Source organism: Kitasatospora sp. NPDC059747, from assembly GCF_042732955.1.
Lineage (GTDB): Bacteria > Actinomycetota > Actinomycetes > Streptomycetales > Streptomycetaceae > Kitasatospora.
On sequence record NZ_JBHWGV010000033.1, the window covers coordinates 6,130 to 53,008 of the forward strand.

The 46,879-nt window shown below is 73.9% G+C and carries 41 protein-coding genes; 25 read left to right on the forward strand and 16 right to left on the reverse strand.

The window, feature by feature from the left end; all coding sequences use genetic code 11:
- Nucleotides 1–40 precede the first annotated feature (40 nt).
- Together rsgA and ACFV4G_RS16885 are read right to left on the reverse strand one after the other, a co-directional pair.
- The gene (gene rsgA, locus ACFV4G_RS16880; protein WP_380441041.1) at nucleotides 41–1,102 is read right to left on the reverse strand and encodes a ribosome small subunit-dependent GTPase A; all 1,062 of its coding nucleotides are present in this window, start codon (nucleotides 1,100–1,102) and stop codon (nucleotides 41–43) included.
- Nucleotides 1,103–1,515: 413 nt separating this feature from the next.
- Complete coding sequence (locus ACFV4G_RS16885; RefSeq protein ID WP_380440926.1) at nucleotides 1,516–2,511, reverse strand: cytochrome c oxidase assembly protein; 996 nt, start codon at nucleotides 2,509–2,511, stop codon at nucleotides 1,516–1,518.
- Between the two features lie 309 nt (nucleotides 2,512–2,820).
- Between ACFV4G_RS16885 and ACFV4G_RS16890 the strand changes: the two genes are divergently transcribed.
- On the forward strand, nucleotides 2,821–4,587 hold the full coding sequence (locus ACFV4G_RS16890; RefSeq protein ID WP_380440929.1) for an FtsW/RodA/SpoVE family cell cycle protein: 1,767 nt from the start codon (nucleotides 2,821–2,823) through the stop codon (nucleotides 4,585–4,587).
- Between the two features lie 134 nt (nucleotides 4,588–4,721).
- On the opposite strand, the gene ACFV4G_RS16895 is transcribed toward ACFV4G_RS16890, so the two are convergent.
- The gene (locus tag ACFV4G_RS16895) at nucleotides 4,722–6,017 is read right to left on the reverse strand and encodes a YihY/virulence factor BrkB family protein (protein WP_380440932.1); all 1,296 of its coding nucleotides are present in this window, start codon (nucleotides 6,015–6,017) and stop codon (nucleotides 4,722–4,724) included.
- A 189-nt stretch (nucleotides 6,018–6,206) separates the two neighbouring features.
- Here ACFV4G_RS16895 and ACFV4G_RS16900 point away from each other — a divergent pair, with 189 nt between their 5' ends.
- The 11 genes from ACFV4G_RS16900 to ACFV4G_RS16950 all read left to right on the forward strand — a co-directional run bounded on the left by ACFV4G_RS16900 (nucleotide 6,207) and on the right by ACFV4G_RS16950 (nucleotide 16,025).
- Complete coding sequence (locus ACFV4G_RS16900) at nucleotides 6,207–6,290, forward strand: putative leader peptide (RefSeq protein ID WP_310593185.1); 84 nt, start codon at nucleotides 6,207–6,209, stop codon at nucleotides 6,288–6,290.
- Between the two features lie 197 nt (nucleotides 6,291–6,487).
- Entirely contained in the window at nucleotides 6,488–8,212 is a 1,725-nt protein-coding gene (locus ACFV4G_RS16905; protein ID WP_380440935.1) for a nitrite/sulfite reductase, read from the forward strand.
- Nucleotides 8,209–8,406, forward strand: coding sequence for a hypothetical protein (locus tag ACFV4G_RS16910; protein WP_380440937.1), 198 nt, complete (start codon nucleotides 8,209–8,211; stop codon nucleotides 8,404–8,406). Before ACFV4G_RS16905 ends, ACFV4G_RS16910 begins: the two co-directional genes overlap by 4 nt.
- Nucleotides 8,387–9,088 carry a phosphoadenylyl-sulfate reductase gene (locus ACFV4G_RS16915; protein WP_380440940.1) on the forward strand — a complete coding sequence of 234 codons (702 nt, stop codon included), beginning with the start codon at nucleotides 8,387–8,389 and terminating at the stop codon, nucleotides 9,086–9,088. The genes ACFV4G_RS16910 and ACFV4G_RS16915 overlap by 20 nt, the downstream gene beginning before the upstream one ends.
- Before the next feature lie 58 nt (nucleotides 9,089–9,146).
- Nucleotides 9,147–9,728: an adenylyl-sulfate kinase gene (gene cysC, locus ACFV4G_RS16920; RefSeq protein ID WP_380441043.1), complete on the forward strand. Its 582-nt coding sequence runs from the start codon at nucleotides 9,147–9,149 to the stop codon at nucleotides 9,726–9,728.
- Nucleotides 9,725–10,663 (forward strand): sulfate adenylyltransferase subunit CysD, encoded by a 939-nt coding sequence (cysD, locus tag ACFV4G_RS16925; protein ID WP_380440943.1) that lies wholly within the window; start codon nucleotides 9,725–9,727, stop codon nucleotides 10,661–10,663. Before cysC ends, cysD begins: the two co-directional genes overlap by 4 nt.
- A 2-nt stretch (nucleotides 10,664–10,665) precedes the next feature.
- Nucleotides 10,666–12,012: a sulfate adenylyltransferase subunit 1 gene (locus tag ACFV4G_RS16930; protein WP_380440946.1), complete on the forward strand. Its 1,347-nt coding sequence runs from the start codon at nucleotides 10,666–10,668 to the stop codon at nucleotides 12,010–12,012.
- A gap of 244 nt (nucleotides 12,013–12,256) precedes the next feature.
- Nucleotides 12,257–13,420 carry an aliphatic sulfonate ABC transporter substrate-binding protein gene (locus tag ACFV4G_RS16935; protein WP_380440948.1) on the forward strand — a complete coding sequence of 388 codons (1,164 nt, stop codon included), beginning with the start codon at nucleotides 12,257–12,259 and terminating at the stop codon, nucleotides 13,418–13,420.
- A 172-nt stretch (nucleotides 13,421–13,592) separates the two neighbouring features.
- Nucleotides 13,593–14,396, forward strand: a complete 804-nt coding sequence (locus ACFV4G_RS16940) for an ABC transporter ATP-binding protein (protein ID WP_380441044.1) — start codon at nucleotides 13,593–13,595, stop codon at nucleotides 14,394–14,396.
- A complete protein-coding gene (locus ACFV4G_RS16945; RefSeq protein WP_380440950.1) occupies nucleotides 14,383–15,285 on the forward strand; it encodes an ABC transporter permease in 903 nt (300 codons plus the stop codon). Before ACFV4G_RS16940 ends, ACFV4G_RS16945 begins: the two co-directional genes overlap by 14 nt.
- A gap of 11 nt (nucleotides 15,286–15,296) precedes the next feature.
- Nucleotides 15,297–16,025 (forward strand): sirohydrochlorin chelatase, encoded by a 729-nt coding sequence (locus ACFV4G_RS16950; RefSeq protein WP_380440953.1) that lies wholly within the window; start codon nucleotides 15,297–15,299, stop codon nucleotides 16,023–16,025.
- A 21-nt stretch (nucleotides 16,026–16,046) separates the two neighbouring features.
- On the opposite strand, the gene ACFV4G_RS16955 is transcribed toward ACFV4G_RS16950, so the two are convergent.
- The 4 genes from ACFV4G_RS16955 to ACFV4G_RS16970 all read right to left on the reverse strand — a co-directional run bounded on the left by ACFV4G_RS16955 (nucleotide 16,047) and on the right by ACFV4G_RS16970 (nucleotide 21,210).
- Entirely contained in the window at nucleotides 16,047–16,244 is a 198-nt protein-coding gene (locus tag ACFV4G_RS16955) for a hypothetical protein (protein WP_380440955.1), read from the reverse strand.
- Between the two features lie 299 nt (nucleotides 16,245–16,543).
- Nucleotides 16,544–18,235 carry a DEAD/DEAH box helicase gene (locus tag ACFV4G_RS16960; RefSeq protein WP_380440958.1) on the reverse strand — a complete coding sequence of 564 codons (1,692 nt, stop codon included), beginning with the start codon at nucleotides 18,233–18,235 and terminating at the stop codon, nucleotides 16,544–16,546.
- A gap of 180 nt (nucleotides 18,236–18,415) precedes the next feature.
- Nucleotides 18,416–18,619 (reverse strand): cold-shock protein, encoded by a 204-nt coding sequence (locus ACFV4G_RS16965; protein WP_218202470.1) that lies wholly within the window; start codon nucleotides 18,617–18,619, stop codon nucleotides 18,416–18,418.
- Nucleotides 18,620–19,023: 404 nt separating this feature from the next.
- Nucleotides 19,024–21,210, reverse strand: coding sequence for an MMPL family transporter (locus ACFV4G_RS16970; RefSeq protein ID WP_380440961.1), 2,187 nt, complete (start codon nucleotides 21,208–21,210; stop codon nucleotides 19,024–19,026).
- 534 nt (nucleotides 21,211–21,744) lie between these two features.
- Here ACFV4G_RS16970 and ACFV4G_RS16975 point away from each other — a divergent pair.
- From ACFV4G_RS16975 to ACFV4G_RS16990, 4 genes are all read left to right on the forward strand, one after another.
- On the forward strand, nucleotides 21,745–23,961 hold the full coding sequence (locus ACFV4G_RS16975) for an MMPL family transporter (RefSeq protein ID WP_380441046.1): 2,217 nt from the start codon (nucleotides 21,745–21,747) through the stop codon (nucleotides 23,959–23,961).
- A gap of 113 nt (nucleotides 23,962–24,074) precedes the next feature.
- The gene (locus ACFV4G_RS16980) at nucleotides 24,075–24,968 is read left to right on the forward strand and encodes a phosphotransferase (protein WP_380440963.1); all 894 of its coding nucleotides are present in this window, start codon (nucleotides 24,075–24,077) and stop codon (nucleotides 24,966–24,968) included.
- A gap of 206 nt (nucleotides 24,969–25,174) precedes the next feature.
- A complete protein-coding gene (locus ACFV4G_RS16985) occupies nucleotides 25,175–26,173 on the forward strand; it encodes a polysaccharide deacetylase family protein (RefSeq protein ID WP_380440965.1) in 999 nt (332 codons plus the stop codon).
- 65 nt (nucleotides 26,174–26,238) lie between these two features.
- Complete coding sequence (locus ACFV4G_RS16990; RefSeq protein WP_380440967.1) at nucleotides 26,239–27,039, forward strand: hypothetical protein; 801 nt, start codon at nucleotides 26,239–26,241, stop codon at nucleotides 27,037–27,039.
- An 11-nt stretch (nucleotides 27,040–27,050) separates the two neighbouring features.
- Here the strand turns inward: ACFV4G_RS16990 and ACFV4G_RS16995 are convergent, their stop codons facing one another.
- A complete protein-coding gene (locus ACFV4G_RS16995; RefSeq protein WP_380440969.1) occupies nucleotides 27,051–27,518 on the reverse strand; it encodes a GNAT family N-acetyltransferase in 468 nt (155 codons plus the stop codon).
- Nucleotides 27,519–27,546: 28 nt separating this feature from the next.
- Complete coding sequence (locus ACFV4G_RS17000; protein ID WP_380440971.1) at nucleotides 27,547–28,248, reverse strand: exonuclease domain-containing protein; 702 nt, start codon at nucleotides 28,246–28,248, stop codon at nucleotides 27,547–27,549.
- 216 nt (nucleotides 28,249–28,464) lie between these two features.
- Here ACFV4G_RS17000 and ACFV4G_RS17005 point away from each other — a divergent pair, with 216 nt between their 5' ends.
- Complete coding sequence (locus ACFV4G_RS17005) at nucleotides 28,465–28,797, forward strand: hypothetical protein (protein WP_380440973.1); 333 nt, start codon at nucleotides 28,465–28,467, stop codon at nucleotides 28,795–28,797.
- 33 nt (nucleotides 28,798–28,830) lie between these two features.
- Here ACFV4G_RS17005 and ACFV4G_RS17010 read toward each other — a convergent pair whose 3' ends face one another.
- The 4 genes from ACFV4G_RS17010 to ACFV4G_RS17025 all read right to left on the reverse strand — a co-directional run bounded on the left by ACFV4G_RS17010 (nucleotide 28,831) and on the right by ACFV4G_RS17025 (nucleotide 33,362).
- Nucleotides 28,831–30,768: an FtsX-like permease family protein gene (locus ACFV4G_RS17010; protein WP_380440975.1), complete on the reverse strand. Its 1,938-nt coding sequence runs from the start codon at nucleotides 30,766–30,768 to the stop codon at nucleotides 28,831–28,833.
- Nucleotides 30,765–31,508, reverse strand: coding sequence for an ABC transporter ATP-binding protein (locus ACFV4G_RS17015; protein WP_380440977.1), 744 nt, complete (start codon nucleotides 31,506–31,508; stop codon nucleotides 30,765–30,767). The genes ACFV4G_RS17010 and ACFV4G_RS17015 overlap by 4 nt, the downstream gene beginning before the upstream one ends.
- Before the next feature lie 43 nt (nucleotides 31,509–31,551).
- Complete coding sequence (locus tag ACFV4G_RS17020) at nucleotides 31,552–32,028, reverse strand: GNAT family N-acetyltransferase (RefSeq protein ID WP_380440979.1); 477 nt, start codon at nucleotides 32,026–32,028, stop codon at nucleotides 31,552–31,554.
- A gap of 62 nt (nucleotides 32,029–32,090) precedes the next feature.
- Entirely contained in the window at nucleotides 32,091–33,362 is a 1,272-nt protein-coding gene (locus ACFV4G_RS17025) for an SAV2148 family HEPN domain-containing protein (RefSeq protein ID WP_380440981.1), read from the reverse strand.
- Nucleotides 33,363–33,750: 388 nt separating this feature from the next.
- Here ACFV4G_RS17025 and glgX point away from each other — a divergent pair, with 388 nt between their 5' ends.
- The 3 genes from glgX to treZ all read left to right on the forward strand — a co-directional run bounded on the left by glgX (nucleotide 33,751) and on the right by treZ (nucleotide 40,172).
- Nucleotides 33,751–35,919: a glycogen debranching protein GlgX gene (gene glgX / locus ACFV4G_RS17030; protein ID WP_380440983.1), complete on the forward strand. Its 2,169-nt coding sequence runs from the start codon at nucleotides 33,751–33,753 to the stop codon at nucleotides 35,917–35,919.
- A 72-nt stretch (nucleotides 35,920–35,991) separates the two neighbouring features.
- Nucleotides 35,992–38,442, forward strand: a complete 2,451-nt coding sequence (gene treY / locus ACFV4G_RS17035; protein ID WP_380440985.1) for a malto-oligosyltrehalose synthase — start codon at nucleotides 35,992–35,994, stop codon at nucleotides 38,440–38,442.
- Nucleotides 38,439–40,172 carry a malto-oligosyltrehalose trehalohydrolase gene (gene treZ / locus ACFV4G_RS17040; protein WP_380440987.1) on the forward strand — a complete coding sequence of 578 codons (1,734 nt, stop codon included), beginning with the start codon at nucleotides 38,439–38,441 and terminating at the stop codon, nucleotides 40,170–40,172. Before treY ends, treZ begins: the two co-directional genes overlap by 4 nt.
- A gap of 10 nt (nucleotides 40,173–40,182) precedes the next feature.
- On the opposite strand, the gene ACFV4G_RS17045 is transcribed toward treZ, so the two are convergent.
- Nucleotides 40,183–41,076: a transketolase family protein gene (locus ACFV4G_RS17045; protein WP_380440989.1), complete on the reverse strand. Its 894-nt coding sequence runs from the start codon at nucleotides 41,074–41,076 to the stop codon at nucleotides 40,183–40,185.
- Between the two features lie 104 nt (nucleotides 41,077–41,180).
- Entirely contained in the window at nucleotides 41,181–41,900 is a 720-nt protein-coding gene (locus ACFV4G_RS17050) for a transketolase (protein ID WP_380441048.1), read from the reverse strand.
- A gap of 126 nt (nucleotides 41,901–42,026) precedes the next feature.
- Here ACFV4G_RS17050 and ACFV4G_RS17055 point away from each other — a divergent pair, with 126 nt between their 5' ends.
- Entirely contained in the window at nucleotides 42,027–42,179 is a 153-nt protein-coding gene (locus ACFV4G_RS17055) for a hypothetical protein (RefSeq protein WP_380440991.1), read from the forward strand.
- 118 nt (nucleotides 42,180–42,297) lie between these two features.
- Nucleotides 42,298–42,801, forward strand: a complete 504-nt coding sequence (gene soxR / locus ACFV4G_RS17060) for a redox-sensitive transcriptional activator SoxR (protein ID WP_380440992.1) — start codon at nucleotides 42,298–42,300, stop codon at nucleotides 42,799–42,801.
- A gap of 28 nt (nucleotides 42,802–42,829) precedes the next feature.
- On the opposite strand, the gene ACFV4G_RS17065 is transcribed toward soxR, so the two are convergent.
- Nucleotides 42,830–43,351, reverse strand: a complete 522-nt coding sequence (locus tag ACFV4G_RS17065; RefSeq protein WP_380440994.1) for a GNAT family N-acetyltransferase — start codon at nucleotides 43,349–43,351, stop codon at nucleotides 42,830–42,832.
- A gap of 103 nt (nucleotides 43,352–43,454) precedes the next feature.
- Between ACFV4G_RS17065 and ACFV4G_RS17070 the strand changes: the two genes are divergently transcribed.
- From ACFV4G_RS17070 to ACFV4G_RS17080, 3 genes are all read left to right on the forward strand, one after another.
- Nucleotides 43,455–43,886, forward strand: a complete 432-nt coding sequence (locus ACFV4G_RS17070) for an SRPBCC family protein (RefSeq protein ID WP_380440996.1) — start codon at nucleotides 43,455–43,457, stop codon at nucleotides 43,884–43,886.
- 248 nt (nucleotides 43,887–44,134) lie between these two features.
- Nucleotides 44,135–44,860, forward strand: a complete 726-nt coding sequence (locus ACFV4G_RS17075; protein WP_380440998.1) for a class I SAM-dependent methyltransferase — start codon at nucleotides 44,135–44,137, stop codon at nucleotides 44,858–44,860.
- A 106-nt stretch (nucleotides 44,861–44,966) separates the two neighbouring features.
- Nucleotides 44,967–46,226, forward strand: a complete 1,260-nt coding sequence (locus ACFV4G_RS17080) for an alpha/beta hydrolase (protein WP_380441000.1) — start codon at nucleotides 44,967–44,969, stop codon at nucleotides 46,224–46,226.
- Nucleotides 46,227–46,879: the final 653 nt, after the last annotated feature.

Sequence of the window (46,879 nt, forward strand, 5' to 3'; positions counted from 1 at the left end):
GTCACCGGGCCCGGTGCCCAGCCTTGCGGGGTGTGCGGTGTCAGCGCCGGACCGGGCCGTTCTCCTTCCGCATCGACTTGGTGATCGTCTTCCACTTCTTCAGCCGCGCCGAGGCGAGCCGGGCGTCCGACCGGGACGCGATCCACTCGTTCTCGCGCTGGAGCTTGCGGTAGCTCTCCCACCTCCGCTGCGGCAGCGTGCCCTCCTCCAGCGCGGCCTGGACGGCGCAGCCGGGCTCGGTGTGGTGGCCGCAGTCGTGGAAGCGGCACTCCTCGGCCAGCTCGGCGATGTCGGCGAAGGCCAGGTCCACGCCCTCACCGCCGTAGAGGCCGACTTCGCGCAGTCCGGGGGTGTCGATGAGCACGCCGCCCCCGGGCAGCGCTATGAGTTCGCGGGTGGTCGTGGTGTGGCGTCCCTTCTGGTCGACGTCGCGGGCGGCCTGGACGGTCATGACGGCCGCGCCCGCGAGCGCGTTGGTGAGGGTGGACTTGCCGACGCCGGACTGCCCGATGAGGGCGGTGGTGCCGGGAGTGCAGGCGCGCAGGACGTCCATGCCCTCCCCGGTCTCGGCGCTGACGACGAGCACGGTGACGCCGGGGGCGACGCCTTCGACGTCGGCGCGGATGAACTCGGCGTCGTCGACGAGGTCGGCCTTGGTGAGGACGACGACGGGTTCGGCGCCGGACTCCCAGGCGAGGGCGAGGAAGCGTTCGATCCGGCCGAGGTCGGGGTCGGCGGCGAGGGAGGCGGCGATCAGGACGGTGTCGACGTTGGCCGCGAGCACCTGGCCGTCGGAGCGCTTGCCGGCGACCTTGCGGATGATCGCGGTGCTGCGCGGCAGCAGCGCCGTGACCGCGGCCATGGGCTGGGCGTCGAGGTCGACGGCGGCCCAGTCGCCGGTGCACGGGCAGTTGATCATGTCGGCGTCGCCGACCGGCCGGGTGTCGAGCCGGACGGTGCGCGCTTCGCCGGTTTCGGGGTCGGCCAGGACGGCGTCGCACTGGCCGCGGTCGACGCGGACGATGCGGGCCGGGACGAGACCGGCCTCGGCGAGCGGGTTGAACAGCTCGTCGAGCTCGGCCGTCCAGCCGTAGCCGGACAGCGCGGCGGAGAGCTCAGAGCTCTCGGCGTGCTCAGGGCGCTCGAAGTGCTCAGAGCGCTCGGCGTGCTCAGGCAGCTCGATGTGCTCAGCGGCCGGGGAGGACGAGGAGGAAGAAGAGGGGTACGACGGAACGGAGGCAGCGTTGAACAACGCAGTGGGCCCTTCGGGAGGAGATGATCCCGGCGGGCTGCGGCTGGCTCGGAACGTCAGCCGGCGGCCGGGAAAAGGAGGTGATCGCGCGTGCTGCCCAGGGCAGCTATCGGGGCAACGACGGCCATGGGGCTCACCTCCTGCTCTCTACTCCTCGGGCGGCCCGAAGAGGGCGCCCGAACCGGACGGGAGAAACGCTAGCGAAGAACGGTTCCCGCGCCAACAGGGTTTTGACCTGCGGAAATGCGCGGGCGAGGGCGGGGTCAGCCGCCGTAGCGGTGCTTGAGGTTGGGGTCGTCCAGCCACCAGGGCCGCATCCCGGTCTCCTCTTCCTCCTCGCGGCCCTCCGCGCGCGCCTGGGCCGCCGCCTCCTCGAAGCGGGCGTCCAGCTCGGCGTCCACGGCCTTGATCTCCTCGCGCCCCTGCACCACCATGCGCCGCACGAGCGCGGCCAGGAACGGCAGCCCGACGAGGTCCCCCAGCACCCAGAAGGCGTTGCCGCCCCAGGTCTGGTCCTGCGCGAGGCTCGGCCCCCAGGGCCGCCCGAGGGCGACGTAGTGGTGCTCGGCGACGAGGTGGCCGCCGTAGATGAGGACGATCCCGAGCCCGGCGTCGAAGATCACCTCGGCGAAGGTGATGAACAGCCCGACCAGGTGCGGGTACTCGTGCCCGACGGGGTCGATCTGGAGCCGCGGCCAGAAGTAGGCGAGCCCGAGCAGCACGAGCACCAAGTGCAGCACGAGGTTCCCGGCGCCGCTGGAGACCGACCACTCGTACCAGGGCGTGAAGTAGAGGAGCCACGGCGGCGCCATCAGCAGCGCGGTCGAGACGGCCGGGAACATCAGCACCTTGGACGGCTTGCTGCGCAGCGCCCGCAGGATCCGCTCGCGCCGCCGCTCGGACGCGGACCCGACGAGCAGCGAGACCGGCGCGCCGAGCGCGAGCAGCAGCGGGACGACCATGAGCAGCAGGACGACCTGGACGGCCCGGTCGGTGAAGAGGACGCGGTCGTAGACGCCGAGGCCGGAGCAGGTGGCCCAGATCCACAGGAGCAGCCCGCCGAGGAAGGCCGCGGTGCGGGTGGGCTGCCAGCGTTCGCCGCCGGTGCGGTGGACGGCCCGGACGGCGAGGAGGTACCAGGCGCCGAGGAGGACGGAGAGGCCGAGGACGAGGGGTTCGGCGGTCCACGAGGTGGCGAGGTCGGACCACTGCCAGGCCGGCGGCCCGCTGTAGCCGAGCGCCTGCACCGAGCCGTCCATCCGTCCGCCACCTCGTCCACGCCGTGCTGCCGCCGGCCCCGTGCCCGGGCGGGCTCGGGGCGCGCCGGGGTCCGTTCGCGGTGTCCGGCGCCCCGCCATGATGGCCGGTGGGCAGTGGATCACCGCGGCCAGGGGGCCTCTCTATACCCCACCCTGAACAAGGCTTTGCCAAACCTTGCCGAAGCTTTGCCGAGGCAAAGTTTTCGCCCCGTTCCGTCCCCATGCGCAACCGGCGGAGGGGCACGTTCGTCTGGCAGGATGCACCGTCGGCATACCGGCCACGTGGGTGACAACAAGGGGACGACAAGGGTGCAAAGCACTGCACGCGGCGAGGGCCGCCGGCTGGCGGCGCGCCACCGCAACATCGAGCTGGGCCTGCTGGCCCTCGCGGTGGCCGTCTGTGTGGCGGGACACATCGACGCCGATCTGGCGCTGACCGGCAAGATGCCGCCGAACCTGCTGATGCGGCTCCTGCCCCTGGTCGGGCTGGTGGGCGCGGCGCACATGGCGGTGCGCCGGTTCGCCCCGTACGCGGACCCGCTGATCCTGCCGCTGGGCGTGTTCCTGACCGGTTTCGGGCTGATGCTGCTGGACCGGCTGGACATCTCCTACGCGGCGGCGCACGCGAAGAAGGGCGACTTCCAGAAGCTCCCGGCCGCGCCGCAGCAGTTCATGTGGGTGTTCATCGCGGTCGTGGTGTCCCTCGCGCTGGTGGTGTTCATCAAGCACCACCGGTTCTTCCAGCGCTACGTCTACATCCTGATGGCGGGGGCGCTCGTCCTGCTGGCCGCGCCCGCGTTCTTCCCCGGGCGTCCGGAGGACTTCGGCGCCAAGCGCTGGATCCGCCTGTTCGGGCTCTCCTTCGAACCGGACGAGTTCGTCAAGGTCGCGATCACGATCTTCTTCGCCGGCTACCTGATGGCCTCGCGGGACGCGCTCGCGCTGGCCGGCCGCAAGATCTGGGGCATGACCCTGCCGCGCGGGCGGCACGCCGGGCCGGTGCTGGCGATCTGGGTGATGAGCCTGCTGGTGCTGATCTTCGAGCGCGACCTCGGCACCTCGCTGATCTTCTTCGGCATCTTCGTCGTGATGCTGTACGTGGCGACCGAGCGCACCAGCTGGGTGGTGCTCGGCCTGCTGATGGCGGTCGGCGGCGCGGCGGTGGTCGGCACCCTGGAGCCGCACGTGCACGGCCGCGTCGAGGCGTGGCTGCACCCGCTCGACATCTACAAGCCGGTGCACGACAAGGCGATCATCTCCGACCAGCCGGCCGAGGCACTGTTCAGCCTGGGCACCGGGCACCTGACCGGGACGGGCCTGGGCTCGGGCCGGCCGTGGCTGATCGGCTTCGCCGGGCGCAGCGACTTCGTCTTCACGACGATCGGCGAGGAGCTGGGCCTGGCCGGGGTGACGGCCGTGCTGCTGGTGTACCTGCTGCTGGTGCAGCGGGGTCTGCGCACGGCGGTCGGGCTGACCGACCCGTTCGGGAAGCTGCTGGCGACGGGTCTGTCGACGGCGCTGGCGCTGCAGGTGTTCGTGGTGGTCGGCGGGGTGAGCGGCCTGGTGCCGCTGACCGGCAAGGCGTTGCCGTTCCTGGCGGCGGGCGGTTCGTCGCTGCTGGCGAACTGGCTGACGGTGGCACTGCTGATCAAACTGAGCGACTCGGCGGGGCGGACGGCGCTGGAGCCGGCGCTGCCGAGCACGGACTTCCCGGCGCAGGTGGCCTCGAAGCGCCCGGCCCAGGGCGACCAGAGGGCCGGCCAGGCCGGTCAGGGGGACGGCCAGGCCGGTCAGACCCCGGGCCGGACGCCCGCGCACGGCACGCCGTCGGGCCCGGGGTCCGAGCCCGCGCCCGAGGCGAGTGGGCAGCAGGCCGGCCGGCCGGGCGCGGTGGCGGACTTCCCGACGGCGCCCGGCTACGGCACCGCCCCGGATCCGTCCCGGCCGGGCGGCACGCTGGGGGGCGGCTTCCACACGCCGGCGCAGCCGTCCGGACCGCACTCGTCGACTCCGCACTCGTCGACTCCGTACCCGCCCGGCCCGTACCCGCCGAACCAGAACCCGGCGACCGCCTGACGGGCCGCAAGGGCGCCCCGGAAACACCGGGACACCGGGCACACCGGGCACAGCGGGCACAGCGAAGCAGCAAGCGAAGCAGCGAACGACACAGGGCCTCCCCCGCACCCGCGGGGGAGGCCCTGTCGCACGTCCTACCGCTGCTGGTCCCAGGGCGGCCGCGGCGGGTAGCCGGGCGGCGGGTACTCCGGGGGCGGGGCGGTGGGCCGGTCGCTGTCGGGCGGCGGCGGGGTGGGCCGGTGGTGGGGGCCGCCGCGGGCGGTGAGGCGGCCGCGCACGTTGTCGGCGGCGAGGACGTCGGCCCAGCGCTCGGGGTACTCGGAGGGCACGTCGACGTCGTCGCCCTCGTCCTCGCCCCACTCCTCCTCGGCGCCTTCGGCGAGGCCGAGTTCGCGGGCCCGGCGGGCGCGTTCGGCGGCGCGCCGGGCGGCGACCTCGCGGACCGTGGCCGCGGCGGCGGCCTCGTGGGCGCGCTCGTTCTCGGCGCGGGCGTCGGCGGTCTCCAGGGTGGGCCAGCGCCGGTCTATGGCGGCGTTCATGGCGGCGCCGATGAGCACGGCGAGCGCCACGACGAAGATCCACAGCAGGACGGCGACGGGCGCGGCCAGCGAGCCGTAGACGGAGGGGCCCTCGACGGAGCTGACGAGGTACAGGCGCAGCGCGACGCTGCAGAAGACGAGGACGACGAGGGCGACGAGGGCGCCGGGGATGTCCTCGCGCCAGGGCGTGGAGACGGGCACGGCGAGGTGGTAGAGCGTCGTGAGGGAGACGATCAGCAGGGCGATGGCGACGGGCCAGTAGGCGGCGCCGACGAGCCCGGCGATGCCCGGTACGGCGTTCTCGACGAGGCCGGGCCCGGCCATGAGCAGCGGCAGCACGAGGGAGCCGATGAGGAGGGCGCCGAGGTAGAGGCCGAGGGACATGAGGCGGGTCTTGACGATGCCGCGCTTGCCGTCGAGGCCGTACATGACGGTGATGGTGTCGATGAAGATGTAGAGGGCCCTGGAGCCGGACCACAGCGAGAGCAGGAAGCCGATCGAGATGAGGTCGGGCCGGGTGGTGTCGAACACCTGGTTGAGCAGCGGCACGACGACGTCGTTGATGGAGGAGTCGGAGAGGACCGTCCCGGAGGCCGAGACGATGTCGTGCTTGAGGCGCTCGATGGTGCCGGCGCCGAGGACCTGGTCGAGGTAGCCGAGGGTCGCGGCGAGGCCGAGGAGCAGCGGCGGGATCGACAGCAGGGTGAAGAAGGCCGCCTCGGCGGCGAGGCCGGTGACCCGGTACTCGACGCAGGTGTTGGTGGTGTCCCGGACCAGTTCCCACGCCGTGCGGCGCCAGGTGGCCTGCTTGGCCGCGCGCCGGGAGCCCTTGCCCCGGCGTCGGGAGGGCCGCTCGGGGTGCGGTCTGCTCGTATCGCCTGCTGCTTGCACAGGGCTAACGGTATCGGGCCGGGCCCGGCCGGTTGATCTCAGCGGGGCCCCGGGCGTGCGTCCGCCGGTTTCCGGGCGGGCGGCGGGGGGAGCGGCGGGAACGCGGCGGCGTCCCGCATTCCGAAACCACAGCGTCCATGATGCGGACGTTAGTGGACCGCGAGTCGTGCGCCGTGCGAATCTCTTGCCATGCCTAGCGCCGGAACCACCCTGGTAGGTCGACTCCACGTCGATCTCCTTCGCGTGTCCAGCGCCATCTGTCCGGTGACCTGAGCCCCACCCCGCCGCCACCACCGCACCCCGGCGCCACCACCTCGCCATCCCCGCCGACGTGGATGCGCACGGCGCCCGCCCGGCCCGGTCACTGCCCTCACGGTCCTGAGAAACAGCAGGTCACAGGAGCACCGCCCGGTCGAGCACGCCCAGCGACCCACCCGGCGTCAGAGCCACCTGCCCCGAAGGACTTCACCATGGCCACCTCCCCCGAGACCGTCGAGCCCACGGCCGACAGTGCCGCCGAGCGCCGCCCCGCCGGGGTCCGCAAGGTGACCCGCCACCGCGGTGAGGGCCAGTGGGGCATGGGGCACCACACCCCGCTGAACGCCAACGAGCAGTTCAAGAAGGACGACGACGGTCTCAATGTGCGGACACGCATTGAGACGATCTACGCGCACCGCGGCTTCGACTCGATCGACCCGGCCGACCTGCGCGGCCGGATGCGCTGGTGGGGGCTGTACACCCAGCGCAAGGAGGGCATCGACGGCGGCAAGACCGCGATCCTGGATCCGCACGAGCTCGACGCCGAGTACTTCATGCTCCGCGTGCGCGTCGACGGCGGCCGGCTGACCGTCGCCCAGCTGCGGGCGATCGCCGAGGTGTCCGAGCAGTACGGCCGCAACACCGCCGACCTGACCGACCGCCAGAACGTCCAGTACCACTGGATCCGGATCGAGGACGTCCCGGCGATCTGGCAGAAGCTGGAGGCCGTCGGCCTGTCCACCACCGAGGCCTGCGGCGACACCCCGCGCGTCATCCTGGGCTCGCCGGTGGCCGGCGTCGCCGAGGACGAGATCATCGACGGCACCCCCGCCATCGAGGAGATCCAGCGCCGCTTCATCGGCAACCCGGACTTCTCCAACCTGCCGCGCAAGTTCAAGTCCGCGGTCTCCGGCTCCCCGCTGCTCGACGTCGCGCACGAGATCAACGACGTCGCCTTCGTCGGCGTCGTGCACCCCGAGCACGGTCCCGGCTTCGACCTGTGGGTCGGCGGCGGCCTGTCCACCAACCCGAAGCTCGGCGTGCGCCTGGGCGCCTGGGTCCCGCTGGAGGACGTGGCCGACGTCTACGGCGGCGTCATCGGCATCTTCCGCGACTACGGCTACCGCCGCCTGCGCAACCGCGCCCGCCTGAAGTTCCTCGTCGCCGACTGGGGCCCGGAGAAGTTCCGCCGGGTGCTGGAGGACGAGTACCTCAAGCGCGCGCTGACCGACGGCCCCGCGCCCGCCGAGCCGGCCGGCCGCTGGCGCGACCACGTCGGCGTCCACAAGCAGAAGGACGGCCGCTTCTACGTCGGCTTCGCCCCGCGCGTCGGCCGGGTGGACGGCAAGCTGCTCGGCCAGATCGCCGACCTCGCCGAGGCCCACGGCAGCGACCGGGTGCGCACCACCGCCGAGCAGAAGATGCTGGTCCTCGACATCGCCGAGGACCGGGTCGAGTCGCTGGTGGCCGGCCTGGAGGCGCTCGACCTGCGCGTCACGCCGTCGCCGTTCCGCCGCGGCACGATGGCCTGCACCGGCATCGAGTACTGCAAGCTCGCCATCGTCGAGACCAAGGAGCGCGGGCGCACCCTGATCGACGACCTGGAGGAGCGCCTTCCGGAGTTCGCCGAGCCGCTGACCATCAACATCAACGGCTGCCCGAACGCCTGCGCCCGCATCCAGGTCGCCGACATCGGCCTCAAGGGCCAGCTGGTCACCGACGAGCACGGCGACCAGGTCGAGGGCTACCAGGTGCACCTGGGCGGCGCACTGGGCCTGGAGGCCGGGTTCGGCCGCAAGGTCCGCGGCCTGAAGGTCACCAGCGCGGGCCTGCCCGACTACGTCGAGCGGCTCCTGACCCGCTACCAGGCCGACCGCACCGAGGGCGAGCGCTTCGCCCAGTGGACGGCCCGGGCCACCGAGGAGCAGCTCTCATGAGTGAGCGAGCCGCACCGTTCTTCTGCCCGTACTGCGGGGACGAGGACCTGCGCCCCTCCGAGGCCGGGCACGGCTCCTGGGAATGCCACGGCTGCCGCAGGGCCTTCCAGTTGAAGTTCCTCGGCCTGCTGTCGCCCGCTGCCGCGGGGGGACCGAGCGAAGGGGGAAGCGCAGTTGACCGGCACGACGACTGACTACGAGGCGATCGCGACCGCCGCGGGCCGCGACCTGGAGGAGGCGACCCCGCAGGAGATCCTGCGCTGGGCCGCCGACACCTTCGGCAAGCGGTTCTGCGTCACCTCCTCCATGGAGGACGCGGTCGTCGCCCACCTCGCCTCCTCGGTGTTCCCCGGCGTGGACGTGGTGTTCCTGGACACCGGCTACCACTTCGCGGAGACCATCGGCACCCGGGACGCGGTCGCCGCGACGATGCCGGTCAACGTCATCACGCTCACGCCGCTGAGGACCGTGGCCGAGCAGGACGCCGAGCACGGGCCGCACCTGCACGACCGCGACCCGGACCTGTGCTGCTCGCTGCGCAAGGTCGAGCCGCTCAACCGCGGCCTCGGCGCCTACGACGCGTGGGCGACGGGCCTGCGCCGCGACGAGTCGCCGACCCGGGCGAACACCCCGGTGGTGTCGTGGGACCCCAAGCGCCGCAAGGTCAAGCTCGCCCCGATCGCCCGCTGGACGCAGGACGACGTGGACGCCTACGTCGCCGCGAACGGGGTGCTGCTCAACCCGCTGCTGTGGGAGGGCTACACCTCGATCGGCTGCTCGCCGCTGTCCTGCACCCGCAAGCCCGCCGAGGGCGAGGACGCGCGGGCCGGCCGCTGGTCCGGCTCCGGCAAGACCGAGTGCGGCATCCACCTCTGAACCTCCGAACCACCCTCAACCGACCAGAAGGAACCCCACCGTGACGACAGCCGACACACTGGCCGCCAACGGAGCCGCAGAGGCGGCCCGCGCGGCCGCCCCCTGCGAGCGCGGCGCCACCGTGTGGCTGACCGGGCTGCCGAGCGCGGGCAAGACCACGCTCGCCTTCGCCCTCGCCGAGCGGCTGCGCGCCGAGGGCCACCGGGTCGAGGTCCTGGACGGCGACGAGATCCGCGAGTTCCTCTCCAAGGGCCTCGGCTTCTCCCGCGAGGACCGGCACACCAACGTCACCCGGATCGGCTTCGTCGCCGAGAAGCTGGCCGCCAACGGCGTCAAGGTGCTCGCCCCGGTGATCGCCCCCTTCGCCGACTCGCGCGCCGCCGTCCGCGAGCGCCACGCCGCCGCCGGCACCGAGTTCCTGGAGATCCACGTCGCCACCCCGGTCGAGCTGTGCGCCGAACGCGACGTCAAGGGCCTGTACGCCAAGCAGGCCGCCGGGGAGATCTCCGGCCTCACCGGCGTCGACGACCCGTACGAGGCGCCGGAGCACCCGGAGCTGCGCCTCCAGACGCAGGGCCGCGCGGTCACCGAGTCCGCCGCCGAGCTGCACGCCTTCCTGACCGAAAGGGGCCTCGCATGACCACCGCGACCCAGCACACGGTGCAGGCCGACGACACCCCGTTCGCGCTGTCCCACCTGGACGCGCTGGAGGCCGAGTCGGTGCACATCTTCCGCGAGGTCGCGGGGGAGTTCGAACGCCCGGTGATCCTCTTCTCCGGCGGCAAGGACTCCATCGTCATGCTGCACCTGGCGCTCAAGGCCTTCCGGCCCGCCGCGGTGCCCTTCTCGCTGCTGCACGTCGACACCGGGCACAACTTCCCCGAGGTCATCGCCTACCGCGACCGCGTCGTCGCCGAGCACGGCCTGCGCCTGCACGTGGCCCACGTCCAGGACTTCATCGACCGCGGCGTCCTGCGCGAGCGCCCCGACGGCACCCGCAACCCGCTGCAGACCGTCCCGCTGCTCGACGCGATCGAGACCAACCGCTTCGACGCCGTCTTCGGCGGCGGGCGCCGCGACGAGGAGAAGGCCCGCGCCAAGGAGCGCGTCTTCTCCCTGCGCGACGAGTTCGGCGCCTGGGACCCGCGCCGCCAGCGCCCCGAACTGTGGTCGCTCTACAACGGCCGGCACGCCGTCGGCGAGCACGTGCGCGTCTTCCCGCTCTCCAACTGGACCGAGCTCGACGTGTGGCAGTACATCGAGCGCGAGGGCATCGACCTGCCGGAGATCTACTACGCCCACGAGCGCGACGTCTTCTCCCGCAGCGGCATGTGGCTCACCGCCGGCGAGTGGGGCGGGCCCCGCGAGGACGAGCCCGTCCAGCGGCGCCTGATCCGCTACCGCACCGTCGGCGACATGTCCTGCACCGGCGCCGTCGACTCCGACGCCACCACGATCGAGGCCGTGATCGCCGAGATCGCCGCCAGCCGCCTCACCGAGCGCGGCGCGACGCGGGCCGACGACAAGCTGTCCGAGGCCGCGATGGAAGACCGCAAGCGCGAGGGGTACTTCTAGCCATGACCAGCACCACCCAGGCCGGCATGACCCAGACCGGCACCGCCACGTCGCTGCTGCGCTTCGCCACCGCCGGCTCCGTCGACGACGGCAAGTCCACCCTCGTCGGCCGCCTCCTGCACGACTCCAAGTCCGTGCTCGCCGACCAGCTGGAGGCCGTCGCCCACGCCTCCCGCAACCGCGGACAGGCCGCGCCCGACCTCGCGCTGCTCACCGACGGCCTGCGCGCCGAGCGCGAGCAGGGCATCACCATCGACGTCGCCTACCGCTACTTCGCCACCCCCCGGCGCCGGTTCATCCTCGCCGACACCCCGGGCCACGTGCAGTACACGCGGAACATGGTCACCGGCGCCTCCACCGCCGAGCTCGCCGTCGTCCTCGTCGACGCCCGCAACGGCGTCGTCGAGCAGACCCGCCGGCACGCCGCCGTCGCCGCCCTGCTGCGCGTGCCGCACGTCGTCCTCGCCGTCAACAAGATGGACCTCGTCGACTACGCCGAGCCCGTCTTCGCCGCCATCGCCGCCGAGTTCACCGCCTACGCCGCCTCCCTCGGCGTCAAGGACGTCCTCGCCGTGCCGATCTCGGCCCTCGCCGGCGACAACGTCGTCGAGCCCTCCGCCCACATGGACTGGTACGGCGGCCCGACCCTGCTGGAGCACCTGGAGACCGTCCCGGTCGGCAGCGACCCGAGCGCCGAGCCCGCCCGTTTCCCCGTCCAGTACGTCATCCGCCCGCAGACCGAGGCGCACCCCGACTACCGCGGCTACGCCGGCCAGCTGGCCTCCGGCGTGCTGCGCGTCGGCGACGCCGTCACCGTCCTGCCCTCCGGCCACACCACCACCGTCGCCGGCATCGACGCGCTCGGCGAGGAGACCGACATCGCCTGGGCCCCCCAGTCGATCACCGTGCGCCTCGCCGACGACATCGACGTCTCGCGCGGCGACCTCATCGCGGCCGGCCCCGCCCCCGTCCCCACCAAGGACATCGAGGCGACCGTCAGCCACCTCAACGAGCGCCCGCTGCGCGCCGGGGACAAGGTGCTGCTCAAGCACACCACCCGCACCGTCCGCGCGCTCGTCAAGGAGATCTCCTACCGGATCGACATCGACACCCTGGAGCGCCGTTCCGGCGCCGACGGGCTGAACGTCAACGACATCGGCCACGTGGTGCTGCGCACCGCCGAGCCGCTGGCGCTCGACACCTACTCCGCCAACCGCCGCACCGGATCGTTCCTGCTGATCGACCCGGCCGACGGCACCACCCTCACCGCCGGCATGGCGGGCGAGGCCTTCGACACCGTACGCAGCACCGACGTCAACGACGCCACCGAAGAGGAGGACTGGGTCTGATGCCCAGCGAGGCGTTCTCGGGCATGGACAAGGAAGGCGGCCGCATCGGCAGCGGCGTCCTCGGCAGTGGCCAGGGCGGACTGACCCGATGTGTGGGCCGACAGGGCTGAGAACGCCCTGTCACCGGGCCGCCTCCCCCGCAGCCGCCCGGCTTGCCCGGCATCCGCGATGCCGCAAGCACCACCTTCCGAACTCCAGCCCCGAGACCGCCTCCTGACGGTCCGTCCGCGAACGGGACATCACCATGGCACCGATCCAGGCCCTCCTGCATACCCGCATCCGCCCCAACGCCGGGCGGATCAGACGCGCCGCCGCGGCCGCCGTCGCCGGCCTGGCGACCGTCGCCCTGCTGTCCGCGTGCAGCTACGGCTCCAAGGCCGAGGGGAAGTCCTCCGGCGACGCCGGCTCCTCCGCCGCCGGGGCTTCGGCCGCCGGCGACAAGCTCTCCGCCGACACGGTCAAGATCGGCTACTTCGCCAACCTGACCCACGGCACCGCCCTGGTCGGCCTCCAGGAGGGCCTCTTCCAGAAGGAGCTCGGCGCCACCAAGATCAAGACCCAGGTCTTCAACGCGGGCCCGGCCGAGATCGAGGCGCTCAACGCCGGTTCCATCGACATCGGCTGGATCGGCCCCTCCCCCGCGATCAACGGCTACACCAAGTCCGACGGCAAGTCGCTGAGGATCATCGGCGGTTCGGCCTCCGGCGGGGTCAAGCTGGTCGTCAACCCGGACAAGGTCTCCTCCCTCGACGACCTCAAGGGCAAGAAGATCGCCACCCCGCAGCTGGGCAACACCCAGGACGTGGCGCTGCTCAACTACCTGGCGGGCAAGGGCTACAAGGTCGACCCGAGCACCGGCGCCGGGGACGTCTCGGTGGTGCGCACCGACAACAAGGTCACCCCCGACGCCTACAAGCAGGGCTCCATCGACGGCGCCTGGGTGCCCGAGCCCACCGCCTCCAAGCTGGTCACCCTCGGCGCGAAGGTCCTGCTCAACGAGAAGGACCTCTGGCCGGACAAGAAGTTCGTGATCACCAACATCATCGTCTCGCAGAAGTTCCTCAAGGAGCACCCGGACGTGGTGGAGGCCGTGCTGCGCGGCTCGGTGAACGCCAACGCCTTCATCAAGGCCAACCCGGACAAGGCCAAGGCCGACGCCAACGAGGCCATCAAGAAGGAGTCCGGCAGCGCGCTGGAGCCGGCCATCCTCGACCCGGCCTGGGCGGACATCGACTTCCTGGACGACCCGCTGGCCGGCACCCTGCAGGCCGAGGCCGACCACGCCGTGACCGCGGGGCTGCTCAAGAAGCCCAACCTGAACGGGATCTACGACCTCGGCCCGCTGAACAAGGTGCTCGCGGCCAAGGGCCAGGCCCCCGTGGCGGACGCCGGACTCGGCGCCAAGTAGCGCCGCCTCCCCTCCAGTTCCGCGGTCCGGACCCCCGCCCGCCCGGTCGATCCCCGATCGATGCCCACCGGACGGGCGGGGCCGGACCCCGGCTCCCAAGCTCCCCGCCCCTCCCTCCTTGCCCGCCGACGGGCAGGAGGGGCCCATGACCACTCACGCAGGAGGTGCCCGGATGACCTCGGCACTGACCACCTCGGCGGACGCCCCCGGCACCGCCGGCGCCGCGCCCGCGCCCGCCGTCCGGATCTCGCACGTGCACAAGTCCTTCGGCCGCCCCGGCGCGCAGACCCACGTCCTGGACGACATCACCCTCGACGTGGCGCCCGGTGAGTTCGTCACGCTGCTCGGCGCCTCGGGCTGCGGCAAGTCCACCCTGCTGAACCTCGTCGCCGGCCTCGACCGCCCCATCCGCGGCAGCATCGAGGTGCCCGGAGCCCGGCCCGCCCTGATGTTCCAGGAGCACGCGCTGTTCCCCTGGCTCACCGCCGGGCGCAACATCGAACTCGCCCTCAAGCTCGCCGGCGTCCCCCGCCCCGAGCGGCGCGCCGAGGCCGAGCGGCTCCTCGAACTCGTGCGCCTGAGCGGCTCCTACGGCAAGCGCGTGCACGAGCTGTCCGGCGGCATGCGCCAGCGCGTCGCGATGGCCCGCGCCCTCGCCCAGGGCAGCAAGGTGCTGCTGATGGACGAGCCGTTCGCCGCGCTCGACGCCATCACCCGCGACGTCCTGCACGACGAGATCACCCGGATCTGGGCCGAGCGGCAGCTGTCCGTCCTGTTCGTCACCCACAACGTGCGCGAGGCCGTGCGCCTCGCCCAGCGCGTGGTGCTGCTCTCCTCCCGCCCCGGCCGCATCGCCCGCGAGTGGCACATCGACCTGCCGCAGCCGCGGCGCATCGAGTCCGCCGGCGTCGCCGACCTGTCCATCGAGATCACCGAAGAACTGCGTGGGGAGATCCGTCGCCATGTCCAGCACTGACACCACCCCCGTCCTGGACAAGCGCGGAGCCGCCGACACCGCCGACGTCGGCGCCGGCCTGGACGCCCTGGACGCCGTCTCCGCCCGGCGCAGCTCGCTCGGCGAGGTGCTGCGGCAGAAGGCGCTGCCGCCGCTGCTCGGCGTCCTCGTCGTGCTCGCGCTGTGGCAGGGCGCGTACAGCCTGCACCTCACCACGTCCGACAAGCTTCCCAGCCCGGCGGCCGTGTGGCACTCCGCGCAGGACCTCTGGTACCAGGGCACGCTGTTCTCGATCATCTGGACGAGCGTGTGGCGCGGCCTGTCCGGCTTCCTGCTGGCCGTCGTCATCGGCACCCCGATCGGCCTGGTCGTCGCCCGCGTGAAGCCGGTGCGCACCGCGATCGGCCCGGTCCTGCAGGGCCTGCAGTCGCTGCCGTCGGTCGCGTGGGTGCCGGCCGCGGTGATCTGGCTCGGCATCAACGACTCGATGATGTACGCGGTGATCCTGCTCGGCGCCGTGCCCTCCATCGCCAACGGCCTCGTCGCCGGGATCGACCAGGTGCCGCCGCTGTTCCTGCGCGCCGGGCGCACCATCGGCGCCACCGGCCTCACCGGTGCCCGGCACGTGCTGCTGCCCGCCGCGCTGCCCGGCTACCTGGCCGGGCTCAAGCAGGGCTGGGCGTTCTCCTGGCGCTCGCTGATGGCCGCCGAACTCGTCGCCTCCTCCCCCGACCTCGGGCTCGGCCTCGGCCGGTACCTGGAGAACCAGCGCGAGTTCTCCGACATGCCGGGGGTGCTGCTCGGCATCCTCCTGATCCTGTTCGTCGGGATCGCCATCGAGCTGCTCGTGTTCACCCCGGTCGAGCGCCGGGTGCTGCGCAACCGCGGCCTGCTGGCCGCCGCGAAGTAGGGACGCACCGCATGACCGCCCTCCTCCTCATCGCCCACGGCAGCCGCGACCCGCGGCACGCCGCGACGGTGGCCGCGCTCGTCGACCGGGTGCGGGCGCAGCGGCCCGGGCTCGACGTCGCGACGGCGTACCTGGACCACTGCGCGCCGCGGATCCCGCAGGTGGTCGGGCGGCTCGGGGCGGCGGTGGCGGTGCCGCTCCTGCTGAACCGGGCGTTCCACGCCAAGCACGACATCCCGGCGGCGCTGCGCGCGGCGGGCGCGGGGCTGCCGGTGGCGGACGTCCTCGGTCCGTCGCCGCTGCTGCTCGCCGCGCTCGACCGGCGGCTGGCGGGGGCGGGCCTGGATGTCGCGTCGGCGGGGGTGCGGGCCCGCACGGGCGTGGTGCTCGCGGCGGCGGGTTCCTCCGACCCGGCGGCGGACGCCGCCACCCGCGCGGTGGCCGACGAGTGGCGCCGCACCCGCGGCTGGGCCGCGGTCGAGGTCGCCTACGCGGCCGGCACCGGTCCCCGCGTCCCCGAGGCCCTGGCCGCCCTGCACGCCGCGGGCGCCGCGCGCACCGCCGTGTCCCCCTACCTCCTGGCGCCCGGCCGCCTCCCGGACCGCATCGCCGAGGCGGCCACCGAGGCCGACCTTTGCGCCGACGTCCTGGGCGCGGCCCCCGAACTGGCCACCCTCCTCCTGGAGCGCCACGACGAGGCCCTGCGGACGTCGCGAGCAATCCCCGCCCTCACGGCCTGAGCCCGCGAGCCGACGGTCACCTCACCGCCTTCCTGCCCAGTGCGTCTCCTCGGCGTCCTCAACGGCCGCCCAGCGGCGCGCCCGCTTGAGGTGGCGTTCGAGCGCCGGCACCGGCTCGGCCGGCTCGGCCGGCTCGGCACTCATGATCTCCTCCTCGGTCAGCTCGTGCGTCTCGTAGTACTCGGCGATCGCTTCGAGATCCGCTTCACTGTCGGTCATCCTTCGCCACCCTCTCCTCCATGCGCGACGGCACTCTCGACAGGATGCTGACGAACGGCCGCATCTCTCAAGTCGTGTAATCCCGAAGGGTGATGACGCCCAAGGTCACCAGGCTGGCGCTGGCCACGGTGCGCCCCTGAGCGCCGCCGACACCTCATGGGCGGACGGGCGGTTGCGGCTGCTCGCGCCGGCCCCCGCCACGGTCTGAGCGCGGCCCTGAATGCGGCCCGACGACGGCGAATACGGCGAAGGGCGCCCTCCGGAGTCCCGGAGAGCGCCCTTCCGCGCGTGTGTGTGCGTCAGTCGAACGTGCGGCGCTGGCGGCCCGTCCCGTAGTTGGAGCCGGACTTGGCGCCGCTTCCGGGCTTGGCACGGCCGGAGGAGCGGCCGATGAAGCCGGCCGCCTGCGGGCGCTCGCCCTGGGCCTGGGCGGCGGCGCCCATGCGCTGCTTGGGGCGGGGGCGGCGCGGGTTGCCGTTCATGTCGACGTCGGCGGGCAGCCCGGAGCGCTTGCCGGGGCGGCGGCGCGGGGCGCCCTTGCCCTCGGCCTTGGGCTTGGCGTCGGCCTCGGCGGCGGGCACCGGGACGGCGACGGTGACGGCGACGCCGCTCGGGGTGCGGGCGCCGGTGATCTTGGCGAGGTCGGCGTCGCCGGGGCGGACCTTGGTGACGGTCGGGCGGATGCCGGCGACCGTCATCAGCCGGTTGACCTCGCGGCGCTGCTCGGGCAGGACGAGGGTGACGACCGTGCCGGACTCGCCGGCCCGGGCGGTGCGCCCGCCGCGGTGCAGGTAGTCCTTGTGGTCCACCGGCGGGTCGACGTTGACGACGAGGTCGAGGCCGTCGATGTGGATGCCGCGGGCGGCGACGTTGGTGGCGATCAGCGCGGTGACGTGGCCGTCGCGGAACTGGTCGAGGACGCGGTTGCGCTGCGGCTGGGACTTGCCGCCGTGCAGCGCGGCGGCCTTGACGCCGTTGGCGAGCAGCTGCTTGGCGAGCCGGTCGGCGCCGTGCTTGGTGTGCACGAACATGATCAGGCGGCCGTCGCGGGAGGCGATGTGCGCGGTGGTGGACGCCTTGTCGGCCGGGTCGAGCTGCAGGACGTGGTGGTCCATGGTGCTGACCGCGCCGGCCGAGGGGTCGACCGAGTGGGTGACCGGGTCGGAGAGGAAGCGCTTGACCAGGCGGTCGACGTTGCGGTCCAGGGTGGCGGAGAACAGCATCCGCTGCCCGCCCTCGGCGACCTGCTCCAGCAGCTTGGTGACCTGCGGCAGGAAGCCCATGTCGGCCATCTGGTCGGCCTCGTCGAGGACGGTGATCGCGACGTCGGACAGGATGACGTCGCCGCGGCCGATCAGGTCGTCGAGCCGGCCGGGGGTGGCGACGAGGACCTCGGTGCCACGGCGGACGGCGTTGGCCTGGCGCCCGATCGACATGCCGCCGACGACGGTGGTGATCCGCAGGTTGACGGCGGTGGCGTAGGGGGTGAGCGCCTCGGTGACCTGCTGGGCGAGCTCGCGGGTGGGCACCAGCACGAGCGCGAGCGGGTGCCGGGCGTCGGCGCGGCGCCCGGCGGTGCGGGCGAGCAGCGGCAGGCCGAAGGCGAGGGTCTTGCCGGAGCCGGTGCGGCCGCGGCCGAGCACGTCGCGCCCGGCGATCGAGTCGGGCAGCGTGGCGCCCTGGATCGGGAACGGCTCGGTGACGCCCTCGCGGCCGAGCGCGGACAGGATCGCCTTCGGCAGGTCGAGCTCGGCGAAGGTGGCCGCCGGGGGCCGCGACGGGGTGCCCTGGACGACGGTGAAGTCGGCGGGCGCGGCGGCGGTGGCGCGGGAGGTCTTGGGGGCGCGGGATCCGGCGGTGCGGGATCCGGCGGCGGCGCCGGCGCCGGCGCCGGTGCGGCCGCGCGGCTTGCGGGTGCGCGGGGCGCCTTCGGTGCGGGCGCCGTCGGTACGGGCGCCGCGGTCGCGCGGCGTGCGGGCAGGGGTGGTCACGGGTTCTCCGTCGGTCGGTCGGCGGCAGCCCGGGGTACGGGCTGGTCGGCCGTCGGTGGGAGATACGCCGCCCCGGCCGTATGGCGGCTTCTGCCGCCGTGTGGCGGCATGCGCGAGGGCCCGCACCGAGCGGTGCGGGCCCCCGCTACGCGAGATCGCGAGTCAGCTCGGGGGCTGGACTCAGATGACGCGGATGTTCTCGGCCTGCGGGCCCTTCTGGCCCTGGGTCACGTCGAACTCGACCTGCTGGCCCTCGACGAGCTCACGGAAGCCCTGAGCAACGATGTTCGAGTAGTGCGCGAACACGTCCGGGCCGCCCTCGGCCTGCTCGATGAAGCCGAAGCCCTTTTCGCTGTTGAACCACTTCACGGTGCCGGTAGCCATAACCGTCTCCTCTAAAACTGGGGCATCAGGGATCCACACCGCGTGAACCCCTAAGTAGCCGCGATCCCCATCCGGAGACTGAAACACCGGACAAAACAAATGCGCCTGTTGGTTGGGACCAGCAGGCGCACACAAGCGTTCATGGGAACCAAAACTGCAACTGGTTCGACTGTAGCACGGGGACACCCCGATTGACCGGGGGATTTTGTGCTCTGGAGATCACGTTTGCGGGCCCCGGGAAGCGGGCAGGCGGCGCCCCGCCGAAGCGGGACGCCGCCTGTGGACCACCGGGTCGGTCCGGTGGGCCGCACCCGTGGTCCGGCCCGGTGAGTCGGATCACCGGGTCGGACCAGTGGGCCGGGTCACCCGGCCGGACGAGCCGGCCGGACGGGTCGGCCGGGCGCTCAGCGCCGCCCGGCCGGCTCCGGCACGCCGTGCGCGTCCTGGAGCGGCACGGAGCCGCCGCCGTGGCCGCCGCCGTCCCCGTGGCCGGGCCACCAGGCGCGGTGGCCCAGCAGCGCGGTGAGCGACGGGGTGAAGAACATCGCCATCACGAAGGCCGCCAGCACGATGCCGAAGGCCAGCGAGAAGCCGAGCTCCATGAACAGGACGTTGCCCGCGAGCATGAAGGTCGCGAACGAGGCCGCCAGGATGAAGCCGGCCGCCGCGACCGTCGGGCCGCCGTGCTTGATGGCCTCGCTGGCCGCCTCGCGCGGGCTGCGGCCCTCGCGGGCCTCCTCGCGGAGGCGGGCGATGATCAGGATGTTGTAGTCGGTGCCGATCGCCACCACGAACAGGTAGATGAAGATCGGCAGCATGAACATCAGACCCGGCTCGCCCTTGATGTTCTGGAACAGCAGGGTGGTGGCGCCGAGGGTGCCGCCGAAGCCGAGGCCGACCGAGGCCATCAGGTACCAGGGGGCCACGACGCTGCGCAGCTGCAGGCCCAGGATGAGCATGATGAGCAGGGCCGCGATCGGGAAGACCAGCGTGTAGTCGTGCACCATCGCGGTGTTGATGTCCTTGTACACCGAGGTGATGCCGCCGACCAGCGACTTCGAGTCGGCCGGGGCGGCCGCGTGGGCGGCGTCGCGGACCTTCCCGATGGTGTCGATCGCCTTGTTGGAGGCCGGGGCGTCCTTGAGCAGCACGGTGAAGTCACCGGTGGTGCCGTCGGCGCTGATCGCCTTGTTCTCCGCGCTCGGCGTCACGACGCCGGCCACGCCGTCGACCGCGCCGAGCTTGCCGGCGAAGTCCTTCAGGGCGGCATCGCTCAGCTTGGCGCCGTTGGTGGAGGTCAGGTAGACGTGGCTCGGGTCGGCCGCGCCGGCCGAGAAGGCCGTCATCAGCTTGTCCTGGACGACCATCGACTCCTTGTTCTTCGGCATGGAGCTGCCGGCGAGGTCGTAGGTGCCGTTGTAGTTGAGGCCGGCCAGGGCCAGCACCACGAGGACGCCGCCGGAGACCAGGGCGACCAGGCCGGGCTTCTTGCCGGTCATCCGGCCGAGCGCGGCGAAGCGGGCGTTCTTGGGCTCCTGCATCCACTTCTTGCCCGGCCAGAACACGGCCTTGGACGGGATGACGGTGAGCACGGCCGGGGCCAGGGTCAGCGAGACCAGGGCGGTCGCGACGACGGCGATGGCGAGCGCCGGGCCGAGCGCGGTGAACATGCCGAGGCTGGAGAGGATCAGCACCGCGAAGGCCACGGCGACCGCGCCGGCGGCGGAGGCGATCGCCTCGCCGACCCGGCCGACGGCGTTGGCCACGGCGGTCTTGCGGTCCTCGCCGGTGCGCAGCCGCTCGCGGTAGCGGAAGGCGAGGAACAGGAAGTAGTCCGTGCCGACGCCGAGCACGACGATGATCAGGATCGCCGAGGTCATCGGGGAGGACTTGAGGTCGAACATCTTGATCGCGTCGGCGATCAGGCCGTTGGCCACCGGCATCGCGATGACCAGCGAGAGCAGCACCGGCAGGATGCCCGCGAGGATGCTGCGGAAGATGATGCCGACGATCAGGATGACGAGCAGCAGGCTGCCGAGCATGACGATCATGTCGGTGGCGCCGGAGGCGTCCTGCTGGTCGAGGCTGCTGGCAGCCTGGCCGCCGACCTGGAACTTCAGGCCGGTGCCGTCGGCGAGCTTGGAGCCGTCCTCGCGCAGCTTCTTGGCCGCGTCGGTGTACTCCTTGTCCTGCATCTTGGACTTGTCGATGGCGACCATGGACAGCGCGTACTTGCCGTCCGCGGACTTCGCCTTCTCGGAGACCGGCAGGATCTGCTGGACGGCCGGGATGTTCTCGTCGGTCAGGCCCTTGACGACCTTCTCCATCGAGGTCTGGTCCTCGGCGGTGAGCTTCTGGCCGTCGTTGCGCTCGAAGAGCAGCAGGGCGGCGGGGGTGAAGCTCGACGGGAACGCCTGCTCCTGGAGCTGCGCCGCCTGGATCGACTCGTAGTGCTTGGGCAGGAACGCGGACTCGTCCGTCTGCGAGGTGACGGCGGGCGCGCTCGCGACGATGGCGATCATCGCGACGACCCACGCCGCGATCACCCACCAGGCGCGGCGGACGACGAAGTGTCCTAGTCGGTGGAACATGCTCGTGATGCCTCCTGGGCATGGTTCACCGCAGCCCTTGGGGACGGGACGCCGGGCGACGGCAGGACCGGCCGAGGACGCGCGCGGGCGCCCCCTTACCGGTCGGCAGGTAAGTTGGTCTGGAGACTCATCCTACGAGTACTTGCTTGCCGCCCGGCAAGTTGTTTTCGCAGGCCGCCCCCGTGAGGCCCCCCGTGTCCGCGGCCCCGCACCAGTCTCGCCCGTCCGCATACCCCTTGACCTCGTGCTCCGGGTGGAGACCGCTCCCCCTCAGGGTGGAGCTTGCCCCCACCCCCGGGGATGAGGGATCAGGGTCGGAAGGTAGGGAAAACCCCACCCCGGCCCCGAGGCGGGCACCAGGGCCGGGTACCCCGCCAGCCGGATTACGGCCCGACTCGCCTTTCCCTACCGTCTTTCACGACGCCGGAACGCGACCCCGGCGCCCGGCGGCCGGGGGCCGCCGACCACCCGGCGCACGACCGCCGTTCTCCCAGGGGGAAGTCCGTGAAGACCAGGCTCGGCACGGCCGCCGCGATGGGCGCCTGGAGCGCCCGGCACAGAAAGACCGCCGTCTTCGGCTGGCTGCTGTTCGTCGTCCTCGCCGCCGTGCTCGGCGGGATGCACGGCGGCACGAAGGTGGGCCGCGACGAATCGGTGCCCGGCGAGGTGTCCCGGGCCGCGCGGATCCTCGACGACGCGGGGATCAAGGCCCCGGCCGGCGAGACCGTCCTCGTCCAGAGCCCGGAACTGACCGCCGACGCACCGGCGTTCCGGGCCGCCGTCGCCCAGGTGGTCGCCGCGGTCGACGGCACGGGCAAGGCCGCCGCCATCCGCTCCCCCTACGACACCAAGGCCGTTTCCGCGGACGGCCACTCCGCGCTCGTCCAACTGACGCTCAAGGGCGACCGCGACGAGGCCGTCGCCGACGTCCCCGCCGTGATGGAAGCGGTGGCCGGCGTGCAGAAGCAGCACCCCGAACTGACCGTCGTCGAACTCGGCGACGCGAGCTCGGGCAAGTGGATCCAGGACCAGTTCGCCGACGACTTCACCCGCGCCGAGTGGACGGCCGTCCCGCTCGCGCTCGGCATCCTGCTGGTCGCCTTCGGCGCGCTGGTCGCCGCCGTCCTGCCGGTCGTGCTCGCGCTCACCGCGTTCGTCGCCGCCGGCGGCCTGGTCGCCCTCGCCAGCGGGCTGCTGCACACCAGCGACGACGCGAGCTCGGTGATGCTGCTGGTCGGCCTCGCCGTCGGCGTCGACTACTGCCTCTTCTACCTGCGCCGCGAGCGCGAGGAGCGGGCCGCCGGACGGGACCTCGCGGACGCGCTCGCCGTCGCCGCCGCCACCAGCGGCCGGGCCGTGCTGGTCTCGGGCGTCACCGTGGTCGTCGCCATGGCCGGCATGTTCCTCACCGGCATCGCCGACTTCTGGGCGATGGCCTTCGGCACCATCGTCGTCGTGGTCACCGCCGTCCTCGGCTCGCTCACCGTGCTGCCCGCGCTGCTGTCGATGCTCGGCGACCGCGTCGCGAAGGGCCGGGTGCCGTTCCTCGGCAGGGTGCGCCGGCCGGAGGCGGCCACCACGGGTGGGCGCTTCTGGAACGCCGTGCTCACGCCGGTGCTGCGCCGGCCGCTGGCGGCCACCCTGCTCGCCGGGGCGTTCCTGCTCGGGCTGGCCGCGCCGCTGCTCACCATGCACACCGCCAACCTGACCTTCCAGCAGCAACTGCCGCGCGGCAACGCCCTCGTGACCGCCTCGCAGAAGATCGAGGCCGCCTTCCCCGGCAGCCCGGCCCCCGCGACCGTCGTCATCAGGGCCACCGACATCTCCTCCCCCGCGATGACCGCCGCGATCGCCGACCTCAAGGCCCGCGCCCTCGCCAGCGGCCGGATGCACGGCCCGGTGGACGTCACCGTGCACCGCGAGCAGAACGTCGCCACCGTCGACATCCCCCTCGACGGCAGCGGCAACGACGCCACCAGCAACGCCGCGCTCAAGGCCCTGCGCGACGACATCGTGCCCGCCACCGTCCTCAAGGTGCCCGGCACCGAGGCCCCCGTCACCGGGCAGACCGCCGGCTCGCACGACTTCAACGCGAAGATGACCGGCTCGCTGCCCGCCGTGTTCGGCTTCGTCGTCGCCTTCGCCTTCGTCCTGATGCTCACCTCCTTCCGCTCGCTGGCCGTCGCCGCGACCGCCGTCGTGCTCAACCTGCTCTCGGTGGGCGCCGCCTACGGGGTGCTGACGCTGGTCTTCCAGCACGGCGTCGGCGCCTCGCTGCTGGGCACCGCCGGGGTCGGGGCGGTGGAGTCCTGGGTGCCGCTGTTCCTCTTCGTGATCCTCTTCGGCCTCTCGATGGACTACCACGTCTTCGTGGTCTCCCGGATCAAGGAGGGCCGCGACCGCGGCCTGCCGACCCGCGCCGCGATCGCCCACGGCATCCGCTCCACGGCCGGGGTGGTCACCAGCGCCGCGGTGATCATGGTGGCGGTGTTCGCGGTCTTCGGCACCCTCTCGATGCAGGCGATGAAGCAGATGGGCGTCGGCCTCGCCGTCGCCGTGCTGATCGACGCCACCGTGATCCGCGCGGTCCTGCTGCCCGCCGTGATGACCCTGCTCGGCGAGCGCAACTGGTACCTGCCGCGCCTGCTCCACTGGCTGCCCGACCTCTCGCACGGCGAGCCCGCCGCGCCGGTCGGCACCGGCGGCGCCCTCCACGGCCCGGCCGCACCGCGCCACCGGATCGAGGTCTGAGCCACCCGCTCACCGGCGCCGGGCTCCGCATCGCGCGGGGCCCGGCCTCCGTGCGTCATGATGATCACCGTCCGGAGGCCTCCGGACGAACGCCGGCGGAACGGAGCCAGGTCATGACCGCCTTCGACGAGGGCCGCGCCCGGGTCCTGCTCGCCGACGCCTGCGCCTCGGCCGGCCTCCCGGACCCCGGCGACGCGCGGCTGCTCGCGCTCGGCGAGAACGCCGTCTTCGACCTCGGCGAGCCCGCCGTCGTCGCCAAGGTCGGCCGCGGCCCCGGGCTGCGGGAGCGGGCACGGCACGAACTCGCCGTCGCGAACTGGCTGGCGGGGCAGGGCATCCCGGTGGTCCGCCCGTACGACGCCGTCGCGCCCGGACCGCAGCTCGCCGACGGGCACCCCGTCACCTTCTGGCACCGGCTCGCCCCCGCCGTCCGCCCCGCCCGGCCCGCCGACCTCGCCCCGCTGCTGCGCGACCTGCACCGGCTGCCGCTGCCGCCCTTCCCGCTGGCCCGGCGCGACCTGCTCGCCCCGGTCGAGCGCTGGCTGGCCTCCGCCGAGGGCCACGTCGACCCGGCCGACGTCGCGTTCCTGCGCCGCCGCCGGGACGCCTTCGCCGCCGCCCTGCCCGACCTCGCCCCGCACCTGGAACCCGGGCTGATCCACGGCGACGCGCTGCCGCGCAACGTCCACGTCGGCCCGCAGGGGCCCGTCCTGCTCGACCTGGAGAACGTCTCGCGGGACCTGCGCGAGCACGACCTCGTGGTGCTCGCGCTCAGCCACGACCGGTACGGCGTGCCGGGCGAGGAGTACCTCGCGTTCACCGCCGCGTACGGGTGGGACGTGCGCGACTGGCCGGGGTTCGCGGTGCTGCGCGGCGCCCGCGAGACGGCCAGCGCCTCGTGGGTCGCGCAGCAGGCCGCGGGCAGCCCGGCGGCGCTGGCGGAGTTCCGGCGGCGGGTCGACTCGCTGCGCGACGGGGCGACGGACGTGCGCTGGTACCCGTTCTGAGGGTCTGGGAGTGACCCGGCGGGACTCGGCGGGACGGGTGGGGTAGCCGTGGCGGCGGGCGGACGCCAACCCGGGCGGCTGTGAGAAGACTCCTACGACGGAGCGGTCCGGCACGCAACCGGGGCAACTACGATCGGCGTCCTATCGGACAGTCATCCTGACCGAGAGGATCGGCACCCGCCGCCAGTTCCCCAGGAGCCGCCGCCATGCCCCAGTCCGCCGCCCGCCGGCCCGCTTCCCCGAACCGCTCGGCCCGCCTCCGCCGCCGGCTGATCATGGGCAGTGCCGCCGTCGCCGCCGCGCTGGGCGTCGCCGCGTGCGGGACGGCCAGCGGGGCCCTCCAGCCGAGCGCCTCGCCGTCCGCGAAGGGCGCGATCACGATCTCGCCGAGCACCGACCCGGCGCCCGGCGCCCCGGGCACGCCCGGTTCGGACGGCGTGCCCGTCACCGCGGGCGCGGGCGGCCAGGCCGCACCGCCGGTCACCCCGCGCACGCCGAGGACGCCGGACACCACTGCCGGCACGAGCCCGTCCAGCGCGAGTCCGTCGACCGCGAGCCCGTCCACCGCCGCTGCCGCCCCGGCCGTGCCCGCCACACCGCTCTCGGCGACCAGCGTGATCGGCTCGACCGCCTCCGGCGGCCGGACCGTCGCCCTCACCTTCGACGACGGCCCCGGCCCGGCCACCCAGCAGATCCTCGACCTGCTCGCCCAGTACAACGTCAAGGCGACCTTCTGCGAGATCGGCCAGAACGCCGCCGCCAACCCGGGCCTGGTCAAGAAGGTCCTCGCGGCCGGGCACCGGCTGTGCGACCACAGCGTCCACCACCCGCAGCCGTTCCAGAAGCTGCCGCACGACAAGGCCGTGGCCGAGATCTCCGGCGCGAAGGACATGATCGTCAAGGCCGCCGGCCCCGGCACCCAGGTCACCTGGTTCCGCGCGCCCGGCGGCGGCTTCAACGCCGACAACGAGCACATCGCCGCGGGCCTCGGCATGAAGTCCCTCGGCTGGTCGGTCGACCCGCGCGACTGGTCCCGCCCGGGCGTGCCGGCGATCGTCTCCACCGTGCAGAGCCAGCTCAGGCCCGGCGGCGTGATCCTCATGCACGACGGCGGCGGCGACCGCAGCCAGACCGTGGCCGCGCTCAAGCAGCTGCTCCCGTGGCTGGTCGCCCAGGGCTACACCTTCGACTTCCCGGCGGCCTAGGGACGTTGGCGCACCGGCGGACGGCGCTCCGGGTGACCGGGACGCCGTCCGCTACGGTGAGCCGCGTGACGGACCCCACCCCCGCCGGCCTCGTCGACGCCGTGCCCGCCCTCGCCTCCTACCTGCGGCCGGCCACCCTGCTGCACCCCGAGGCCAAGGCACCCACCGCACACGGGAGTTCGCTCGGCGGACCCGCGCTCTGGCCCGACGGCGCACCCTGGCCGCACTGCACCGCCGGGCACCCCGACGATGCCTACGAGGACGCGGCCCCGCGCGACCCGGAGATCACGGCGGCGATCGCCCTCGTCCCGGTCCTGCGCGTCCGCGCCGCCGACGCACCCCACCTGCCCTGGCCCGACGGCGCCGACGTGCTCCAGGTGCTCTGGTGCCCCAACGACCACGACGACATCCAGGGCGACCGCTACTACTACGGTCCCGCCGTCGAACTCCACTGGCAGCGCGCCGACGGCCTCGCGCCCCGCACTCCCCCGCGGTCCCGGCGCTCCGACGACGAATACCTGCCCACGCCGTGCGTGCTGCGCCCCCAGCAGATCCGCGACCTCCCCGACCGCGACGAACTGCCCGGTGAACTCCGTTCCGCCGCCGAGGAGTTCGCCGAACGGAACGGCACCGAGTACCACCGTGACCTCGCCTGCGCCGGGGGCTGGAAGCTCGGCGGCTGGCCGTCCTGGCGCTCCACCGACCTGATCCCCGTCGACTGCGGCGCGTGCGGCGCCCGGATGCGGCACCTGCTCACCGTCGAGAGCGGCGACGACCCGGACGTCAGCGTCGGCCGCCACGGCGAACTGCACGTCTTCGTCTGCCCGCAGGACCTCGGCCACCCCGTCGGGCTCGACCTCCAGTAGGCCCCCGGCCGTCAGAGCAGGTGGAGCCGGTACACCTGCCGGGAGCCGCCCTCCGGCCCCGGCTCCGCCGGCTCGGCCGGCGTGAAGCCCAGCCGTTCGTAGAACACCCGGGCCCCGCTCACGACCGCCCCGGGGTGGTGAGCGCCGAACGTCACCACCTCGACGGTCGCCGGGCGGACCCGGACCCGCCGGCGCAGCACGTCCTCGACCAGCGCCCGGCCCACGCCCGTCCCCCGGGCCCGCTCGGCGACCACCAGCCAGTGCAGGTGGTGCACCGGCGGCTCACCACCGAACAGCAGGGCGCCGAGCAGGCCGCCGTCCGGGCCGTCGACCACCGTGGCGCGCCCGCGGTCGATGTTCCGGACGACGGCCCGGCGGAACCCGGGGTCGTCCACCATCGGCCCGAACCAGTGCTCGACCTCGGCGGCGAGGGCGAGGAAGCCGGGCAGGTCGGCGGGCCGCGCGAGGCGTGTGATCACCCGGGGAGTCCGGCAGGCGCGCCGCCCGCTACCGCAGCGGCCAGCGGGGGTCCACCACGGCCTGCGGGTCCTTGCCGCGGCGCAGCCACGCCTGGAGGCCCTCGGCCCACTCCCGGTACCAGTGGACCTGACGCCCGTGCAGGTCGGCCGGGGCCACGTCGCCGACCTCGGAGCGGTAGCGCTCGGCGAGGGCGACGGCGACGCGGACGGCGGCCAGGGCGTCGCTGCCGGCCTCGTGGGCGTCGGTCAGCTCGACGCCGTACACCTCGCAGACGCGCTGCAGGGTGCGGGAGCCCTTGCGGTACTTGTCCACCGCCCGGTCGATCACCAGCGCGTCCAGCACCGGCCCGACCGGACGGCCGAGGCGCTCGGCGAGCGTCGCCAGCCCGTGCCGGCGCAGCTCGGCGTCGAGGAGGGAGAGGTCGAAGGGCGCGTTGAACCCGACCACCGGCCGCCCCGCCGCGAGCCGCCCGCAGAGCGCCGCGGCTATCTCCTCCACCGCCTCCTTGGCCGGCCGCCCCTTGCGCCGGGCGACGTCGTCCCCGATCCCGTGGATCGCCTCCGCCTCGGCGGGGATCGGCACCCCGGGATCGAGCAGCCAGCCGGCGACCCCCGCCCGGCGGGCCCCGACGGTGTCCACGAGCGCGGCCGTGACGATGCGGTCCACGGCCGGGTCGGTGCCCGTGGTCTCCAGGTCGAAGCCGACCAGTGGCTGCTGCCACCAGCTCATGCGCCCGCCTCGCTTCGCTCGACAGGGGCACTCGCCCACGCGCGCCTCTCAACGATTCGCTCGCTCCGCTCGCTCATGGGGTGCGTCCTTCCGTCCTGCTGTGCGAAACAGCCCCTATCATGACCCGCCCCACCGACAACCCGGCCGCCCAGGGGTCCGCTCCGGCGGGCCGCCGGGCCCTAGGCTGGTCCCCGGACCCGATCGGAGGAGCCGACGATGAGCACCGCCCCGAACCTGCCCGTGCCCCCGAACCGGCCCGACGAGGCCCACCCGCTGCGGACGATCAGAGAGATCCGCGCGTCCTTGCCCGGGGACCAGGTGGAGCACTTCGACGCCGAGCTCGCCGACACCGACATCGACGAGCTGCCGGCGATACTGCACCGCTGGGCCACCCTGGGCACCGACGGCTTCGTCGACTTCCTGCTGTCGGCGCCCCTCGAAGGGCTGGAATTCGGATCCCGGTCCTACGACGACGAGGCCGGCCCGGGCACCGGTGTCGTCGCCGAACCCACCGCCCGGCCGAAGGCGGTCAACCCGGCGGAGTACTGAGGGTCCGCCGGGTCTCCGGGCCGGGCGGGGCGGTTACCGGGCCCCGTGGGTGAGGGCGAGGCGGCTGGGGATGACGCTGGACAGGACGGCGAGGACCAGGCAGACGGCGGCCGCTCCGGCGAGCGGGGTCCAGGGGAGGCGGAAGGCGATCGCGGTCTGGCCGGCCAGGATGCGGTGGTCGATCAGTGCCGTCGCGCCCCACTGGGTGAGCGCGGTGACGGCGAGGGCGAGGACGGCCGCGGTGGCGACGACCAGGACGGCCTCCAGGGCGACCATCGACAGCACCTGCCGGCGCACCGTCCCGGCGAGGCGCAGGACGGCGAAGTCGCGGCGGCGGTCCGCGGCCGACATCACCATGGTGTTGACGATGGCGATGAGCGCGTAGAGCAGGGCCGGGCCGAGGATCGTGCTGGTGGCGATCCACGCGTAGTGGGCGCCGGGGTCGGGGCCGGGCGTGCGGGCGTCGGTGAGCGTGCCGCCGTAGGTCGCGGCCGGGGCGTCGGAGAGGTGGACGGCGCCGGGGCGGGCGCCGTCCAGGTGCGCGGTGACGGCGTCGCCGCTGAGCAGCACCTCGTCGAGGCCGAGCTGGGTGCGGTAGACCAGGGCGAGCCGCAGGCTGGTGACGGTGCCGTCGGCGAGCCGCAGGTTGACCTGGTCGCCGAGCTTCCAGCCGTGGCCGCGCACCTGGTGGACGGAGGCGGCGAGGGTGGCGCCGTGCAGGTCGGCGGGGCTGCCCTCGACGGCGGGCAGGGTCCAGGCGGTGGCGAGGTCGCCGGTGACGACGGTGGCGGCGGACGGCGCGGAGGCGGCCGAGTCCTCGCTGTGGTCGGCGAAGGACGCGGTGTCGGCGCCGAGGCCGGTGATCACGGTGGGGGTGGTGGCGGTGGCGCGCAGGCCGGGCCGGTCGGCGGTGAGCCGGGCGAGGGTGTCGACGGGCAGCGGGACGGCGCCGGGCCGCAGCACGTAGCGGGCGGCGGCGGTGGCCCGGCCCTGGGCGGTCATGGCGTCGGCGAAGGCGGCGGTGGCGCCGATGGCGGTGCCGGTGAGCGCGATGGTGAGGAAGGCGGGGGTGGCGGTGGAGACGGTGCGGCGGACGGCGGTGAGCGCGTTCTGCCGGGCGAGCAGGGGTGCGGCGGCGACGGTCCAGCGCAGCGGGGCGCTGAAGGCGCGGACGAGCAGCGGGACGAGCAGCGGCGCGAAGAGGGCGAGCGCGGCGATCGTCATGAGGTCTGCGGCCATGACCCACTGGGAGGCGAGCTGGGGGTCGTCGGGCTGGTCGCCGGGGGCGGGGGGCATGCTCGGGGCGGCGAGGTAGTAGCCCACCGCGCCTGCCAGGGCGAGGAGTTGGGCGGCGGCGCAGGCCCAGCGCAGCGGCGTCATGACCTTGCGGTCGACGGCGGCGTCGCCGAGGGCCTCGACGGCGCGGACGCTCCCGGCCCGCAGGGCGGCGCCGAGGGCGCCGAGCAGGGCGACGAGCAGGCCCACGGCGGCCGCGACGAGCATCGGGGTGAGCGCGGGGTGGGAGGTGAAGCCCGCCTGGGCGGCGCCGCGGGCGACGAGCCAGGCGGCGAGCGCGGGTGCGGCGGGCAGGGAGAGGAGGCAGCCGGAGACGGCGGCGGCGAGGGCGACGGCGGCGGCCTCGCCGGTGATCAGCAGCACGACCTGGCGGGGCGTCGCGCCGACGGCGCGCAGCATCGCGATCTCCTGGCGGCGCTGGGCGACGGCGAAGGCGAAGGTGCCGGCGACGACGAAGACGGCGACGAAGGCGGCCATGCCGGCGGTGAAGGTGAGCACCTTGTGCAGGGAGGGCGCACCGAGCGGGGAGTCGTCGCCGGCGGTGTCGTCGAGGAGGGTGCCGGTGGTGGCGACGAGGGTGACGCCGAGGGTGAGCGCGACGTAGGAGCCGGCGAAGGCGGCCTTGCGGCGGCGCAGGCTCGCGGTGGCGACGGGCAGGAGCGTGGCCATGGTCATGCCGCCGTCTCCAGGGCCGTCATCCGCTCGGCGACCTGCTGGGCGCTGGGGCGGGCGAGGTCGTCGGCGAGGCGGCCGTCGGCGAGGAAGAGCACGCGGTCGGCGTAGGAGGCGGCGACCGGGTCGTGGGTGACCATGACGGTGCTCTGGCCCTCGCGGTCGACGAGGTCGCGCAGGAGGGCGAGGACGTCGCGGCTGCTGGAGCTGTCGAGGGCGCCGGTGGGCTCGTCGGCGAACAGGACCTGCGGGCGGGCGATGAGGGCGCGGGCGATCGCGACGCGCTGCTGCTGGCCGCCGGAGAGCTGGGAGGGCAGGTGGCCGGTGCGCTGACCGAGGCCGACCTGGTCGAGGGCGCGGTGGACCTGCGCGCGGTCGGGGCGGCGCCCGGCGAGGCGCAGCGGCAGGCCGACGTTCTGTTCGGCGGTGAGCGAGCCGACGAGGTTGAAGGCCTGGAAGACGAAGCCGAGCTTCTCGCGGCGCAGCACGGTGAGCCGGGTCTCGGTCAGCGTGGCGAGGTCGGTGCCGTCGAGGGTGACGCGGCCGGTGTCGGGCCGGTCGAGGCCGGCGGCGCACTGGAGCAGGGTGCTCTTGCCGGAGCCGGAGGGGCCCATGACGGCGGTGAAGGTGCCGCGCGCGAACTCGACGTCCACCCCCCTGAGCGCGTGGACGGCCTCCGGGCCGGTTCCGTAGGTGCGGTGCAGTTGTTCGAGGCGCAGGACGGCCTCATCCCCCGTGATCATCACGGGGGCTATGCCTACCACGAGCGGGCCTGCTGAGGCCATCTCAAGTGGCGAAACGATTCTGCCGCGTCCGGGGTTCACGAACGAGGAGGACGTCGACCCGGTCCTCGCGTTCCAGGACGAAGCCGTGGCGCTCGTACAGGCGCTGGGCGGCGCTGCCCCGCAGGACGACGAGGCGCACCGGCTCCCCGGCCGCGTCGGCCTCGGCGAGGACGTGGCGCAGCACGGCCGTGCCGAGGCCCCGGCCCTGGAGGTGCGGGGCGAGGTAGAACAGCTCCAGGTGGCGCCCGCCCCGCTCGTCGGGCCGGACGCTGAGGGAGCCGGCGAAGGCCCCCTCGACCAGCAGGACGGACGTGTGCGCGGTGGAGAAGGCGTCCCGCACGCGCCGGCGGGAGCGCTGCGGATCCCAGCGGCCGAGGCGTTCCAGGTCGGCGCGCATGACCTGGTCCTTGAGGTCGCAGACGCGGTCGACGTCCTCGGGCCGGGCGGGCTCCAGGGTCCAGTGCGGGAGGCTGTTCACGGCGCGCAGTCTGGCAGCGTCCGCACCCGCCCCACCAGCGCCGCCCGAGAGGTGGACGCGGCTCAGGACACGGGCCGGGAGTCCGCCCAGACCCCCTCGAACTCCTCGCGGTAGACCTCCAGCAGGCCCGCCTCCGTGCCGCCGGGCTGCTGGCCGGCGCCGCCGCGCAGGACGAGCGCGGGGGACTCCATGCCGCGGGCGCGGCGCAGGTAGGGCTGGACGACGCCGAGGTCGCGGCCGGCCCGGCGGCCGCCGCGGCCCTCGGGGCGCGGGCCCTCGACGAGGTAGGCGGTGAAGCGCGGGGTCTCGTCGAAGACCCGGATCTCGAAGCCGCCCGGGTCGCGCAGCCGGGCCCGAACCCGGCGGACGTGCATGATGTTCATCTCGATCGAGCGGGACAACTCGCCGCGGCCGAGGCCGAGTTCGCGCTCACGGCGGCGCACGGCGCTGCTCGCCGGGTTGAGGAACAGCAGCCGCATCCGGCAGCCTTCGCCGGCCAGGCGCACCAGGCGCTTGCCGGTGTAGTTCTGGCAGAGCATGCCGAGGCCGATGCCGAGCGCGTCCAGCCGCCGGGCGCCGTCCAGGAGGTCCTCGACGGGCAGGTCGCGCTGGAGGCGGACCCGGTCGGCGTGCACCGCGACGACGTCCGCGTACCGGCCGGCGACCAGCGACTCGACGACGTCGGCGGGCACCCCGCCGGCGCCGCCGTCGAGCAGGGCGAGCAGGCGGGCGGCGGCGCGCTCGGTCTGGGCGAGGACGGTCTGGGTGAGGACGCGGTTGCGGGAGACCACGTGCCGGGCCACCTCCAGCTCGTCCAGGGCGAGTTCGATCTCGCGCCGGTCGGCGAGGTAGGGCTCGAAGCACGGCCAGTGCTGGACCATGAGCTCGCGCAGCTGGGGCAGGGTGAGGAAGACCAGCGGGTCGTCGTCGGCGGGGTCGAGCAGGTAGCCCTTGCGGCGGCTGACCTCCCGGACGGCGCCGGCGCGGTGCGCCCACTCCTCGCCCGCCGGGCCGGCGGCGGCGGTGACCCAGTCCTCGCCGTGGGCGGGGGCGTAGATGGGGTGCAGGACCTCGTCGACGAGGGAGCGCAGCCGCTGCTCGACCAGGTTGAGCCAGACGTAGGCGCGCCCGGACAGGCGCACGCGCTGGTAGGCGTCCTCCCACTCGGCGCCGGACCAGGCGAGGGCGGGGATCTCCACCGGGCCGCCCTGGGCGGGCACCAGGGAGCGGCCGGTCATGGTGGGGCGCATGACCACCGTGGGCGCCTCGCTGCGGGCGCCGCCCCGCTCGGGGCCGTCGGGCCCGGCGCCACGGCCGCCAGCAGGGAACACCATGCGCCACCTCATCTGCGGCTGACCCCCGCGGGTGCGGGGACCGTTGACGGGCCGTTGACTAGCACCGGTCGGCCGGGGCGGCCGGACGATCAAGGGTACTGCCCGCCGAGAGCCGTCCGCAGCCGGTTGCCCGAGGGGGCGCGGACGCACCAGGGGACCCACCCGTCACAGCGCCGGGCTTAATCGGAGGAATACCGCCCGGACGCCCGTTCGGGCTAACGCAGGGCACGGGTCCCGGCGACCGGGGGAAGGGTCGTGGAGTATGCGGACTGTGCCGTGCGTCACGGCGCGCGTACGCCGCACATGCCCGGCCGCACGGCCGGGAAGACAGCCGCTGATTCTTGGACTGGACGTCAGTTTTCTTTTTTGGCAAGGAAGTTGAGGACTCATGCAGGTCTGGCCCGGCAAGCCCTACCCCCTCGGCGCCACCTACGACGGGGCCGGTACCAACTTCGCGGTGTTCTCCGAGAGCGCCGACCGGATCGAGCTGTGCCTGATCGACGGGGACGGCTCGGAGAGCGCCGTCGAGCTGCGCGAGACGGACGCCTTCGTGCGCCACGCCTACCTCCCGGGCGTCCAGCCCGGCCAGCGCTACGGCTTCCGCGTCCACGGGCCGTACAACCCGGGGCTCGGCCAGCGGCACAACAGCGCCAAGCTGCTCCTGGACCCGTACGCCAAGGCGATGAGCGGGAACGTCGACTGGGACGAGTCCGTCTACGGCTACCACTTCGGCGCCCCCGAGCGCCGCAACGACCTCGACTCCGCCCCGCACACGATGCACTCGGTGGTCATCAACCCCTACTTCGACTGGGGCACCGACCACCCGCCGCGCACCGACTACCACCGGACCGTCATCTACGAGGCGCACGTCAAGGGCCTCACCCGGCTGCACCCCGGCATCCCCGAGGAGATCCGCGGCACCTACGCGGGCCTCGCCCACCCGGCGGTGATCGAGCACCTCGCCAAGCTCGGCGTCACCGCGATCGAGCTGATGCCGGTGCACCAGTTCGTCCGCGACCACCGGCTGCGCGACCTCGGCCTCGCCAACTACTGGGGCTACAACACGATCGGCTTCTTCGCCCCGCACTCCTCCTACTCCTCCGACGGCGACCGCGGCCAGCAGGTGCAGGAGTTCAAGTCGATGGTCAAGGCGCTGCACGCGGCCGGGATCGAGGTGATCCTGGACGTCGTCTACAACCACACCGCCGAGGGCAACCACCTCGGGCCGACGCTCTCCCTGCGCGGCCTGGACAACGTCTCCTACTACCGGCTCGCCCAGGACCAGCGGTTCTACGAGGACACCACCGGCACCGGCAACAGCCTGCTGATGCGCAGTCCGCACGTGCTCCAGCTGATCATGGACTCGCTGCGCTACTGGGTCACCGAGATGCACGTCGACGGCTTCCGCTTCGACCTGGCCGCCACCCTGGCCCGGCAGTTCCACGAGGTCGACCGGCTCTCCTCCTTCTTCGACCTCGTCCAGCAGGACCCGGTCGTCTCCCAGGCCAAGCTGATCGCCGAGCCCTGGGACCTCGGCGAGGGCGGCTACCAGGTCGGCAACTTCCCGCCGCTGTGGACGGAGTGGAACGGCATGTACCGGGACACCGTGCGCGACCTGTGGCGCGGCGAGACCGCCGCGCTCGCCGAGTTCGGCTCCCGGCTCACCGGCTCCTCCGACCTCTACCAGGACGACGGCCGCCGGCCCATCGCCTCCATCAACTTCGTGACCTGCCACGACGGTTTCACCCTGCGCGACCTCGTCTCCTTCAACGAGAAGCACAACGCGGCCAACGGCGAGGACAACCGGGACGGCGAGTCCTTCAACCGTTCCTGGAACTGCGGCGTCGAGGGCCCGAGCAACGACCCGGCCGTCGAGGAGCTGAGAGCGCGCCAGCAGCGCAACCTCATCGCCACCCTGATGCTCTCCCAGGGCGTGCCGATGCTCTCCCACGGCGACGAGCTCGGCCGCACCCAGCACGGCAACAACAACGCCTACTGCCAGGACAACGAGCTCACCTGGGTGCACTGGCCGCAGGAGGACGGGCCGCAGGCGCGGCTGCTGGAGTTCACCCAGGGGATGATCTGGCTGCGCCGCGACCACCCGGTGTTCCGCCGCCGCCGCTTCTTCCACGGGCGGCCGGTCTCCGGGCGGGTGGTCTCCGGGCAGCCGGCCGCCGGCCGCGCGGCGGCGGAGGCGGGCGGCTACGACGACCTCACCGACATCGCCTGGTTCACCCCGAGCGGGGAGGAGATGACCAAGCGCAACTGGGGCGCCAGCTACGCCAAGTCGCTCACCGTCTTCCTCAACGGCTACGCGATCTCCGAGCCCGACCGGCGCGGCGGGCGGATCGTCGACGACTCCTTCCTCCTCATGTTCAACGCGCACTTCGAGCCGCTGGAGTTCACCGTCCCCGCCGACCACGGCCAGGAGTGGCAGGTCGTGGTGGACACCGCGCAGCCCCGGCTGCCCGCCCCCGGCACCGGCGCCCGGGTCAAGGCCGGCGACACGCTCTGGCTCACCGACCGGTCGCTCATGGTGCTCCAGCGCCCGGCGTGAACCCGCGGGCGGTCACCTGTTCGGATCAGCAGCGGGTCTTGGCGGCGGGCTCCCCCGGGTACTCATGGAGCTATGACCTCCGCCGCCGAGCCCGCACGGACCCGCCCGGCCGCCAGTGTCCCCCCGTCCTGGACGCCGACCGCCGGCTACCGACTCCAGCTCCAGCCCGGCTTCACCCTCCGCGACGCCACCGCCGCCGTCCCCTACCTCGCCGCCCTCGGCGTCTCCCACCTCCACCTGTCCCCGCTGCTGGAGGCCGCCCCCGGCTCCACCCACGGCTACGACACCGTCGACCACGGCCGCGTCAGCGAACAGCTCGGCGGCGAGCCCGCCCTGCGCGAGCTGGCCGCCGCCGCGCACCGGCACGGCCTGCGGCTGCTCGCCGACGTCGTGCCCAACCACATGGCCGTGCCCGTCCCCGAACGGCTCAACCGGCAGCTGTGGGAGGTCCTGCGCGACGGGCCCGACTCCCCGTACGCGCGCTGGTTCGACATCGACTGGGCCGCCCAGCCCGGCCCCGCCGACGCCCCCGGACGCGGCCGGGTGCTGCTGCCGCTGCTCGGCGGGCGGCTCGGCGACGAACTCGGCCGGATCACCGTCGACGGCGACGTGCTGCGCTACCACGACCACGTCCTGCCGCTGCGCCCCGGCACCGGGCACCTGCCGCTCGGCGAACTCCTCGCCCGCCAGTGGTACCGCCTCGCCTGGTGGCGCCTGGCCCGCACCGAGCTCAACTACCGGCGCTTCTTCACCGTCAACGAGCTGATCGCCGTGCGGGTCGAGGAGCCCGAGGTCTTCGACGCCACCCACGCCGTGCTGCTGCGGCTGCACGCCGACGGCGTCCTCGACGGCTTCCGGATCGACCACCCCGACGGGCTCGCCGACCCGCGCGGCTACCTGGCCCGCCTCGCCGCGGCCACCGACGGCGCCTACACCGTCGTCGAGAAGATCCTCACCGGGGACGAGCGGCTGCCCGCCGACTGGCCGTGCGCCGGCACCACCGGGTACGACGCGCTGCGCCGCATCGACGGGGTGCTCACCGACCGGGCCGGCGCGGGCCGGCTGGCCGCGGCCTACGAGGCGTTCCTGCACGGGACCGCCGCCCCCGCCGAGCTCCGCCCGGACCCCCACCCGGCGGTCGCCGCGGCCCTGCGCGGCCGGGCCGAGATGACCGCACCGCGCGGCGAGCTCGCGGCCGAGGTCGACCGGCTGGTCCGGCTCGCGGTGCGGGTCGGGGCCGCCGAGCCCGAGCACGCCGACCACGCGCCCTGGCAGCTGCGCGCCTCGCTGGAGCGGCTCCTCACCGGCTACCCGGTCTACCGACCGTACGTGCGGCCCGGCGAGGCCGGCGACGACGGGTACCTGCGCGCGCTGCTCGACGGCGCGGCGGACCCCACCGACTCCCTCGTCGCCGCCCTCGCCCTCGGCGAGCTCGGGCGCGGGCCCGAGAAGGACGAGTTCTGCGCCCGCTTCGCCCAGACCGCCGCCGCCGTCGCCGCCAAGGGCGTCGAGGACACCGCCTTCTACCGGTGGAACGCCCTGCCCGGCCTCAACGAGGTCGGCGGCGAACCCGCCCGCCCCGGACTGGAGCCCGCCGGCTTCCACGACTGGTGCCGGTACCTGGAAGGCGCCTGGCCGCTCAGCATGACCGCGCTCTCCACCCACGACACCAAGCGCAGCGCCGACGCCCGCGCCCGCCTCGCCGTCCTCGCCGAGCAGCCCGAGGCGTGGGCCGCCGAGGCCGCCGCGTGGTCCGCCGCGGCCGGGCCCGGCGGTGACCGCGACGGCGACTGGCTGCTGTGGCACACCCTCGTCGCCGCCTGGCCGATCAGCCCGGACCGCCTCGTCGCCGCCCTCCTCAAGGCCGCCCGCGAGGCCAAGCTGCACACCTCGTGGACGGCCCCCGACGCCCCCTTCGAACGCGCCCTGGAGGAGCGCGCCCGCGCCGTGTACGACACCCCCGGGCTGCTCCCCCGCATCGAGGGCCGGGTGCACGCGCTCGCGCCGTACGCCCGCTCCAACACGCTCTCCGCCGCGCTGCTGCACCTCACCGTGCCCGGCGTCCCCGACCTCTACCAGGGCAGCGAGGAACCGCTGTACACCCTCGTCGACCCCGACAACCGGGGCGTCGTCGACCTCGGCGCCCTCGCCGTCCGGCTCACCGACGCCGCCACCCCGCGCCCCGGCGACCTCGCCCGCGAGAAGCTCCACCTCACCGCGACCGCCCTGCACCTGCGGCGTGCCCGCCCGCTCGGCCCCTACCGGCCGCTGCCCGCCACCGACCTCGCCTCCGACCACCTGCTGGCCTTCGCCCGCGGCGACGACGTCGTCACCGCCGTCACCCGCCTCCCGTACGGCCTGGAGCGCGCCGGCGGCTGGCGGGACACCTTCCTCGACCTGCCCGCGGGCGGGCCGTGGACGGACGAACTGACCCACCGCACGCACCCGGCGGGACCGGTGCCGGCCGCCGACCTGCTGGCGACGTACCCCGTGGCGCTGCTGACGAGGAGGAGCCCGGCGTGAGGCCGTACGAGGTGTGGGCGCCGTTCGCCGCCCACCGGGTCGAGGTCGAAGTCGACGGCGTCCCCCACCCGTTGGGCCGCCGCCCGGACCGGGACGGCTGGTGGGGCGGCGAGGCGCCGGAGGGCGACTACGCGTTCCGCCTCGACGGCGGCCGCCCCCTGCCCGACCCGCGCTCGGCCCGGCAGCCGCACGGCCCGGACGGCCCGAGCCGGGCCGTCGACCACGCCGCGTTCCGCTGGTCGCACACCGGCTGGCGCGGCCGCCCGCTGCCCGGGGCGGTGGTCTACGAGCTGCACGTCGGCACCTTCACCGCCCGCGGCACCTTCGACGGCGCCGCCGAACACCTCGACCACCTCGTCGGCCTGGGCGTCGACTTCGTCGAGCTGATGCCCGTCTGCCCGTTCCCCGGCAAGCACGGCTGGGGCTACGACGGCGTCTCCCTGTGGGCCGTCCACGAGCCCTACGGCGGGCCCGAGGGCCTGAAGCGCTTCGTCGACGCGGCGCACCGCGCGGGCCTCGGGGTGATCCTCGACGTCGTCCACAACCACCTCGGCCCGTCCGGCAACCACCTTCCGGCGTTCGGCCCGTACTTCACCGACCGGCACCACACCCCGTGGGGCTCCGCGATCAATCTGGACGGCCCCGGCTCCGACGACGTGCGGACGTACCTCATCGGCAGCGCGCTCTCCTGGCTGCGCGACTACCGCATCGACGGGCTGCGCCTGGACGCCGTGCACGCCCTCGCGGACGACCGGGCGGTGCACTTCCTGGAGGAACTGTCCGGCGAGGTCGAGAAGTTGGCGGCGGCCACCAACCGCCCGCTGTTCCTGATCGCCGAGTCCGACCTCAACACCCCGCGCACCACCACGCCGCGCGAGGCCGGCGGCCAGGGTCTCGACGCCCAGTGGAGCGACGACTTCCACCACGCCCTGCACGCCGCCCTGACCGGCGAATCCCAGGGCTACTACGGCGACTTCGCGCGGGCGCCGCTCGCCGCCGTCGCGAGGACGCTCACCCGCGGGTACTTCCACGACGGCACCTGGTCCGCCTTCCGCGGGCGCCGCCACGGGCGCCCGTTCGCGCCGGCCGGCGCCGGGCACCGGCTGCTCGGCTACCTGCAGACCCACGACCAGATCGGCAACCGGGCGCTCGGCGACCGGATCTCCACCACGCTCACCCCCGGGCGGCTCGCCGCCGGCGCCGCGCTGGTGCTCACCTCGCCGTTCACGCCGATGCTGTTCATGGGCGAGGAGTGGGGCGCCGCCACGCCCTGGCAGTACTTCACCGACCACACCGACCCCGACCTCGCCGAGGCCGTCCGGCGCGGCCGGCGCCGGGAGTTCGCCGAGCACGGCTGGCGCGCGGAGGCCGTCCCGGACCCGCAGGAGCCGGCCACCGTGTTGCGCTCGGTGCTCGACTGGACCGAGCCGCGGCGCCGGCCGCACGCCGAACTGCTCGACTGGCACCGGCGGTTGATCCGGCTGCGGCGGGAGCGGCCCGAGCTGTCCGATCCGGACCTGGGCACGGTGCGGGTCGAATTCGACGAGACCGCACGGTGGTTGGTCGTCCACCGGGGGCCGTACCGGGTGGCGGTCAACCTCGGGTCCGGCGAGGCCGCGCTGCCGCTGGGCGGCGAAGGGCGGGAGGTGGTGGCCGCGTTCGGGCCGGCCGCACTGGACGGTCCGACGGTGCGGCTGGGGGCGGACGCGGTGGCCGTCGTCCTGCCGTGACCGGCCGCGGCTACCACAGGAAGGTGGCGATCCGCTCCCGCAGCGAGGCCGCGTCCAGGCCGTAGGCCGCCAGGTGCTCGGGGATCGAGCCGTAGTGCCGGTGCTCCTCGCGCGGCACGCCGAGACCCAGCACCCGGTGCGGGCGGTCGGCCAGCGCCGCGTGCGCCTCGTTCGCCGACGTCCCGGCCAGGTACGGCTCGACCAGCACGACGTCCGGCCGGTCGCCCAGGGCCGCGCGCAGCCCGGCCGCGTCGAACGGGCGGACGGTGGCGGCGTACAGCACGGTCACGTCCAGGCCCTCGGTCGCCGCCAGCACCGCGTCCAGCATCGGGCCGACGGCGACGACCACCCCGCCCGAGCCCTCGCGCACGGCGGTGAACCGGCCCGGCTCGACGGCCACCGGCGCCTCGTTCTGGTGCGCGGACAGGCGGACGTACACGTTGCGGTCGCCGTCCGCGACGGCGTGGCGCAGCAGCGTCTCGGCCTCGTCCGGGTGGCCCGGCACGTGGACGGTCCAGTCCGGCAGGGTGTCCAGCAGCGCGACGTCACCGGGCGACATGTGGGTGCGGCCGCCGGCCGGCCAGTCGTACGAGCCGGCCGCGCTCACCAGGACCGCGCCGACGCCCTGGTGGACCAGGTCCAGCTTGACCTGCTCGAAGGGCCGCTCGACGAGGAAGCTGGCGAAGGTGTGGGCAATCGGGCGCATCCCGGTCAGCGCCAGGCCGCCGGCCGCGCCGATCAGCAGCTGCTCGCGGATGCCGACGTTGATCACGCGGTCGGGGTGGCGCCCGGCCGCCGGGGCGAAGGAGGCCGCGCTGATGTCGGCGAGGACGAGGGCGACGCGCGGGTCCTGGTCGAGGAGGTCGGTCGTGACGTCGAAGAAGCGCTCGCGCATGGTTTCCATCGGTGAAGTCCCCTTGTGTATCGGCGGGTTGTGCGTGACGGCGGTGGTGCTCGGCCAGGAGTGCCCGGCGGTGCTCGGTAGTGCCTGGGAGTGCTCGGCAGTGCTCAGGAGTCCTTGGGCTCGACGCGGGCCACCACGACCCGCGGGCGGCCCGGGTGGGTGGCGGTGTAGGCCGCGTGCAGCGCCTCGTGGTCGCGGCCGTCGACGGTCTGCGCCGACCAGCCCTCGGCCGCGAACCGGGCCGCGATGCCGCCCTGCCAGCCGTGCGTGGCCGAGGAGTTGTCGATGACCACCGCGTGCAGCCGGTCCAGCCCGTAGGCGCCGGCGAAGGCCACCGCCTCGTGGTTGGAGCCCTCGTCGAACTCCGCGTCCCCGAGCAGCACCCACACCGCCGGATCGGCCAGGCCCTGGGCGCGCAGCCCGAGCGCCGTGCCGACGGCCAGCGGCAGGCCGTGGCCGAGCGATCCGGAGGCGATCTCGACGCCCGGGACCAGCATCCGGTCGGGGTGGTGGCCGAGCGGGGAGTCGTAGGCCCCGAAGCTCGGCAGCACCTCGGGGTCGATGAACCCCTTGGCGGCGAGCACGGCGTAGTACGCCATCGGACCGTGGCCCTTGGAGAGCAGGAAGCGGTCGCGGTCCTGGTGCTCGGCCGTCCCCGGGGTCACCCGCAGGATCCGGTCGTAGAGCACCCAGAGCGCGTCCAGCGTGGAGGTGGCGGCGGGGCCGTGCTTCTCGTCGCCGGTCATCAGCGCCATGAGGGCCGGGAGGTCCTCGAAGCGGGCGCCGGCCCGGGTCCCGCTCGCCGTCTGCGTCGTCTGCGTCATCTGCTTCGTCATGACGATGATGGTGCAACTTAAAGCCAGCTTGAAGTCAAGCGATCACCGACGGTGTCCGCGGCCCGGCCGGAAAACCGGTTGCCGCAAGGCCGTTCGCACGCCTAGCGTCCTGCCGTGCTGCCTGTGGTGGAGACGGAAGAGCAGTGGGACGCGGTCGTGCCCGACGAATCGGTGATGCGGCCGGGCGCCGCTGCGCTCTGTGACCGGCTCGGCATCGGCGGCCTCCCGCTCGACGACCTCGCGGAGGAGTGGTTCGGCACCGACTGACCGGGCCTCCGAACCCGCCCGCGGCCCACCCGAAGCCCCCTGGAGCCCCCTGGAGCCCCCTGGAGCCCCTTGCAGTCCGCTTGAAGTCCGCTTGAAGTCCATGGATAGAGTGGGCCGCATGACCGCAGCGCCCGGCCACGGCCCCACCCGTCACGACCTCCTCACCATCGGCCAGCTCTCCGAACGCAGCGGCCTCGCCACCTCCGCCCTGCGCTACTACGAGAGCCTCGGCCTCATCCACGCCACCCGCACCGCCGGCGGCCAACGCCGGTACAACCGCGCCACGCTGCGCCGCGTCGCCTTCGTCCGCGCCGCGCAGCGCGTCGGCCTCTCCCTCGACGAGGCCCGCGTCGCCCTCGACCGCCTCCCCGAGCACCGCGTCCCCACCGGCACCGAGTGGGACGCGGTCGCCACGTCCTGGCAGAGCCGGATCGACGAGCAGATCGCCGAACTGGAGCGCCTCAAGGCCAAGCTCACCGGCTGCATCGGGTGCGGCTGCCTCTCGCTCTCCCGCTGCGCGCTCTACAACGCGGCCGACCGCGCCGCCGCCTCCGGCCCCGGCGCCCGCTACCTCCTCACCCGCGACCCCGGCACCGGCCCGGAGCCGGCCGTAGCGCCGTAGGGCCTCAGGACCTCAGGACCGCAGGGCCTCAGGGCCTTGGGTCCGTCCGCAGGATGCTGTAGCGCACGACGTCGCGCCAGGCGCCGTCGCGGAAGGCCAGGGCCCGCTGGACGCCCTCCCGGGTGAAGCCGCACTTCTCCAGGGCGCGCTGCTCGGCGAGGTTGGTGGCCTCGGTGTCCGCCTCCAGCCGCATCACCGGGGTGTGCGCGAACAGGTAGGCCACGAGCTGCCGTTGGGCCTCCGTGCCGACGCCCCGGCCGCGTGCCTCCGGGCGCAGCTGCACGCCGATGTTCCAGTACGCCGACGCCGCCCGCGGGCTCGCCTGCCGCCAGGAGACGAAGCCCGCGAACGCGCCGCCGCTCTCCACCGCGAGCACCGAGCGGTGGTCCGCGAGCAGGCCGTCCTCGGCGAACTGCCGGCGGATCGGCCCGAAGTCCCGCCAGCCGTACCACTGGAACTCGCCGAGCGCGTCGGGGTCGTTCATCATCGTATGGAGGACCGGAAGGTCCGCCTCGGCGATCGGGCGCAGGGTCACCGGTTCTTCGTTCATGTCCGCCCGAACGCGCGAGTTTCCCTGACCGTTCCTCATATCGTCTCGCCGCAGGCCAAGATGGTCGGGGACGCACGGGATCCGGCGACGAAGGGGAACGGCCATGGCGGGGACGACGGTCAGCACGGTGGTGGAGGCTCCGGCCGGCAAGGTGTGGGAGCTGATCGGGGACTTCCACGCCCTCGGCGCGTGGCACCCGGACCTGCCCCCGAGCCGGCGCGGCAACGACCTGGGCGGCACGGCCGTCGGCGCCGTCCGCCTCTTCGAGCTCGGCGACACGGAGCTGAGCGAGACGCTGCTCGGCTACGACGACGGGGCCCGGAGCTACACGTACGGCTTCGCCGACGGCACCTTCGAGCTGAGCGCCTACCGGGCGACCCTGCGGGTGGTGCCGGTCACCGAGTCCGACGCGGCGTTCGTCGAGTGGAGCGCCACGTACGACGTCGAGCGCGAGCACCGCGAGGCGTCGACGGCCCTGGTGCACGGCGTGTTCACGGCCGGCCTGCGCGCCCTGCGCGAGCGCTTCGCGGGCTGACGGCAGGCCGCGGCGGGCCCGTCGAGGACCGTCGCGAAAGCGTTATCCGGGGCCGTTCCCAGGCACCTCCCAGCCCCGCCCGGAAACGGCCCTTCCCGCCCCCTGGCGCCCGCGCCGCCACCTGTACACCCCGGGGCCGGTGCGTCCGGACGCCCCCTCCGCAGCCCACCGCCAGGAGCCGCTACACCTCTTCCCAGTAGGGGAGTTGGCCCTGGGAAAGCCTCTCGCAGCCGCCTAGGCTCGACCCCATGAACCGCACGATCCGCACCACCGAAGACGTCCTCGCCCTCCTCGACCGCCTCTTCCCCCCGGCCGCCGACCGCTGGACCTCCGACGCCTCCGCCTGGTGGGACGGCTTCTACGCCGACCGGAGCGCCGGGCGCCCGTTCTTCGTGCCGAAGCCGGACGAGCACCTCGTCTCCTACCTCGACCGCGGCCTCGTCGCCCCCGGCGGCCGGGCGCTCGACCTCGGCTGCGGTCCGGGGCGCAACGCCCTGCACCTGGCCGCGCTCGGCTTCGACGTCGACGCCGTCGACCTCTCGCCCGCCGCCGTCGCGTGGGCCGAGGAGCGGGCGGCGGCCTCCGGGCTCGGCCCGCGCTTCCACTGCGGGAACATCTTCGACGTCGAGCTCCCGCACGCCCGGTACGACCTCGTCCTCGACTCCGGCTGCCTCCACCACCTGCCGCCGCACCGCAGGGTCGGCTACCTCGCCCTGCTCGACCGGGTCCTCGCGCCCGGCGGCCACTTCGTGCTCAGCACCTTCGCCGCCGGGGCGATGGGCTCGGAGCGGCCCGACGAGGACCTGTACCGCGTCGGCGGCCTGGAGGGCGGCCTCGCCTACGCGCCCGAGGAACTGCGCGCCCTCTTCGCGGACTTCGAGCCGGTCGAGATCCGTCCGATGGCCGAGCAGTCCCCGGACTCGCCGCTCTTCGGCGTGCCGTTCCTGCTCACCGCGCTGTTCCGGCGGCCCTGAGGCCCGACGCCCCGCACCGACGGGCTCCCAGGCGCCTCCCAGCGGACCATCAGACGATCACCAGCCTTTAAGCGCCCTCTCATGTCCCCGTCCTAGCCTCCGCCGCATGAACGTCTCGCTGCTCGGCGGCTGGTTCCCGTGGACCGTACAGGCCGTCGCCGTCGCCCTGTTCGTCACCGCCGTCGGCTGGCGGGACCGGACCTGGCGCGTCAAGTGGGGTCCGATCGCCCTCGGGGCGGCGGCGGGCCTGACCGCGCTCGCGGCGGTCGGGGTGCTGACCCTGTCCGGCATCACCGACCCGATCCCGTTCGGCGTCTGGCTGTGGAGCGGCGTGGCGGTGGGGGCGTTCAGCGTGCTCGGGTTCGGCTGGCGCGGCGCCCGCTGGTGGCGGCGGGCGCTGGCGCCGCTCGCCGCCGTCCTCGCGCTGTTCGCGGCGGCCAACAGCCTCAACGTGGCCACCGGCTACTACCCGACCATCGGCGACGCGGTCGGCGAGCTGAGCGGCGACCCGCTGCCGGACCAGATCACGCTCGCCCAGCTCGGCTCGATGCACGGGAAGACGAAGACCGGCCGCATCGTCCAGGTCGACATCCCGGACACCGCCAGCGGCTTCGCGCACCGTCAGGAGCTGGTCTACCTGCCGCCCGCGTGGTTCCGCAGCCAGAGCCGGCCCAAGCTGCCGGTCCTGGAGATGATCGGCGGCGAGTTCTCGGCGCCGGACAACTGGATCCGCTCCGGCGACGCGGTGAAGACGGCGGACGCGTTCGCCGCCAAGCACAACGGCTTCGCGCCGATCCTCGTCTTCGTCGACGCGACCGGCGGCTTCCGGGTGGACACCGAGTGCGTGGACGGCCCGCACGGCAACTCCGAGAGCCACCTGGTCAAGGACGTCCCGCCGTTCGTCCAGAAGACCTTCAACGCCGCCACCGACCCGCACAAGTGGGGCGTGGCCGGCTGGTCGATGGGCGGCACCTGCGCCTTCGACCTCACCGTCGAACACCCCACGGTCTTCACCCACTTCGGCGACTTCTCGGGCGACAAGGGCCCGTACATCGGCGACAAGGACCACACCGTCCAGGAGCTCTACGGCGGTGACGCCGCCGCGTGGTCCGCGCACGACCCGGTGACCGTCCTCGCCCACCACCCCAAGTACCAGGGCGTGTCCGGCTACTTCGGCCAGGGCGACGAGGAGCACGGCCAGATCGAGTCGGCCAAGGTGCTGAACGACGCGGCGAAGAAGGACGGCATCCGCACGACGACGGCCGTCGGCTCCGGCAAGCACACCTGGCAGACCGGCGCCGCGACCTTCGTCCAGGCCCTGCCCTGGCTCGCCGCCCAGCTCGGCGTCCCGGGCACCCGGGCGTAGGGGCAGCTGGTCCCCACACGAACCTCGCCGGGGAAACCCTTGACGTCCCCGACCCCGCCCCCGCCCCCCCGCAACGGCCGTTCACCAGGCGGCAGAAGGGCCGACCGGCCGTGCGGGGCCGCCGGAGGGCGGCTCCCACCTCCGGCCCGCCATCGCTTCTTCCGCGGGCACGCACACCTTCGCCACCGGGCGGCTGCAACTGTCCGGCACCCCGGGCTACCAGCCGGTTTTCCACTTTGCAAGGGATGGCCGGATAGCACTAAGTTTCGACCGCTGTCGATGCCGCGCAGGGCTGAGTACCCCTCAAGCCCAGGTCGGAAACGGTGTCGTGCCCCCGGACGTACGGGGGAAGGACCAGCCGTGCCGCGTGCCCACCAGGCGCCGGGAGCCACCGGGCACCCGACCCCGATCCGGCACACCGGACACGTGAGGAGCCGTCGGTTGCGCACCACCCGCCCGGCCGGCGTCACCGGTGCGGCCCCGCCCTGCGAGGCCCTCCCGGGCTGCTGAGCAGCCCGCACAGACCGCCCCGGTCGCGATACCGGGGCACGACGGGTCGGGCCGCCCCCGCGCCGGGGGCCGTGGGGGGCGGCCGGCTCCCCGCGCCGCGCGCGCGCCCAGGGGGCGGGGGGGCTCGGCGGGGGGGCGCGGGG

Coding starts and splice junctions, on each gene's coding strand:
- ACFV4G_RS17015 (WP_380440977.1), bottom strand. CDS start 31,508: ATGATCACGGGGGATGAGGCCGTCCTGCGCCTCGAACAACTGCACCGC.
- ACFV4G_RS16955 (WP_380440955.1), bottom strand. CDS start 16,244: ATGACCGACAGTGAAGCGGATCTCGAAGCGATCGCCGAGTACTACGAG.
- ACFV4G_RS17010 (WP_380440975.1), bottom strand. CDS start 30,768: ATGACCATGGCCACGCTCCTGCCCGTCGCCACCGCGAGCCTGCGCCGC.
- ACFV4G_RS16885 (WP_380440926.1), bottom strand. CDS start 2,511: ATGGACGGCTCGGTGCAGGCGCTCGGCTACAGCGGGCCGCCGGCCTGG.
- ACFV4G_RS17070 (WP_380440996.1), top strand. CDS start 43,455: ATGGCGGGGACGACGGTCAGCACGGTGGTGGAGGCTCCGGCCGGCAAG.
- ACFV4G_RS16945 (WP_380440950.1), top strand. CDS start 14,383: ATGTCCAGCACTGACACCACCCCCGTCCTGGACAAGCGCGGAGCCGCC.
- ACFV4G_RS17075 (WP_380440998.1), top strand. CDS start 44,135: ATGAACCGCACGATCCGCACCACCGAAGACGTCCTCGCCCTCCTCGAC.
- ACFV4G_RS17045 (WP_380440989.1), bottom strand. CDS start 41,076: ATGGAAACCATGCGCGAGCGCTTCTTCGACGTCACGACCGACCTCCTC.
- ACFV4G_RS16985 (WP_380440965.1), top strand. CDS start 25,175: ATGCCCCAGTCCGCCGCCCGCCGGCCCGCTTCCCCGAACCGCTCGGCC.
- ACFV4G_RS16935 (WP_380440948.1), top strand. CDS start 12,257: ATGGCACCGATCCAGGCCCTCCTGCATACCCGCATCCGCCCCAACGCC.
- ACFV4G_RS16965 (WP_218202470.1), bottom strand. CDS start 18,619: ATGGCTACCGGCACCGTGAAGTGGTTCAACAGCGAAAAGGGCTTCGGC.
- ACFV4G_RS16950 (WP_380440953.1), top strand. CDS start 15,297: ATGACCGCCCTCCTCCTCATCGCCCACGGCAGCCGCGACCCGCGGCAC.
- ACFV4G_RS16970 (WP_380440961.1), bottom strand. CDS start 21,210: ATGTTCCACCGACTAGGACACTTCGTCGTCCGCCGCGCCTGGTGGGTG.
- ACFV4G_RS16940 (WP_380441044.1), top strand. CDS start 13,593: ATGACCTCGGCACTGACCACCTCGGCGGACGCCCCCGGCACCGCCGGC.
- ACFV4G_RS17050 (WP_380441048.1), bottom strand. CDS start 41,900: ATGACGCAGACGACGCAGACGGCGAGCGGGACCCGGGCCGGCGCCCGC.
- glgX (WP_380440983.1), top strand. CDS start 33,751: ATGCAGGTCTGGCCCGGCAAGCCCTACCCCCTCGGCGCCACCTACGAC.
- soxR (WP_380440992.1), top strand. CDS start 42,298: ATGACCGCAGCGCCCGGCCACGGCCCCACCCGTCACGACCTCCTCACC.
- ACFV4G_RS16910 (WP_380440937.1), top strand. CDS start 8,209: ATGAGTGAGCGAGCCGCACCGTTCTTCTGCCCGTACTGCGGGGACGAG.
- ACFV4G_RS17025 (WP_380440981.1), bottom strand. CDS start 33,362: ATGGTGTTCCCTGCTGGCGGCCGTGGCGCCGGGCCCGACGGCCCCGAG.
- ACFV4G_RS17065 (WP_380440994.1), bottom strand. CDS start 43,351: ATGAACGAAGAACCGGTGACCCTGCGCCCGATCGCCGAGGCGGACCTT.
- ACFV4G_RS16930 (WP_380440946.1), top strand. CDS start 10,666: ATGACCAGCACCACCCAGGCCGGCATGACCCAGACCGGCACCGCCACG.
- ACFV4G_RS17000 (WP_380440971.1), bottom strand. CDS start 28,248: ATGAGCTGGTGGCAGCAGCCACTGGTCGGCTTCGACCTGGAGACCACG.
- ACFV4G_RS16900 (WP_310593185.1), top strand. CDS start 6,207: ATGCCTAGCGCCGGAACCACCCTGGTAGGTCGACTCCACGTCGATCTC.
- ACFV4G_RS16980 (WP_380440963.1), top strand. CDS start 24,075: ATGACCGCCTTCGACGAGGGCCGCGCCCGGGTCCTGCTCGCCGACGCC.
- ACFV4G_RS16975 (WP_380441046.1), top strand. CDS start 21,745: ATGGGCGCCTGGAGCGCCCGGCACAGAAAGACCGCCGTCTTCGGCTGG.
- ACFV4G_RS17080 (WP_380441000.1), top strand. CDS start 44,967: ATGAACGTCTCGCTGCTCGGCGGCTGGTTCCCGTGGACCGTACAGGCC.
- treY (WP_380440985.1), top strand. CDS start 35,992: ATGACCTCCGCCGCCGAGCCCGCACGGACCCGCCCGGCCGCCAGTGTC.
- ACFV4G_RS16905 (WP_380440935.1), top strand. CDS start 6,488: ATGGCCACCTCCCCCGAGACCGTCGAGCCCACGGCCGACAGTGCCGCC.
- cysD (WP_380440943.1), top strand. CDS start 9,725: ATGACCACCGCGACCCAGCACACGGTGCAGGCCGACGACACCCCGTTC.
- ACFV4G_RS17005 (WP_380440973.1), top strand. CDS start 28,465: ATGAGCACCGCCCCGAACCTGCCCGTGCCCCCGAACCGGCCCGACGAG.